Origin of the sequence: Methylophilus sp. DW102 (genome assembly GCF_037076555.1) — a bacterium.
In the GTDB taxonomy this organism is placed as follows: Bacteria; Pseudomonadota; Gammaproteobacteria; order Burkholderiales; family Methylophilaceae; genus Methylophilus; species Methylophilus glucosoxydans.
The window spans coordinates 1,495,711-1,553,381 of the sequence record NZ_AP029023.1 but is presented as its reverse complement, the minus strand read 5'-3'; the positions used below and the strand labels follow the sequence as shown (position 1 = coordinate 1,553,381).

52 protein-coding genes (2 of these 52 only partly in view) are annotated in these 57,671 nt (G+C 46.3%); 6 read left to right on the top strand and 46 right to left on the bottom strand.

Annotation, left to right across the window (positions count from 1 at the left end; all coding sequences use genetic code 11):
* Both mnmC and AACH41_RS07140 read left to right on the top strand, forming a co-directional pair.
* Nucleotides 1–1,663, top strand: partial view of a bifunctional tRNA (5-methylaminomethyl-2-thiouridine)(34)-methyltransferase MnmD/FAD-dependent 5-carboxymethylaminomethyl-2-thiouridine(34) oxidoreductase MnmC gene (mnmC, locus tag AACH41_RS07145; RefSeq protein WP_338654003.1) — the 3' portion only. The gene continues 314 nt to the left of window position 1, outside the view; 1,663 of the gene's 1,977 nt are visible here — the last part of the coding sequence; the start codon falls outside the window, past its left edge; it ends in the stop codon at nt 1,661–1,663.
* On the top strand, nt 1,660–3,441 hold the full coding sequence (locus AACH41_RS07140; protein ID WP_338654002.1) for a tetratricopeptide repeat protein: 1,782 nt from the start codon (nt 1,660–1,662) through the stop codon (nt 3,439–3,441). The genes mnmC and AACH41_RS07140 overlap by 4 nt, the downstream gene beginning before the upstream one ends.
* Here AACH41_RS07140 and AACH41_RS07135 read toward each other — a convergent pair.
* The gene (locus AACH41_RS07135) at nt 3,427–4,347 is read right to left on the bottom strand and encodes a DMT family transporter (protein WP_338654001.1); all 921 of its coding nucleotides are present in this window, start codon (nt 4,345–4,347) and stop codon (nt 3,427–3,429) included. The genes AACH41_RS07140 and AACH41_RS07135 overlap by 15 nt on opposite strands.
* A gap of 15 nt (nt 4,348–4,362) precedes the next feature.
* Here AACH41_RS07135 and dapC point away from each other — a divergent pair, with 15 nt between their 5' ends.
* Nucleotides 4,363–5,556: a succinyldiaminopimelate transaminase gene (gene dapC, locus AACH41_RS07130; RefSeq protein ID WP_338653999.1), complete on the top strand. Its 1,194-nt coding sequence runs from the start codon at nt 4,363–4,365 to the stop codon at nt 5,554–5,556.
* Between the two features lie 49 nt (nt 5,557–5,605).
* Here dapC and AACH41_RS07125 read toward each other — a convergent pair whose 3' ends face one another.
* The 26 genes from AACH41_RS07125 to epsL form a co-directional block, all read right to left on the bottom strand.
* On the bottom strand, nt 5,606–6,088 hold the full coding sequence (locus AACH41_RS07125) for an FxDxF family PEP-CTERM protein (protein WP_338653998.1): 483 nt from the start codon (nt 6,086–6,088) through the stop codon (nt 5,606–5,608).
* A gap of 318 nt (nt 6,089–6,406) precedes the next feature.
* Nucleotides 6,407–7,843: a phosphomannomutase gene (locus tag AACH41_RS07120; protein WP_338653997.1), complete on the bottom strand. Its 1,437-nt coding sequence runs from the start codon at nt 7,841–7,843 to the stop codon at nt 6,407–6,409.
* Between the two features lies 1 nt (nt 7,844).
* On the bottom strand, nt 7,845–9,257 hold the full coding sequence (locus AACH41_RS07115; protein WP_338653996.1) for a mannose-1-phosphate guanylyltransferase/mannose-6-phosphate isomerase: 1,413 nt from the start codon (nt 9,255–9,257) through the stop codon (nt 7,845–7,847).
* A 31-nt stretch (nt 9,258–9,288) separates the two neighbouring features.
* On the bottom strand, nt 9,289–10,263 hold the full coding sequence (gene galE, locus AACH41_RS07110; protein WP_338653995.1) for a UDP-glucose 4-epimerase GalE: 975 nt from the start codon (nt 10,261–10,263) through the stop codon (nt 9,289–9,291).
* Between the two features lie 75 nt (nt 10,264–10,338).
* Nucleotides 10,339–11,109, bottom strand: a complete 771-nt coding sequence (locus AACH41_RS07105) for a WecB/TagA/CpsF family glycosyltransferase (protein ID WP_338653994.1) — start codon at nt 11,107–11,109, stop codon at nt 10,339–10,341.
* A gap of 63 nt (nt 11,110–11,172) precedes the next feature.
* Nucleotides 11,173–12,369, bottom strand: coding sequence for a glycosyltransferase family 2 protein (locus AACH41_RS07100; RefSeq protein ID WP_338653993.1), 1,197 nt, complete (start codon nt 12,367–12,369; stop codon nt 11,173–11,175).
* A gap of 132 nt (nt 12,370–12,501) precedes the next feature.
* The gene (locus tag AACH41_RS07095) at nt 12,502–13,572 is read right to left on the bottom strand and encodes an acyltransferase (RefSeq protein WP_338653992.1); all 1,071 of its coding nucleotides are present in this window, start codon (nt 13,570–13,572) and stop codon (nt 12,502–12,504) included.
* Between the two features lie 84 nt (nt 13,573–13,656).
* Complete coding sequence (locus AACH41_RS07090) at nt 13,657–15,069, bottom strand: Atrophin-1 multi-domain protein (protein ID WP_338653991.1); 1,413 nt, start codon at nt 15,067–15,069, stop codon at nt 13,657–13,659.
* A gap of 48 nt (nt 15,070–15,117) precedes the next feature.
* On the bottom strand, nt 15,118–16,761 hold the full coding sequence (locus AACH41_RS07085; protein WP_338653990.1) for a GMC oxidoreductase: 1,644 nt from the start codon (nt 16,759–16,761) through the stop codon (nt 15,118–15,120).
* Nucleotides 16,754–17,974, bottom strand: a complete 1,221-nt coding sequence (locus AACH41_RS07080; protein WP_338653989.1) for a glycosyltransferase family 4 protein — start codon at nt 17,972–17,974, stop codon at nt 16,754–16,756. Before AACH41_RS07080 ends, AACH41_RS07085 begins: the two co-directional genes overlap by 8 nt.
* Nucleotide 17,975: 1 nt before the next feature.
* Entirely contained in the window at nt 17,976–18,944 is a 969-nt protein-coding gene (locus tag AACH41_RS07075) for an NAD(P)-dependent oxidoreductase (RefSeq protein WP_338653988.1), read from the bottom strand.
* Nucleotides 18,945–18,959: 15 nt separating this feature from the next.
* Nucleotides 18,960–19,478 (bottom strand): serine acetyltransferase, encoded by a 519-nt coding sequence (locus tag AACH41_RS07070; RefSeq protein ID WP_338653986.1) that lies wholly within the window; start codon nt 19,476–19,478, stop codon nt 18,960–18,962.
* Between the two features lie 38 nt (nt 19,479–19,516).
* Nucleotides 19,517–20,941: an O-antigen ligase family protein gene (locus AACH41_RS07065; protein ID WP_338653984.1), complete on the bottom strand. Its 1,425-nt coding sequence runs from the start codon at nt 20,939–20,941 to the stop codon at nt 19,517–19,519.
* Between the two features lie 51 nt (nt 20,942–20,992).
* Nucleotides 20,993–22,066 (bottom strand): glycosyltransferase, encoded by a 1,074-nt coding sequence (locus AACH41_RS07060; RefSeq protein WP_338653983.1) that lies wholly within the window; start codon nt 22,064–22,066, stop codon nt 20,993–20,995.
* Nucleotides 22,067–22,086: 20 nt separating this feature from the next.
* Entirely contained in the window at nt 22,087–22,893 is an 807-nt protein-coding gene (locus tag AACH41_RS07055; RefSeq protein ID WP_338653982.1) for a glycosyltransferase family 2 protein, read from the bottom strand.
* A complete protein-coding gene (locus AACH41_RS07050; RefSeq protein ID WP_338653980.1) occupies nt 22,886–23,782 on the bottom strand; it encodes a beta-1,6-N-acetylglucosaminyltransferase in 897 nt (298 codons plus the stop codon). Before AACH41_RS07050 ends, AACH41_RS07055 begins: the two co-directional genes overlap by 8 nt.
* A 15-nt stretch (nt 23,783–23,797) precedes the next feature.
* Nucleotides 23,798–24,664, bottom strand: coding sequence for a glycosyltransferase (locus tag AACH41_RS07045; protein ID WP_338653979.1), 867 nt, complete (start codon nt 24,662–24,664; stop codon nt 23,798–23,800).
* Between the two features lie 31 nt (nt 24,665–24,695).
* Entirely contained in the window at nt 24,696–25,679 is a 984-nt protein-coding gene (locus AACH41_RS07040) for an acyltransferase (protein WP_338653978.1), read from the bottom strand.
* Between the two features lie 29 nt (nt 25,680–25,708).
* The gene (locus tag AACH41_RS07035; RefSeq protein WP_338653976.1) at nt 25,709–27,187 is read right to left on the bottom strand and encodes a lipopolysaccharide biosynthesis protein; all 1,479 of its coding nucleotides are present in this window, start codon (nt 27,185–27,187) and stop codon (nt 25,709–25,711) included.
* Nucleotides 27,188–27,207: 20 nt separating this feature from the next.
* Nucleotides 27,208–28,374 (bottom strand): nucleotide sugar dehydrogenase, encoded by a 1,167-nt coding sequence (locus tag AACH41_RS07030; RefSeq protein ID WP_338653974.1) that lies wholly within the window; start codon nt 28,372–28,374, stop codon nt 27,208–27,210.
* A 48-nt stretch (nt 28,375–28,422) separates the two neighbouring features.
* Nucleotides 28,423–29,145, bottom strand: a complete 723-nt coding sequence (locus AACH41_RS07025) for an exosortase C-terminal domain/associated protein EpsI (protein ID WP_338653972.1) — start codon at nt 29,143–29,145, stop codon at nt 28,423–28,425.
* A 1-nt stretch (nt 29,146) separates the two neighbouring features.
* Nucleotides 29,147–30,034: an exosortase B gene (xrtB, locus tag AACH41_RS07020; protein ID WP_338653970.1), complete on the bottom strand. Its 888-nt coding sequence runs from the start codon at nt 30,032–30,034 to the stop codon at nt 29,147–29,149.
* Nucleotides 30,024–30,890, bottom strand: coding sequence for a chain length determinant protein tyrosine kinase EpsG (gene epsG, locus AACH41_RS07015; RefSeq protein WP_338653968.1), 867 nt, complete (start codon nt 30,888–30,890; stop codon nt 30,024–30,026). The genes xrtB and epsG overlap by 11 nt, the downstream gene beginning before the upstream one ends.
* A 43-nt stretch (nt 30,891–30,933) precedes the next feature.
* Nucleotides 30,934–32,283 (bottom strand): chain length determinant protein EpsF, encoded by a 1,350-nt coding sequence (gene epsF / locus AACH41_RS07010; RefSeq protein WP_338653967.1) that lies wholly within the window; start codon nt 32,281–32,283, stop codon nt 30,934–30,936.
* Nucleotides 32,284–32,301: 18 nt separating this feature from the next.
* Nucleotides 32,302–33,318, bottom strand: a complete 1,017-nt coding sequence (locus AACH41_RS07005) for an SLBB domain-containing protein (RefSeq protein ID WP_338653966.1) — start codon at nt 33,316–33,318, stop codon at nt 32,302–32,304.
* A gap of 243 nt (nt 33,319–33,561) precedes the next feature.
* Nucleotides 33,562–34,755 carry an XrtB/PEP-CTERM-associated polysaccharide biosynthesis outer membrane protein EpsL gene (gene epsL, locus AACH41_RS07000; protein WP_338653965.1) on the bottom strand — a complete coding sequence of 398 codons (1,194 nt, stop codon included), beginning with the start codon at nt 34,753–34,755 and terminating at the stop codon, nt 33,562–33,564.
* Between the two features lie 342 nt (nt 34,756–35,097).
* Here epsL and AACH41_RS06995 point away from each other — a divergent pair, with 342 nt between their 5' ends.
* The gene (locus AACH41_RS06995; protein WP_338657585.1) at nt 35,098–36,405 is read left to right on the top strand and encodes an undecaprenyl-phosphate glucose phosphotransferase; all 1,308 of its coding nucleotides are present in this window, start codon (nt 35,098–35,100) and stop codon (nt 36,403–36,405) included.
* A gap of 70 nt (nt 36,406–36,475) precedes the next feature.
* Here AACH41_RS06995 and miaA read toward each other — a convergent pair whose 3' ends face one another.
* From miaA to AACH41_RS06955, 8 genes are all read right to left on the bottom strand, one after another.
* Entirely contained in the window at nt 36,476–37,426 is a 951-nt protein-coding gene (gene miaA, locus AACH41_RS06990; RefSeq protein WP_338653964.1) for a tRNA (adenosine(37)-N6)-dimethylallyltransferase MiaA, read from the bottom strand.
* Nucleotides 37,427–37,464: 38 nt separating this feature from the next.
* Nucleotides 37,465–37,839, bottom strand: a complete 375-nt coding sequence (locus tag AACH41_RS06985) for a 4a-hydroxytetrahydrobiopterin dehydratase (RefSeq protein ID WP_194746812.1) — start codon at nt 37,837–37,839, stop codon at nt 37,465–37,467.
* Between the two features lie 62 nt (nt 37,840–37,901).
* Nucleotides 37,902–38,762 carry a triphosphoribosyl-dephospho-CoA synthase gene (locus AACH41_RS06980; protein ID WP_338653962.1) on the bottom strand — a complete coding sequence of 287 codons (861 nt, stop codon included), beginning with the start codon at nt 38,760–38,762 and terminating at the stop codon, nt 37,902–37,904.
* A gap of 9 nt (nt 38,763–38,771) precedes the next feature.
* Nucleotides 38,772–39,668, bottom strand: a complete 897-nt coding sequence (locus AACH41_RS06975) for a RimK family alpha-L-glutamate ligase (RefSeq protein WP_338653960.1) — start codon at nt 39,666–39,668, stop codon at nt 38,772–38,774.
* 76 nt (nt 39,669–39,744) lie between these two features.
* Nucleotides 39,745–40,740, bottom strand: coding sequence for a methenyltetrahydromethanopterin cyclohydrolase (gene mch / locus AACH41_RS06970; RefSeq protein ID WP_338653958.1), 996 nt, complete (start codon nt 40,738–40,740; stop codon nt 39,745–39,747).
* On the bottom strand, nt 40,706–41,815 hold the full coding sequence (locus AACH41_RS06965; RefSeq protein ID WP_338653956.1) for an ATP-grasp domain-containing protein: 1,110 nt from the start codon (nt 41,813–41,815) through the stop codon (nt 40,706–40,708). Before AACH41_RS06965 ends, mch begins: the two co-directional genes overlap by 35 nt.
* Nucleotides 41,816–41,822: 7 nt before the next feature.
* A complete protein-coding gene (locus AACH41_RS06960) occupies nt 41,823–42,716 on the bottom strand; it encodes an NAD(P)-dependent methylenetetrahydromethanopterin dehydrogenase (RefSeq protein ID WP_194746816.1) in 894 nt (297 codons plus the stop codon).
* Nucleotides 42,717–42,836: 120 nt separating this feature from the next.
* Nucleotides 42,837–43,811 carry a hypothetical protein gene (locus AACH41_RS06955; protein WP_338653952.1) on the bottom strand — a complete coding sequence of 325 codons (975 nt, stop codon included), beginning with the start codon at nt 43,809–43,811 and terminating at the stop codon, nt 42,837–42,839.
* Nucleotides 43,812–44,014: 203 nt separating this feature from the next.
* On the opposite strand from AACH41_RS06955, the gene ppsA reads away from it, so the two are divergent.
* Nucleotides 44,015–46,387 (top strand): phosphoenolpyruvate synthase, encoded by a 2,373-nt coding sequence (ppsA, locus tag AACH41_RS06950; RefSeq protein WP_194746818.1) that lies wholly within the window; start codon nt 44,015–44,017, stop codon nt 46,385–46,387.
* 44 nt (nt 46,388–46,431) lie between these two features.
* Entirely contained in the window at nt 46,432–47,235 is an 804-nt protein-coding gene (locus AACH41_RS06945; protein ID WP_275355085.1) for a pyruvate, water dikinase regulatory protein, read from the top strand.
* Between the two features lie 66 nt (nt 47,236–47,301).
* Here AACH41_RS06945 and AACH41_RS06940 read toward each other — a convergent pair whose 3' ends face one another.
* The 11 genes from AACH41_RS06940 to gyrA all read right to left on the bottom strand — a co-directional run.
* Complete coding sequence (locus tag AACH41_RS06940; RefSeq protein WP_194746820.1) at nt 47,302–47,994, bottom strand: hypothetical protein; 693 nt, start codon at nt 47,992–47,994, stop codon at nt 47,302–47,304.
* A 177-nt stretch (nt 47,995–48,171) separates the two neighbouring features.
* Nucleotides 48,172–49,371 (bottom strand): multidrug effflux MFS transporter, encoded by a 1,200-nt coding sequence (locus tag AACH41_RS06935; protein ID WP_275356370.1) that lies wholly within the window; start codon nt 49,369–49,371, stop codon nt 48,172–48,174.
* A gap of 65 nt (nt 49,372–49,436) precedes the next feature.
* The gene (gene pqqE, locus AACH41_RS06930; RefSeq protein WP_338657559.1) at nt 49,437–50,618 is read right to left on the bottom strand and encodes a pyrroloquinoline quinone biosynthesis protein PqqE; all 1,182 of its coding nucleotides are present in this window, start codon (nt 50,616–50,618) and stop codon (nt 49,437–49,439) included.
* 14 nt (nt 50,619–50,632) lie between these two features.
* Nucleotides 50,633–50,917 carry a pyrroloquinoline quinone biosynthesis peptide chaperone PqqD gene (gene pqqD / locus AACH41_RS06925; protein ID WP_338657558.1) on the bottom strand — a complete coding sequence of 95 codons (285 nt, stop codon included), beginning with the start codon at nt 50,915–50,917 and terminating at the stop codon, nt 50,633–50,635.
* A gap of 14 nt (nt 50,918–50,931) precedes the next feature.
* The gene (pqqC, locus tag AACH41_RS06920) at nt 50,932–51,693 is read right to left on the bottom strand and encodes a pyrroloquinoline-quinone synthase PqqC (RefSeq protein WP_194746823.1); all 762 of its coding nucleotides are present in this window, start codon (nt 51,691–51,693) and stop codon (nt 50,932–50,934) included.
* Nucleotides 51,694–51,702: 9 nt separating this feature from the next.
* Nucleotides 51,703–52,644 (bottom strand): pyrroloquinoline quinone biosynthesis protein PqqB, encoded by a 942-nt coding sequence (pqqB, locus tag AACH41_RS06915; RefSeq protein WP_338657557.1) that lies wholly within the window; start codon nt 52,642–52,644, stop codon nt 51,703–51,705.
* Between the two features lie 251 nt (nt 52,645–52,895).
* Entirely contained in the window at nt 52,896–53,978 is a 1,083-nt protein-coding gene (locus tag AACH41_RS06910) for a 3-deoxy-7-phosphoheptulonate synthase (protein ID WP_338657556.1), read from the bottom strand.
* Nucleotides 53,975–55,096 (bottom strand): histidinol-phosphate transaminase, encoded by a 1,122-nt coding sequence (gene hisC / locus AACH41_RS06905; RefSeq protein ID WP_194746826.1) that lies wholly within the window; start codon nt 55,094–55,096, stop codon nt 53,975–53,977. The genes AACH41_RS06910 and hisC overlap by 4 nt, the downstream gene beginning before the upstream one ends.
* 14 nt (nt 55,097–55,110) lie before the next feature.
* Complete coding sequence (gene pheA / locus AACH41_RS06900; protein WP_338657555.1) at nt 55,111–56,193, bottom strand: prephenate dehydratase; 1,083 nt, start codon at nt 56,191–56,193, stop codon at nt 55,111–55,113.
* Between the two features lie 23 nt (nt 56,194–56,216).
* Nucleotides 56,217–57,296 carry a 3-phosphoserine/phosphohydroxythreonine transaminase gene (gene serC, locus AACH41_RS06895; RefSeq protein ID WP_338657554.1) on the bottom strand — a complete coding sequence of 360 codons (1,080 nt, stop codon included), beginning with the start codon at nt 57,294–57,296 and terminating at the stop codon, nt 56,217–56,219.
* Nucleotides 57,297–57,320: 24 nt separating this feature from the next.
* Nucleotides 57,321–57,671, bottom strand: partial view of a DNA gyrase subunit A gene (gene gyrA, locus AACH41_RS06890; protein WP_194746829.1) — the final stretch only. The gene runs 2,223 nt beyond the window's last position; only the last 351 of its 2,574 coding nucleotides appear in the window; its start codon lies beyond the right edge, outside the window; its stop codon occupies nt 57,321–57,323.

The window sequence follows — 57,671 nt, the reverse complement described above, 5'->3', positions numbered from 1 at the left end:
GCAGGATTTGCGAACCGCGCATGCGCATTTTCCAGAACTGGCCGAAGCAAGCGCGGCACTCTGCGCACAATATCACTTGTTACAGCCAGGCATTAACCAGCTTGAGCTGCCTAGTTTCTCGGCCAGCCTGACCTTGTTTATCGGGGACAGTGCGCATTATTTGCCACAGCTCACTTTGAAGGCCGATGCCTGGTTTCTCGATGGCTTTGCGCCGTCCAAGAATCCGCAAATGTGGCAACCATATTTATTTGCAAGCATGGCCACCTGTGCGCGCACAGGCACCACATTTGCCACCTTTACCAGTGCGGGTGTGGTCAAGCGCGGCTTGCAAGCCGCTGGATTTGTAGTCCAAAAAACTAAAGGCTTTGGCAACAAGCGTGAAATGTTATGTGGAAATTGGCCCACGACGACTGCACCAACGATCAACCCGCTGCCTAAAGTGGCCATCATAGGTGCAGGCATTGCGGGCTGCAGCACGGCCAATCAATTGGCGTCGCTCGGCTGTGAAGTGCATGTGTTTGAGCGTGCGGCGCAAGTCGCTACGGGGGCCTCTGGCAATCCCAGAGGCATGCTCTATCCCAGGCTCAATGCCGAAAAACCGATGAATGACCAGCTCGCCTGGCGTAGCTATAGTTATAGCCTGCGGCATTATGCGCAGCTCAATCTGGGCGACGACGGCTTCCAGAGCGTCGGGTTATTACAACTCGGTGGCAGCCCACGTGAACATAAACGCGTGCAAAAAGTTGCCGCCCGCTATGAACAGCTTGGCGTCGATACGCCACTGCTCCACAAAATGACGGCAGCAGCAGCCAGCGAATGCGCGGGCGTTCAGATTGGCCATGAGTGCTTATATTTCCCGCACGGGGCCTGGGTCAATCCGGTGCGGGCTTGCCAGCAGATGGTGAAGCAGCCAAAAATTAGGTTGCATTTAGCGCAGGAGGTCGACAAGCTTTCACGCATTTCTTCCGGCTGGCAGCTATTCAGTGATAGCAGCCCCTTGGGCACGTTTGATGCCGTGGTGGTGTGTAATGCGGCTGAAGCGGCAGCTTTAATTCCTGAGAGTGGGATGTGGCTCAATCCTGTGCGTGGACAAATGGGGGTGATTGCCGCGCAACCGGCGATGCAACCCTTGCGTACCATCTTGTGTGGGGATGGCTATCTAACCCCAGCGCATCAAGGAACGCATGCCATGGGAGCCACCTTTGCGCCAGGCGAAACGGATACCAGCGTGCGTGCTGAAGATAGCGAGCAAAATCTGCATATGGTGAGCACGCTCAGTCCACAATTTGGTCCAGTGGCGCACACGGCCGTGATCTCGGCACGGGCTTCGTTACGCTGTGGCTCGCCGGATTATTTACCCTATGTGGGTCCGCTTTTGCCGTTACAAGACTTAATGGACAGTCATGCGTCAGTCAACAGCTTCGCTGACTTGCCCGCTGCACAAGGGCTGTATGTGCATGCAGCGCACGGTAGTAAAGGCCTGATGACAGCCCCTTATTGTGCAGCCATACTAGCCAGACGCATGCTGCAAGATTTTGGCCATACCTTGCCACAACTCTCTGAGGATACTTTTTGGCTAGGTCTGCATCCGCAACGGTTATTGTTTAAACAGGCCGGCTGGAAGCCATTGCTACAGCCGTTTAGTGAGCAAGAGAAAACATGACTGATCAGCTAGCCAAACTTCAGCAGCAGCTCAGCCGCACGCCAGATGACCCGGAACTGCATTACGAGCTGGGACGGTATTATTTGCAAACCAAGCAAGCCAATGCGGCGGAAAGCGCTTTTCAGCACGCCCTGCAACTGGTGCCAGAACATCCGCAGATATTGATGCAGCTCGGTAATGTAGCCAGCCTGCGCGGCGATGAAACTTTGGCGGCCGACTTTTTCAGACGTTCACTGGCACAAGACAAGCAGCAGGCCGATGTGCATTTTAATCTGGCCAATAGCCTACGCAAGCTTGGGCAAACCGCGCTTGCCATCCAGCACTACCAGCAATCGTTGCAACTGGATCCACAGGATGCGGAATGCCATAACAATCTGGGCAATGCCTACCGCGAGCAAGGCCGGCTGGACTTGGCAGTGGCTGCCTATGTGCGTGCCCTGCAATTAAATCCCAAACTGCTGCATGCCAAGGTGCATTGGATCCATCAAAAACAGCATATGGCTGACTGGCAAGGGCTTGAGCAAGCCATTGCAGAGGTGCGTCACGCGTTACAGGCGCTGCCTCAGGCACAAATCCCGCCATTTGCCTTTCTGTCCATGCCAGGCACCACAGATCAGGAGCAGTTAGCCTGTGCCAGCCGTTGGGCGCAACAACATTACGCGCACATCCAACCACTGGCTGCGCCAGCGGCCAAATCAGCAGGTGCGCGCATCAAAGTGGCTTATCTATCCTCGGATTTTCGTAAACACCCCCTGGCTTATTTGGTCACTGAGGTCATCGCTGCACACCATCGCGAGCAGTTTGAAATACTGTTATACAGCAATAGCCACAATGATCAGTCTGCCGAATGGCACGCTTTTCATGCGGCCGCAGATCAGTGGCTGGAAATCAGCAACATGACAGACGAAGCGGTTGCGCAACAGATGCGCACAGCGGAGATTGACCTGCTGGTAGACTTAACCGGCTTTACTCAACGCAGTCGCAGTGGCGTCGCCGCTTATAAACCGGCGCGTAAGCACGTCAACTGGTTGGGGTATCCCGGCAGCATGGGCATGCTTAATGGTGTACCGCTATACGATGCGATTATCGTGGATGAAACCTTGGCAGGAGTGGCCTTGGCGGAGCAGGCGATCATACTGCCCTGCTATCAACCGAATAATGCACGTCGCCCCACTACAGACGCAGGTAGCCGCCAGTCACATGGTTTGCCAGCGCAAGGCTTTGTGTTCTGCTGCTTTAACCAGAGTTTCAAGATTACGCCTGAGGTGTTTGCCTGCTGGATGCGGATTTTAAAACAGGTCCCAGGCAGCGTATTGTGGCTGCTCGAAGGTAATGTCTGGGCAGCCAAGCATTTGACAAACGCCGCCATGGCACTGGGCGTCGCTGCTGATCGTTTGATTTTCGCGCCGCGCACCAGTATCGAGCAACATATCGCCAGGCAGCAACATGCAGATTTAATGCTGGACACCGCACCCTACAATGCCCATACCACCGCCAGTGACGCGCTATGGCAAGGTATTCCTTTGCTCACTGTGCAAGGTACCACCTTTCCGGCACGCGTAAGCGCAAGTTTGCTCAAGCAACTCGGCTTGGAGGATTGTATTTGCCAAGATTGGCTGGCTTTGGAGCAAATGGCCGTCATGCTGGCACAAACGCCAGCAGCATTAGCGGCCATCAAAGTGCGCTTGCAAAACCATGCCAATCGCCTGTTTAGCCCGGACAGCTTCTGCCGCCAGCTTGAACAGGCGTATCAACAATTGCTTTTATCCAGCGGCTGAATCTTCCGTCTCCGCGGTGACGACTGACAATACGCCAGCGGCAATAATACACAGGCCGCCCATCATCTCTGTCACAGACATCGTTTCATGTGCCAAAAAGTAGGCGGCGATGGCGGCGACAATCAACTCGGTCATAAATAATACTGAGGCTTGAATGGCCGGGATTTTGGTGACGCCATACTGAACAAGCAAGGTGGCAGAAACCAGTAGCAATGCGATCAATACCAACCAAAGCCCCATCATGGGCGTCACGTCTGTGACAAAAGCAAAACCATTCGCCCCCTTGAGCCATAGCAATACCAACATAGATAAGCCAAATACGCCCAGCCAAACCAGCATGCCTTTTGCCGCAACAGAGAGGTGGGTGGAGTAACGGGTAATGACATTGGTCAGCGAAAAACCAATGCCGGCGGATAACGCTAACCAATCCGAGGTGGATTGCGGCCACGGCCACATCCATAGGCCGTCTGTCAGCATCAAGGTCGCGCCAAGCAAAGACAAGCCTATCGCCGCCAGTTGCGGTAAATGCCAGGGCTCATGCAACCAGATTCTGGCCAACAGCAGTGTCCACAATGGCGAAAGATAAAACAGCAACATGACCCGCATGACTTCGCCATCAATCACCGCCAGCACATAAGCTAGATTGGTCCAGCCCGCCACCAGGCTTAAGCCATAAGCTGAAAAAGGAATCTGCGAGATATACGCTGACCGCCGCCAGAACAGCAGCATACCAATTACCAAGGCCACGCAATAACTCAGTACGCTTGATTGAACGCCAGACAGGCCGACCTCATTCAGCAGCCGGTAAGGGTACCAAATCACGCCCCAGCACAAGGCGCCATACACCAGGGCCAACGATGCCCACTTTTTTTGCTGCGAAGCTTTTTGTTTATGCGAAAGCGTCACTTATAATACACACCTATGAATCCACATTTAAATCTTCTCCAGCCCTACCCTTTTCAACGTCTGCGCGACTTGTTTCAAGGACTGACGCCAAATCCTGAGTATAGCCACGTTAACCTGTCTATCGGTGAGCCCAAGCACGCCACGCCAGTCATCATTTCTGAAGCACTGGCGAACAACCTGAGTGGACTGGCCAGCTATCCTACCACAATCGGCGTAGCGGCCTTGCGTGAAGCCATCAATCAATGGCTACAGCGCCGCTACCAGATCCCGGCACTCAATATCGATAAAGCCATCTTGCCGGTTAATGGCAGCCGCGAAGCATTATTCGCCTTTGCGCAAGCGGTGATAGACAACACGGGCTCACAACCGCCAGTGGTCATCTCACCCAATCCGTTTTACCAGATTTACGAAGGTGCTGCATTTCTGGCAGGCGCCCAGCCCTACTTTATCAATACCACCCTCGAGAATGATTTTGTGATGGATCTCACACAAGTGCCTGCTGACGTGCTGAAGCGCACGCAATTGGTATTTGTCTGCAGTCCCGGTAATCCTTCCGGCAAAGTCATGGACATTGCCGCCTGGAAAACACTGTTTGAACTCTCTGATCAATACGGATTTGTGATTGCCTCAGACGAATGCTATTCGGAAATCTATTTTGATGAAGCGCAGCCGCCCGTTGGTGCCTTGCAAGCCGCGCATCAACTTGGTCGCGACTTTAAACGCATCGTCATGTTCAGCTCGCTGTCCAAACGGTCAAATGTGCCTGGTATGCGCTCTGGCTTTGTCGCAGGGGATGAGGAGATTGTAGAAAAGTTTACGCTATACCGCACTTACCATGGCTGCGCCATGAATCCGGCCGTACAAGCTGCAAGTATCGTGGCCTGGAATGACGAAGCGCACGTCCAACAAAACCGTGCACTTTATCGTGAAAAATTTGCGGCCGTCACCCCACGCTTGCAAACTGTATGGCCGCAAACGCAATTACCTGATGCCGCATTTTACCTGTGGATCAATACCGAGCAAGATGATACTGCTGTAGCCAAACAGCTCTATCAAGACCTGAATATCACAGTGCTGCCGGGCTCATTTCTTGCCCGTGAAGCGCATGGCGTCAATCCGGGACGAGGCTTTATTCGAATGGCGCTTGTTGCATCAACTACGGAAACGATTTCTGCCGTTCACCGAATTAATGCTCACTTCTCCAAATAAAAAGCCGATTGCAAATGTGCAATCGGCTATCAAATGCTAGACGAAAAAATTAAGAAAATTTTCTTCTAGCGATCAAAGCAATAATTCCTAAGCCAGCAAAAATCAATGCATTATTTTCTGGTTCAGGAACTGGTGTAATTGTGTAGCTACCGGAGTAAAAGCCACCGCCTAGCAAGTTAAACTTTAAGGTGTAATTCCCTGCAGCAAGGTTTGATACGCTAAATGTGAATCTTGTCAAATCTAAAAACGTTGGTGCCCACTGGAATGTATCATCCACATCGCTGACTAATGTTGCGCCTTGGAACAAACCTGTATTCACTCCATTTATTACTGTAAGCACTGGGTCAAGAATGCCAGTTAAATTAAAATTACCACCAGTGTAAGAAATGTTGATTTTTTCAGTTCTGGATTCAGTTGAAAACGGCTTATCGTAACCGCTAAAATTAACCGTACTTACAGTTGCTGACGCAATACCGGAATACGCAATTGCCGTAGCACAAGCGATTGATCCCAAAAACGTAGATACTTTCATATCCTCTCCTCAATTAAAATTAAATATGATGTGCATTTACGACAAAAATACGCCATCAAAATTATCGCGATAACGTACACACAAGTATACTAGCAATAATCATGCCCGCAGAATAAAATCCATAACTATTTGATAATTAAGGGAATTGGTATAATTTAATCTGAAGGATCGAGCTGAAAATAAACTAATTGCACCAATAGAAACAGACACTCAACTAACATGCACCAATTCTATGCATTTATTTTAGCTTAATTAACATTGCAATAGCAAAAATATTTAAAGATATTCTGTGTTATTGCTATTTTGCGAGTAATTGGATCAACCAACTAACAGCTTAAGTTTATTTAAAACATCGTTCACTAATGTAATTGATGTGGTCTGGTTAGGTGTTTCTACATAGCACCTTAATTCTGGCGCATTTCCTGATGGACGCAGATGGATAATATTTCCAGAGACCAGGGTTAACCTTAACCCATCCGTGATATCTGCACTAATGACATTTTCATCGATCTCAAGAGTGCTCAATAACTCAGCAGGCGCCTGAGTCCATGCCTGCAATAAGGCATGACTTTTTTCATTGGGAAAATTCTGTAATCGATCGCTCGCGGTAAAACGCTGAGGGAGGTTAGCAACCAACTCCGAAAGCGGTTTGTTTTGTCTCTTAACTTCGGCCAGCAAACATACAATTGGCAAAACAGCATCACGTGTCGGCAAGGGGGCTAGATTTTCATATTCCGTATTAGCCGATCCTAGCAAGAATCCTCCGTTCGCTTCAAAGCCGGCAATACTGTTAGTGCCTGAACGCTTAATTTCTTCCATTGCAGCAATAACAAAGGGTGAGCCGATTCGTGTACGGGTCACCTTATGAAAAAGGCCACTGGCTTCGATTGCGGTATTACAGCTAACAGGTACCGCCAGATGCGTCATTTTTAATGCCTTGGCTGTGAGTAATCCGACAATGTCACCCCGTAACCATTGCCCTTTTTCATCACTGATTAATGGACGGTCGCCATCGCCATCTGTAGAAATAATGGCATCAACAGAATACTTTCTAGACCAGGCCAATCCTTTCTCAACATCCTCTGGCGAGACTGCCTCAGTATCAATCGGAACAAAAGTATCCGATCTCTCCAAGCAAATCACCTCTGCTCCCAAGTCTTGCAAAAGTACACTTAGCAAATCACGGCCTACACTGGAGTGCTGATATATCGCCAGTTTGAGTCCTGAAAGCGCGTTATGCCCTAATAATGATTTATAGCGTTGTATATAATCATATTTTGCTGACATATCCTCTGGCGGCAACGCATTAGAATTTTGAAGTAAAGGTTGCACTTCACTCGCCAGCATTGCAGTTTCATCCGACTTGCTGATTTCGCCATCTGGGCGGTAAAACTTCAGTCCGTTACGGTCATAAGGGATATGGCTGCCAGTGACCATAATGCCAGGAATACGATGGGTTTGAGCAAATAACGCTAGGGCCGGCGTTGGGATAGCACCACAAAAAATCACTTGCAGCCCTAACTGGCTTAGCATGTTTGCGCAGGCTTGGGCAATGTCTGGGCTACTCGGGCGTAAGTCAATTGCAACAGCGACTCGCTGGAAGTCGTAGCTACGTTGCATGGTTTTAACAAAAGCATGCGTGTAGCCAGCGCATACCTCATCTGTCATTGATGAAACCAAGCCTCTGGCCCCACTAGTACCAAACCCTACGCCGCTTTCCAGCATGAGTTGCTTTAACTGTTTGCTTTCGATCATGCTAGTTCCGGCCATAGGTGTCTTCGAACCTGACGATATCATCTTCCCCTAGATAACTTCCAGATTGCACCTCGATCAGATGTAATGGCAACTTGCCCGGGTTTTCCAGGCGATGGGTAGACCCAATAGGAATATATGTAGATTCGTTTTCAGTATAAAGCTTGGTTACATCATCCACTGTAATCATGGCAGAACCACTCACCACCACCCAATGCTCGGCCCTATGGTGATGCATTTGCAGAGACAGTTTTTCGCCAGGCTTGACCATAATGCGCTTTACCTGGAATCGCTCCCCCACATCAATACCTTCGTACCAGCCCCATGGACGATACACGCGCGGATGTACCTGGTGCTCAGTGCGACCGCTGGCTTTGAGATGATCTACAATATTTTTCACATCTTGAGCACAGTCTCTGTGTGCCACCAAAATGGCATCACCGGTCTCAACGATCACAAGATCCTCTACTCCTACCGCTGCCACAAATCTATGCTCGGCACGCACCAGAGTATTTTTGACATTCCTGAGATAAACATCGCCACGAATTGCGTTTCCTGATTCGTCGTTTGGCTGGACCTCTTTCAGCGCAGTCCAAGATCCAACATCATTCCACCCCATATTGGCTGGTACGACTGCGGCCAGCTGCGTTTTCTCCATGACCGCATAATCAATCGAATCTGACGGAGACTTGGCAAATGACGCTTCATGTAAGCGCACAAAATCAAGGTCCTTGTAGCTATTAGCCACAGCCATGGTCACTGCATCTAGCATGGCTGGGGCATGTTGTTTCAGCTCGGCGAGAAAAATGGCTGGTTTAAACAAAAACATGCCACTATTCCAGTAAAAGTTGCCGGCATCAAGATACTGCTGTGCCGTTTCGGCGTCAGGCTTCTCAACGAACCGTGCAACGGTATAACATCCTTCTGCGGCCTCCAGGCCATCCCCTGATTGAATGTAGCCATAACCGGTTTCGGGATGTGTGGGCTCAATGCCGAAAGTAGTTAGCTTGCCCATACTGGCCGCCACACTGGCGCGACGCACCGCCGCTTCAAAAGCAGCAACATCGGTAATCACATGATCAGCTGGCAACACCAGCATTAGCGCATCTGTGTCCTTCAAAATTAACGACGCGGCCGCAATGGCCGGCGCTGTATTTCTTGCAATCGGCTCAAGGACGATCGCCGCTGGATTCAAGCCTACCTGTCTTAATTGCTCAGCAACCAAGAAACGATGATCATTGCCACATACAACAATAGGCGACTCAATCTCTGCCCAACTAGCCAGCCGCAGTAGTGTCTCCTGTAGCATGGTATTTTCACTTACCAGAGGCAATAGTTGTTTTGGCAATACGGCACGTGACAAAGGCCATAGACGGGTCCCAGAACCGCCAGATAATATTACAGGAACAATTTTCATATATTTACCTTAATGCTGCATTCTCTAAAGTTTAGCTTAACTGCTTGAGCTCCCATTGCCAAGCGTGAGCAACAATAGTTTCTAAGTCGGTAAATTTAGGCGCCCAAGATAGGATTTTTCTTGCTCGAGCAGAATCTGCAACCAATCTCGCTGGATCTCCTTCACGCCTGGGACCGTTGACAACAGTCACTTTTTTTGTGGAAACCATTTGTACGGCATCTATAACCTGTTGCACAGAGAACCCTGAGCCATTTCCCAAGTTAAAGCGATCACTCATCCCACCATTGTTTAAGTATTCCAAAGCGGCCAGATGCGCAGAGCATAAATCAACAATATGAATATAATCTCTAATACATGTACCATCAGGTGTATCGTAGTCACGTCCGAATACATGGATGTTTTCTCTTCGTCCAGACGCGGCTTGTAAAATTAAAGGAATCAAATGCGTTTCAGGGTCATGACGCTCGCCTAGCTGACCTTCTGGATCTGCACCAGCAGCATTAAAATACCTTAAACACACAGATCTAAAATCAAAAGCCTTACTGTAGTCGGCAAGTACTTGCTCAATCATTAATTTTGAACGGCCATAGGGATTCAGCGGTCTGTTTGGATGGGCCTCATCAATCGGGACATAATCTGGCTCCCCAAATACAGCCGCCGTAGAGGAGAAAATAAATTTATTGACGCCAAACTCAAGCATCGTATCAAGCAAATTGAGCGTATTAGTCACATTATTACGATAGTAAATATCTGGTTTGCGTACAGATTCGCCCACTTGAATATAAGATGCAAAATGCATCACTGCATCAGGCTTGTAATCTTCAAATAACTTTTTTAAACAATCTCTATCGGCCAAATCGCCCTCAACAAAAATACCGCCAACAACTGCATCTCGGTGCCCACTGGAAAGGTTATCCAGCGTAATGACGTTGTGTCCTGCCCCAAGCAACATTTTTACCATATGTGATCCAATGTAACCTGCGCCACCAACAACCAAAACTTGCATTTTTTATCCCTGTAAAAATTTAATTGACTGAATGATATGAACAACAATCACCCACTATATAGCAACTATTATTTATTAACGTTCAAAGCTTTTAAGGACTTCTCTCAAAAAAAGTCGCGGAAAGACAATTGCATCCACCAGATATCTCTTCACTAATCTCTTGGGTTCTGAACACATCCGATGCAACCATTCCAACCCAACTTTTCTCATCCAAACTGGTGCCCTTGGTTTGTTTCCAGCTAAAAAGTCTATTGTTGCTCCTACGCACAATGCAACCTTAACCTTTAGCAAAGGAGAGTATTTATTAACCCAAATTTCTTGCTTAGGAGCACCCAGTCCAATTATCAATAAATCAGGCTCTGCATCAGAAACGGTACGGCAAATTTTTTCGCAATCAATATGGTTTTTTTCGAAGCCAAATTCAGGGCTTAGCGTCCCTACAACTTTTACTAAAGGCCATTGGGATTCTATATTGACAGCAGCCTTTTCTCCTACACCGGGCATGGCGCCCAGCAAAAAAACTTTTAAGGGCAGTTTTTTTTGCTGAAACTGTTCGAAAATATTAGGCACCAGGTCACTGCCTGGTACAGTCTCAGGAAGTGCTTTACCCAACAATCTTGAAGCCATAACGACAGGCTTGCCATCTGCAACAATAATAGATGCCTCTGAGTATGCCTGTTTGAAGGCGGAAGACTTGTCCAAAAGGACGATGTGGTCCACGTTCGGAGTCACGACATATTTGCAGTCGTAATCGCCGTATTCTAGCCATTCTTGCAATATATCCAGCGTATTAAGCATGGTCAGACGATGAATGCTGATTCCAAAAAGCTCAATTTTATTATTCACCTTAACGCTCATTTGATACCACCGGATTTCTCGGATAACATTTTTTTAAACCCTCTTCGCCTTTTAGTTTTCATCACGTTTGGATCTCACCCATTCAGACTGGCGCTTAAAAACAAACCTTAAGTAAATTGGAACCTTCGTCAGAATGTAATAAGGGATACTCAACAGCTGTCTTAACGAGATTATTTCTCGACCAAATGCAATCCAAAAACAAAAAATGCTCAAAGCAAATAAAGAATTCAAATAAATTGTGAGCGCAAAATAAATAGCCGGAAAGTTAAATATTGTGACTAATAACAGACCTGCCACCATCAGCAAAGCAAGTGACATCGCCATCAAAGAAAGCGGTGGCACTAACAAATCAATCCCCATCGCAAAAAGGTGCAGATTTTTTTTCAAAATCGCTTTGAGCAAAATATGGGGGACATCTTTAAATATAATCCCTAAATGTCCATGCTCCCAGCGTGTTCTTTGGGACTTAACCCCCTCCTCATTAAGAGGAAAATAGCTATAAACCTTGGCATTAGGACAAAATACAGGGGCAGCTGCAATTTCTGCAGCCTCTAATCCAAGTTTCATATCCTCTACTATATGTCCTGTAGCAAAGTTAATTTTAGAGATATGCCGCCATGGGAAGGCCATACCAGAACCGGTTAACTGACAAGGCAAATTAATGATTGAAAAACCTAACGGTCTGACATAATTCTTCAGCAGCCAGCCAAATTCTGCAATTTTCATTTTAATGGAAGCGCTGGCGGATCTATTGAACATCAAATAATTGGCTTGTACTGGCCGCCCAGTACTCACAGCCTTGTCAATCAAATGATCGATTGCGTTACCATCAACGATACAGTCCGCATCTAGAATAATAACGATATCTGGTGAGAATTGACGTAAATGATTAATCCCAAAATCTAAAGCATACCCCTTGCCTCGCCGACTATGGTCATGACGCTCTATAACTTCAAGACCACGCTGTCTGACAATCTCGGCGGTATCATCATTACAATTATCGGCTACGACCAGAACCTTCAGCGTTGAAGCATGATTCTGGCTGATTGAGTCAAGTGTTGGAATGATATTGACAGACTCATTATGGGCAGGAATTAAGATACAAACGTTTAAGTGATCATATAGTTTAGGCTGAATCACCTTGTGCTTCGAAGCCAATATTGCAATGAATACTTGAGCTGAAACGATCAAAACCGGGATTGTTGCCAAGATCAAAATAACAATAAAAATAGACTCGATGACTAGCACTTAAACCTTTCATATCGTTTAACTAGTGATGATTTTAATAATGTTGAATGTCCAGCCAAAATGTTATTTTCGCCCATCAACTCTTACAGAAAATAAGATTGAAAACAGTACATTTAATGAATAATAACAGGCTTAATATTTTATTTTTTGACTCATTTTAATCGAAGGCTTCTCTACGAGTGTGTACATTATATAGGCAGCGATAAAACACACAATTACACTAGATAACATAAACATGAAATCAGAAGACGTACTGTGGCCAAAGAACGCTCTAAAAATCCTGCCATAGGCACCAGTGATGTTATTGTGAATCAAATAAAGACTGTACGAAACCAATCCTAATAACTGTAGCGGAGTGTAATTGAGCCAACTGTTCATTTTTTTATATTTCATTGCCATATGCATTATAAAGCTCGTTAAACCTGCAGTAATCGCAAACAAATTATATTCAACAGCTCCTATCACAATGAGGCATCCATAAAATGCGATCAGGTAAAATTGAAATAATTGCCCTCGGTTTGAACACCATCCGACCAGCGTGCCAGCGCAAAAAGCATACCAGTAATAAATAAAAATAAGATGATTGTGAACGAAAGAATGCACTGGCGCATCGTGAGGAACAAATACAAGCCAAAGTAATGCCGGGATCGTCATTAAAAAGATCATGAACCAATGAGCTAGGCTGCCAGGCAGGCGCTGCGAAATGAAGTAAATAAATATACTAAACACAAAATAAAACTGCATTTCATAGCAGAGTGTCCAGAAAACGACATTGATTTGTTGGTATTGTAGAAAGCCCTGTAAATAAACCATATGGGCCAGTATTACGCTCCAACTTGGCCAATACGCATCCGGTTCACCATGCTTTACTTTAAGCCCGATCACAACCAAGGACAGCAACATTGCAATGTAATAAGGTGGTGATAAGCGAGCAAGTCTTCTCAACATAAACTGTGCAGATTGCTTAATCCCCATTTTTTTTGACTCGGTGGTGATAGCCATCACAAAACCACTCAATACAAAAAAAATTGGCACCCCCAAATTACCATGCTCAAATACTAGCGAGGTGAAAAAGGTGCCTAAAAATTTAGTCAACTGCGCAACATGCTGCCCTTCATTCAAGTGGTAAAGTACCACCCACAATGCAGCCAGAGCTCTGAGGCCATCAGCAAATGCGTATCTGTTTTGTCGGTTTAAGTTCAATGAGAGGTCCAATATGGGAGTGTTAACTACCCAATGTACCCCTGAATGATTAAACTTTTTTTACAGTATAGTCCGTATTACCTATTAACGGCTGATTTTTATTAGCTCGGCTCTGGCAGAAGAGCTGCTCCCTACGCCACTCGTTACCGATAACATAGGGACAAAATCGGATGAGGGCCACGTAAAAGTTTCGGAATCACCGTTCTCAAGCAGTTTTGTCTGATACAAAGCTTGCTGTCTGGATTTGTCAAGAATCCTCATTGATACTTTAGCCCCTCCTGTCGTGATTGCCCGAAACCGGAAAGTTTCGCCGACCTTAGGCCTCGCCCATAGAATCGCCTGCATCCCTCGACCTGAATAGTTATCTTGTGTTACAGGTCGGGAGGTTGGTCCAAACATCACAGCCTGGGTTAATGTATCAAACTCACCCAGACTATCTCCTTGCTTTAATGTCCAAGGCCCACGCATTGACAGCAAGTTGAAGTTGCGTGCGGGGATGAATTCCTGGCCGGCCCCATTGATCCACTTGTCTGCAGAAGCAACCTGTCTTAAGCTTGAACGAATCAAGTTTAACTCGTCTGCAACTTGATTATCCCAAGAAAGCTTGGGGCGATTCAGGTTGAAGCTGACAGGACCATTTTCCACATAAATCACATAAGGTGTCCCATAATTTTCATCGACAACATAAGCTCCATAGGTTTTCAAGGTTCGTACAATCTTCTTCATTTTAGGAGAAGATTGTATTTTGGACTCATCAAAACTCTGCGGCAGCATCAACAAGGCTCCTTCAGGAATTTGCCCAAAATGACGTTTCTCTGAGTAAGTATCTGCTGATGTAGCAGGAAAAATATAAGCTGGTTTTGGAGACAAGCCATTATCCGTCAGTGAAATTGCTAAGGCATGCTCAAAAACAGGCTTCTGATCTTCGATTTCATGCTGTCGTATAATCCCCGCCAATGAAGGTACTGCAGCAGCACGTGCGCCTTGAAAATAATGCGCGGGATCCCCCCAACCTCTTCCATCCAGTCGTGTCCAAGCGTATTGCTCAGCCATCCAGCGGCCATCTTTAAACTTTAATTGCCAGAAAGAATGTATGATCCCAAGGCCCTCATCCACAATATCTGCATGACCATCACTCCCAGATGCAGGGATAACCTCTTTAGGCCAATGTGGAATGGTCACAAAAGGTTTGACTTGTTCAGAATCTGGATCCCAGACTCCCTTTCTTTCCGGGTAGCCATAAACTTTTACGGGGGCGTCAGTCTCTTTCGCTAAAAAAACGCCGGTTGAGTAAGTGCCCTGCTGAACCGCCGGAAAGTACTTTGAAAGTGGGATCTCGAAATTGGTAAACTGAGGATTTACTGGTTTGCTATTCCATAACGAATCAACTGCAAAAGGTCTTTTAAACGTTCCGAACTCATCTTCTGAGCCCCATGCAACAACTGAAAAGCCTAGACATAGGTTGATACCAACCCACAAGGACAATAAATATTTCATAAAGTACTCCTTAAAGACGTCGCTCTTAAATCGACCTCATAAGCAAATTTAAGTTTTTAAAATTTGTGTATGCAAGTGACTTGCCAGTCTTAAAGAGAGGGCAACAATCGTCAACGTTGGGTTGGCATGTCCATTTGTTGGAAAAACAGATGAACTGGCAATAAATAAATTATTTACGCCATGAACCTGACAATTATTGTCCACAACGCTCTTATCCTCTGAATCGCCCATTCTTGTTGAGCCAATGTGGTGCCCACCCACAGGCAACGCGGAGGAAACACTGTTTTCTAGTCTTTTGGCATCAAACTCCAATCGGCAGTCTTTTGTTTTGTCTAGTAAGCTTTTTAACAACTCAAAAGATCTTATGCCTGAATTGATATCTTGACTCGTCATCCGCCACTCAACTTTAACTCTGGGCATCCCAAACTGGTCTGTTGCATCAAGTAAGCTAATCTTATTCTCTTTATCAGGCACTTGTTCACTATTAAACTCCAGCGGATAAGTGCCATTTTTGTTATTAATTAGGGTATATGGTAGCTTGCGCTTGGCAAGTTGACGCTTAAAAATCCAATCCATGCCAAATTTGGCAACAGAATGTGCATCTGTCATCACATTAAGCATATGTGCAGAATAATTTTTTTCGCCGGAAAGCTCTTGCCCGCCGTGATTCAAAATGGCCTGATACTCCTTAGCGAGAACTGATTTTGCAAGATATATAGTCGATAGCACACCACTGCCATGCGAGGCATCAGCATAGGCAGGAAAATGTAACCTAAATGTTGAATTCAAAAGACGATGCTGGTCTAAGAATGACTCTTTGAATTGCAGTTTACGCCTTGCGTAAATGCCATCCACCGTTTTTTCAAAATCAAAAAATGGTTTGCTTCCATTAAATCTTAATGACCCAAAAATAAGGTCGTAATGACATGCATAAAATTTACCAAGGCTAGCGTCAAAACGCGTCCAAGACGGCGTATGCTTACGGGTCGCAAGCATTAACCTTGTAGATTCAATGCCACCGCCGGCAATGACAACTTGTTTAACTTTGAGGTTTAGTCTTATCACGCCATTATTGAGTTCAATTCTGTCAACATACGTTCCAGACTCATTCATGTGCATCGTCGTAACACGTGTCTCTTTCAACACAAGAATGTTTTTTGAAAGCTTGAGCTCAGAACCAAATTTTTTTGCGAAATCAGTTGGCAGACTATATCGTTCAATAAGCTCTTTAATCTCACCGTCCAACTGTTTCAAATCCTCAAACATTGGTTTTTTATTGCGCAATGCTTTGATAGTAAAATCGTTGTTACCCGCATCACAATAGTCGAGAGCATCTGAATAAAAAGGAAATAATTCATTAGCCTCTATCGGCCAGCCACTGTTAGGTACATAATCGCGCTGCTTCAGATCGTAAGCGTCTAGCGGCACACAACGGCCGCCCCATAAGTGCGTAGTACCACCCAACCGCTGATAGCGATACTCAGTCGTGCTTGCATGTGGGCTGACTGCCTCTCCCATGTAAGCGTCTTCGTTTTCGACTTGTTTCCAATCGCCGCCCTCAATCAACAGCACACGTTGGCCTTTGCGAGCCAAAGCAATCGCCATTGTAATGCCAGCAGCCCCCCCTCCTACAACACAGACGGGATAAGACTCTAGCTCACTGAGTTGGCTGTTTTTTAGTGACTTAATCATGCGCTTCACCACCGGAAAATAGCGCTTCCAGTTTTGTCAGTTCAATTTGCAAGTTAAAGTCTTGCTCTATTTTTTGACGTGCATTTTGACTGACTCTGGCTCTAAATTCAGCGTCGTTAATGTATTTCTTAATTGCAGCACTTAAGCCATCTATATCTGAAGGCGACACGACCAAGCCTGAGTGGTCTGGAGTAATCAGCTCCACAACGCCACCAACATAAGTCCCAATGACAGGCACACCTATTGCCATAGATTCCATCAAAGAGACTGGGACACCCTCGGCAAAACTTGGCAGAATGAATAAGTCACTATTGGTTAACGCGTGACGAATTGTTTGTTGATCTGCAAAACCGGCAAAAGTAACATAGGCATTTAAACCGTGGCTAGAGGCCAGTTGTTCCAGCAATTTACGGTCTGAGCCATCACCATACAGGGTCAAGTGAAATTGTAAGCCTTGATTCTTCAGCTCAACCAAACTTTGCAATAAAACAGGAACGCCCTTCTCTCCTGCCAGGCGTCCTACATACAACATTTTGACAATCTCACGTTCGCGAGTCATTGCCTTTGGTGCAAACACATATTCTGAAATATCTACGCCACAATGCACAATCTTCAACTTATGCCAGTCTTTCTGATCTGAAAAAAGCATCATCTGGCTTTTACAATAATGGCTAATACAAACAATAAAAGATGCATTTTTTACTTTTTCACTCAAAGCCCAGTCTAGAGGCTCAAAAAAGATATGCGGTCCATGAATGGTAATACTGTAAGGGACCGAGCTCAATTTACTCGCGAGCATCGTCACAGAGCCACTGTTATCACCAAAATGATTATGCAGATGAGATACCCGATTGCTGAGTAACGATTGCGCGAGCAACAGGGCTTCCTGGAAATAAAAAAGCTGGAATAAAAACCCTTTTAAGCCGGCTTTAGATGTTTTAAATGCCAATTTCAGCGTTGAAAAATAGCGCTCCGGGTATTTGAAAATCCACCGCAAGTTCAGTTTTAGCAGCAACCATAGCTTTGCAGGTAAGAGATAAACCGTATTGGCACGTTCAGAGGCCACCAGCCCGCTCAGATTATGATCTGCCCCAGGCGCGCGAAGCGCATAAGTAAATACATCATGACCTTTTTCGCGCAGGTGCACCACTTCTCGTTGAATAAACGTATCAGTTGCCCGGGGATAAACACTAGTGAAGTAAGCAATGCGCATATTATTTTAGAAGAGTATCTGAATGGGGTATCCAGCCAATCAATTGGCGGGCATGCTGATTATCATATTTAAATGGTTTAAGACGCGTTGCAAATGCCTGAGGCTTCAACAAATCTGGTAGGTAAGCATGCAAGCCAAACATCTTAAATACTTTAAAGCAGCATTTGATAAACACACTAAACAACCGCCAATGGAGTTTTACGCACAAATGAGGCATGCGTTTAGTGCTGTCCAATAATCTCAAATATTGTGCTTGGGTAGGCAGGTTATCGTTCACAAAATGCAAAATCGTGTTCTTGGGCAATGTATTTAATGTAGAAACAGTCTTTGAGATTCCTGTGATTAATGACCCAACTTCAATCAGCGGAACTTCGCCCTCATTGCATACGATCAGAGCAGCACTGGTCTTTATAATGCCCGCATAGGCGTCACTAATGTTCTCCCCCTCATATACCAAGCCTGGCCTGATAATAATAGTCTTGGTTGAGGGATGCTGCGTGGCAAAATCAATGAAGGCTTCCTCCTGCTTTGACTTTAACGCGGCATAGCGTCCCATGCTGGGGAGATCACTGCAACGACGAACGCTTTCATTGATATTTTCTCCCGCCGGAATAGCATCAAAATCCAACACTGAAAGACTACTCATCCCAAGCAAAAATGGCGTTGAGGCGTTTTGAACTGCGTTCAATACCTTATGCGTTCCCTCTAATAGTTTATCAAATGAATCCGCTCTGCCTGGGCGCATAGTGATCGCTAAATGTACCACCACATCAATGCCTAAAGCAGATAAATCTGGCAAGTCAGAATTATTCAAATCCAGTTGAATAAACTTGTAATGCTCTGACGCTTTGGGCGAATCGATTGCGGACGGAACAATATCAACACCCACCACATCGTGCCCGTCCTCCATTAACTGAAGACACAGTTTTTTACCAATAAAACCATTTGAACCAGTAATAAGAATCTTCATTAACTGAATTTAAATTCAAGCAGGGTTAGATACAGATTTGACAATTTTTGCGGGAACACCTGCAACCGTTGAATTATCCGGCACATCAATCAACACAACAGACATTGCACCAATATTAACGTTATTTCCAATCTTTATATTCCCAAGCACTTGGGCGTATGCACCAAAGTTGACATTATTTCCGATGACAGGGGCAGGCCCGTCTTCATGTCTGTTACCAATGGTTACCCCCTGCCTGAGGGTACAATTCTCACCAATGATTGACTTTGAGTTAACGAAAATATTACCAAAATGCCAAATCCTCAACCCAGGTCCAATTTGAGCATCTTTTGGAAGACTTACGCCAGTGATCGTTTCGACTAATCTAAATAGTGGCCAATAAACAATATTAAAGAGGGAGTTTAATAAGGATTCGCCTCTCTGGTTTACACTTCTGGCTAAACGATAAAGTGCTATTGACCACACTGACTGTTCTTTAAGAAAAGCGCGCTTAGGGTAACGCTTCAGATCTTCTTTAAAATCGTTGCTAAACATATTTTGTAAATGCCGAATCAATACTTTAGACGTTTGAGTTAAAACTTATTTGACATTTGGGGTGTGGCTGACTTACTTTGAAGCTTGGTGTAAGACAAAATCAAACCAAGAATGAACCAGTGGTACCAGATATAACTTAAATAATCTAAAAGGTTATCCGAAGCGCCAGCCAACATATAATCAAAGGTAATAATTGAAGCTACAAAAAATAACAGCTTTTGAGAGGGTGAATAGTCTCTGAATAAGGCCAATATGTAACTTGCCATAATAGCAATAAAAGACAGCACCCCTAGAATCCCCAGCTCAAAGAAGAGCTGTATGTATACGCTGTGAGCTGGCAATTTTACAGTCTGCTTTTGAAAAGCATTCCCCATCCCAAAGTCGGTAGATAGTTGGAAGAAACTGGAAAGACCGTAGCCATAAAAATAATGTGATGGTGACATCCAGGCAATTGAATCTGTCCAATACTTTAAGCGCCAAGCAAACGAATTTAATCTCTCGTACCCTGTTGCACCAAAGGATGTGCCACTTTGCAAATCCAACAAGCGATCTTGCACATCTGGCAAAAGCAAAGCCAAAAATGCTGAAGAAAATATATAAATCATATATTTACGCTCAAAAATAATCGCATAAAGCATGAAATACAAACCGCAAGCAATCCAACCTGTTCTACTCTTTGTCATCACTAAAAGTGCTAATAAAACTAATAGATAAAATGGCAACAATTTTTGTAATGTTGAGCCGATGTAGTCGGGTTTTGTTTTTATTAAATAAAAGCAAACTGAAATAATTAAGGCGAGATAAAAGGCTAAACATGCTGGATGGTTAGTAGTGCTAAATAAACGCATCCCCTCACCCACATATAACCTGAAACCATGCGGATCCCTAAACACCATTGAGTAAATACCAAAAATCACTGGTACCACAGACGAATACAAAACAGCGCGTATCCACTTGCCAAAATCCTCATGAGTCTTGACCAACATAACCCCAAGATAGAACATCGCAGCATAAGATACAAACTGCAGAGCAACCTTAATACTCGTCAGCTTATTGGGAGCATATGACACTGAAATAAAAGACAATATCAGAAAAATAATCCATGAAATATTCACGTGCTGAATTTTCATGGTGAAGTTTTTTTCCTTGCTTAAAAACATCATAAGCGCAATCATAATGACTAGTGCATTCATAACTGCACCCAAGCCAAAACTACCAAGCTTTACCGCATCAAAGACAGGGTCAAGTGAGGCGCGTGTTACGACCACTAAAGCAAAGAATAGATAACGATTTAAAACAAATAATAAGCAAAGTATGAACGCGACGGGAACAGTAAATAAGTACGAATAATGCGTTCCAATAATACTGACAAAGGTAAGTGAAAAGACACCAACAAACATGGCAGCAAAAAATGCAGTAAACGCTAATGCAATTTTAGTGATGTTGATTGACTTGATAGACATTCAATTACCCTGCTTCAGAATGATAGTTGTAGAAGGTTTGAGACTTTTATTTCACGCATCGATACTAATCGTGGGTCTCTTTTTTATATAACGTGTTATCCAACTTTTTATAGCATACCACTCTTCCAAGTCAGCTTTAAATCTTAATTTAAATCGCAAAAACTTGACCAATAACCAGAAATTATTTCTTGTGGTTAACACGCTTCTGAAAGCAAGTTCTCTTGCTAATCCATCACTCTGCCCCATCGCTTTGACCAAGTTTGTTGAAAGGTAATTGAATGATTTTAATAAGTCTGTTTTTTCAGAGGATGGTTGTAAATTAATTAATGTTCCGCTGTAAGTGCAGAACGGTGCTGGATCAAACAGCTCAATACGATTTTTAGTACAAAATGCAGCCGCAAGATATCTAGAAATTTTCAATGAAAGTGTAATCTGATCGAAAGCTTTTTTTGCCCCGACATTTTCACCGTGCCAACGGTACTTGATGAGGTATTCATCAAGATTCATACATTTACCCATTATGCCAAGCTGACCAAACAAATAGTAATCCTCTGCCAGACCATTCACTTTCAGGCGCTCAGACTCTGGAAGTACCTTTAAAAAGTCAATGCCATAGCGAATACCCATCGCTTTAATTGCTGAAAAGCGAATCATTGTGGCTGGGTGTATCATCGGATTTTTAAAAAAGAATGAAACCTGCAGACGCGCAGGGTCAGTCGGAACGCGTATCAAGCCAGTTTCATTACCCTTGGCATCAATTTGTATGGCATGGCCGCCAACCACATCAATGCCAGGATTTGACTTGAATGCAGCTAAGGCAAGCTTCATGCGATCAGGCAAGGCAATATCATCCGCGTCATGCCGCATGACAAACTGGCAGTCACATAACTCCAATCCCTTATTGAGCAATCCGGACAAACCTACTGCGTCTAAAAACTGAAACACTTGAACTCTGCTATCCTTGCGCGCATATTCAAGTGAAGTTTCATAGCTGCCATCATCAGAGCCATGATCCAAAACAATCAAGCGCCAATCAGCGTAAGACTGTTGAATAATGCTTTCAATCGCTTCTGTTAGATAGGCTTTGCCGTTTTTAACCGGTAGTAATACGTCTATTGTCGCCATATATCAAATAGGGGGATTATCTAAAAATACTTTGATTTTTTAATTGGTTTTTTTGATCGGGCTTGAAATAACTCTTTAGCGATGGTGAAATGCAAAGTTGCACGATTCGTTCGACCTCTCATTTTTGCAAGCAAACCTCTGCAAAGCCTGAAAACAATATTCTTATAACCCAGCATATGCCGGTGAGTGTAATAGGCCAGCGCAACCTGTTCATTAATGAATTTTTGCTCGTTGACATTGTTATTTAAGTATCGAGCTTCATAAGCTTTGACCCTATAAAAATAAGCATTTTTTTCTCTTAGATAAAACGCTGCCCACTCTTGGTCTTCGGCAGAGAAAACCTCCTCCAAAAAAGGGCGTTGCATAATATGCTGCGTTTTAAGCATCGTGCATGAATTAGAAGCAGCTAAATCCAAGCTAAAGTTCGACTTTGTCACTTTTGTTGGCATCCAGGTATCAGTGGCTATAATGGTTGGCGTCAGGCAAAACCCCAAATATGTTTCGCTAGAAAAGTCATCCAGCTTCAATCCACGCTCAATCAAGGTAATATCATTAAGTAGTACGTGCGAACTAATAATTAATACCAGTTCCGTTTTAACCTGTTCCACGCCTATATTAATTGCCTTAGAAAAGTTAAACTCATCGTCTGGATAATCAATCACCCGTAACCCAAGCTGCTTGATAGCATTCTTTTGTGCAGGATCTTTAGATGAGTCTACGATCACATAGTCATCTGGTGGTGATGTTTGTTTCTTGAGTGCAATAAGCACCTCATTGAGCAACGGAAGGCTGTTGTATGTTCGAATCAATGCAGTATATTTAGGCATGTGTATGTTTCTTTATTAAATTCACAAGCGCTTGGGTATCCCCAACAAACTTACGGGCAAAAAGAATTTCCCCCTCTGGATAGTTCGAGCATTTCATCAAGTATCTTGATTGGTTCTTAAGCTTTGCTAGATGATTTTCAGTCATATTTTCTGGACTTGATTTACCCGCCTGCCAATCACTGTAAGTCAGACTTCTGGCAATTTTTGATGAGTAATGAGAGTTACCAATAATGGTCTGAAAGAACATCTCATCGGGAACTAGTACATTTTGATAAAGCTGCATGAACTTGGGATGAGTCTCAACAAATTTAAGGATATATTCGCAAGCTTCACGTGTTAAAGCCCACCACTGTGCTCCAGCATAAGGCACTAAACCGTTAAGCCCTTGTTGGTAGTCTCTCCTTATGCGTGGCAACCCTAGCGCCTTATACAAACGATATGCACGTTTTTTGATTTTTTTATATTTACCTTCAACATTAAATTCTTCAAGTAATGACAAAGGTTTGCCAGCTGCTAAATTTGGCATTTTCAAGGTACTGATAAACTGAGTTCCTTGATGGTTTTTAAAAAATTCATGAATATAATCTGCTGACTGAATTGGGTAGTCCGCACCGCTCAACAAAACAAAATAATCATATGGTTTCTCAGCAGCTATAGCTTGCTGCATTAACGCAAGCGTTGCCTCAATCTGTGAAAATGTCCCCCAATAAACCGGCACCCGTTGGTTACTAAAAAAAACCTGTGTGCCAGCTAAATGGATAAACTCATCCAGATTAGACTTTTTATCAATATGTATAAAAAAGTCAGTAGCGCTCGTTTTAAGCCCTTCCATCAATCGTCCCAGGTGAGCAGGATTATTATGTGCAAGAATCAAATAAGCTAGTTTCATATCTACACCGTTAGATCAGTAATATTTAACTGCCTTGTTATCCCTGCAATCTCTAAAAATTCTAAAAACTGTTTTGGGCATAAAACCAGCCTTTAAAAAATAACCCACATCGGCCGGCTCAAACTTAAAACCATAATAATCTGAGTAAACTTGGGCTGCTAATTCACGGCAGACATTATGGTTTTTTAATAGATTGTGCTTAGTAACAAACTTGACATATGAATCTAGAATCCTTGATTTGTTTAGCCTAGAGATCCTATCTCCACGAGGAGTAATATCAAAAATATACGAACTTATATCAAGCAGTCTAGCAGCACCATTTAGCTTTAAAAAACGATAAAAAAACTCTAGATCTTGCCATGCAGGCATACTCTCATCAAATAACCCTGCTTTCAGATAATTTGCTTTTGTTGAAAACAGCTGGTTTCCAACACAATTAGCATAATATAAATCAGTATATTCAACTGATGAGTTTTTTCTTGAGTAAGAAAAAAGACCTGCATTTCTGTACTTGTACTGAACATAAATAGAAGAAAAAACCACCTTCGATCTCTCTAAAATACTCCAATAATTAATGAGTGCCTCAATATGATAAGGCTCAAACTCATCATCATCGTCCAAGCCAGTCACAAACTCCCCTTGTGCCTGCTTGATAGCCATATTTCTCGCAACGCAAGCACCTTTACTTTGGCTATTAGATAAAAACTTAACCCGCGTATCTTTGGCAGCAAGCTCAGTTAAATAAGATTTAGTGCCATCGGTAGAAGCATCATCCACCACAATAAGCTCAACCTCACGGTGCGTTTGATTGAGCACAGACTCAATTGCCGCCTGCAACATATCCAGTCGGTTTTTCGTAGGAATATAAATTGAAATAAGCAAAGTTGCTTCCTATAACTTCAAAAATTAGGGGTTATCCCCATAAGTTGAGGCGATTTAAAAATCTTCTTGCGGGCACTTCAACAAAATAAAAACTTAAAACGCCGAGAATAGTAATGCAGCTTAAAAGCAGTGGTGTTGAGTAGTTTGATTTCAATGCATAAAAAGGCTGCTGCCATAAATAAATGGAAAATGAAACAAGTCCAATCCAATTTAATACTTTGGATGTGAGTATTTTTTGAAAACTACTAGAAAGGCCATCAAGATTGTTAATTGCTATGGCAAGAAAAATTGTACCCATGCTGTATTTAATAAAGTCTGGCACAGCATTAAAACTTAATAGAAAACCGAGTAAAAAAAACAAAATGGCTAAATTATCTTTTTTGTTAAGTGAAGATTTTTGCTTAAAAAGCAAATAGATATACGCGCCAATAAGGATTGAGGCGCCTCTAACATCAGATCGCCAATAAACATGATAGTAATCAAGATGATAGAATACCGTTTGCGCTATTCCATTAAAGATCATTAAGAGTATGATCGGTAACAAAATAATGGTTGGCTTGATTTTGGTTTTTTTTGTAAAAACTAACAATAACGCTAGCAGTATGTATGTATGCTCCTCGACACATAATGACCATATATGATCAATAGTAATACTTCGTCCAAGATGAAAGCCTGCTTCCAAGTAGTTATAAAAGAAGGTAAAGCATGAAAGGAAGATCAGTTTTGAAAATGCCAATTGTCCAAATAGTTTTGAAATTACAAAGTAGGCAATAATCAAAAAAAAGAACATGGCAGGCCAAACTCTGGAAATTCTTCTTTTGAAAAACTCTCTCAAATCTGTGTGCTTCTCAAAGAGTATTTCAGCCATTAAACGACCACTTAGAACAAAAAACATTTCTACCCCCAATCGACCTAGATTCACATCGGCGAGTGGCATAAAGTGACCAATAATTACAGTAATTATTGAAAGACCTCTCCAGCCGTCAAGCTGTAAGTATCTACCGTTATTTTTCATCAACATTACTAGATTGTCTCGGGTAAGTATTAAGTGGATTTTTTGATTTTTTCTTTCAAGCTCTCAATCAACTTGATTATTTCATGCTCCGGTGAAATAACACTACGCAGCTGAGCATTAAGTCCAAAGGTGACCGATAAGTAAATCACAATGCTTGCAAGACCACCGAAAATCAAATATGAAAGTCTCATAACAAAGTCAGAAGGAATTGGTACATATTCTTTAAGTAAAAGAATAGTTAAAGACATTATCAATGCACCAGCAATAGTTCGCATATTTGAATCAATCTGTATTAATAAAGGAACAGATAGGATCTTCTTAACCATCAGCATATTTAATAAAATCGTAAAAAAGTTTGATGTAAATCGTGCAATTAAAATACCTATTAGACCATTTGAAATGTACCCAATTATTAGTAAAGGGATTCTAACCAAGAGAGTAGCCATATCTCTATAAAAAATATTTTTAGTCATGCCTTGCGACATCGCTAATTGGTGAGCTGGAGAGGCAAGCGTTTGAAGTGAAACTAGAACTGCAATATATTGCATTACTGTTGCAGCGCCTATCCACCGCTCCCCTAAAAACAAGTGGATAATCAAGTCGGAGAATAATGCAATTGTTACCCCAACAGGAATCGCTATAAACGCAATCAAGCCCTGCGAACGTAAATAAGCTTTTTGCAATCTAGGAATATCACTTCCTATTTTACTAAATGCAGGAAACAGCGTTGCCTCAATTGGAGCAATCATTTCTCTAGTGGGTGTTGTTGATAAGTTATCCCCTACGGAATATATCCCCAGAGTGTTGTTGCCAAGTTTAGAGCCAATGAGAAATTGGTCAAACTTCATGTTTATGTTAATCGCAGCTTGACATAAAGTAAGCCAAACAGAAAAAGACCACAAATCCTTCACATATACCAAACTAAATTTTGGCTTGTAAGGAATTAGAATATAGGAAACTATTAAACCTGTTAGCTGGTGAACAATCCCTGCAATCACTAATGCCCAATAAGAGTGATATAAGTACCCGATGGCAACACCTACCAAAAAACCCAACAATTTCTGAGTTACATTTATAACAAACTCCTGCCAGAACTTTAGGTTTCGAGTAAAAGTAACAATTTTAGGATTACCAAAACCACTAATTAAAAGTACGACAGATAGCGCTCGTAAAATAAGCTCAAGCCTATGATCCCCATAAGATTGAGTTATAAAAGGAGCAGCCGAAAATAATATAAATGCAACTAACCCACCTCTAATTGCATTCATAGTAAATGCTGTATGAAAATGCTCCTCATGAATCTCATTTTTTTGGACTAAAGCTGATGCCAACGACAAATCCGTCACCGCGGTTATTAGTCCGAATATTGCTAATGCAAAAGAAACCAGACCGAAATCATCTGGAAGAAGAATTCTTGCAAAAACTATCGTGCTAATAAAAGCAATGATATTAACTAATAGCTTAGCGGCACTAAGCCACAGAGCACCCTTTAGTAAATCTTTTTTCATAAAAATGAACGGAAGATGATCTAATCGTTACCAAACAGATCTCGGGTGAAGACTTTATCTTTTACGTCGCCAAGCTCACTGGTCATACGGTTACTGATAATCACATCCGAGATTTGCTTAAACTCGTTGAGGTCATTGATGACTTTTGAGTTGAAGAACAGTGATTCTTTCAGCTCTGGCTCAAAGACGACGACTTCAATGCCCTTGGCTTTGATGCGCTTCATGATGCCTTGAATACTAGAGGCGCGGAAGTTGTCTGATCCGGCCTTCATGATGAGCCGGAACACGCCTACCGTTTTGGGTTGGAGCTTGATAATGGTATCTGCTACAAAGTCTTTGCGCGTAGTGTTGGATTGTACGATGGCATTAATGAGGTTTTGCGGAACAGACTCATAGTTGGCCAGCAGTTGTTTGGTATCTTTAGGCAGACAGTAGCCGCCATAGCCAAACGAAGGGTTGTTATAGTGGTTGCCAATCCGGGGGTCGAGACATACGCCGTCAATGATCTCTTTGGTGTTGAGTCCATATTTAATGGCATAGCTGTCTAACTCATTGAAATAAGCCACCCGCATCGCGAGGTAAGTATTAGAGAATAGCTTAATGGCTTCTGCTTCTGTACTGTCAGTGAGCAATACCTGAACATCTGGCTTGAGACAGGCCGCTTTTAACAATTCTGCGAATGCCGCGGCATCTTCAGTCCTGTCACCCACAATAATTCTTGATGGATACAGATTATCGTAGAGTGCTTTGCCTTCGCGCAAAAACTCCGGGGAAAAAATAATATTTTGGTTTTGATGCTTTTCTCTGGCTAGCTTTGTAAAGCCCACGGGGATAGTGGATTTGATAACGATGATCGCCTCGGGTGCCATGGCGGTAACATCAGCCAGAACCTGGTCTACCGAGCTGGTATTAAAGTAGTTGGTTTCCGGGTCATAATCGGTGGGCGTGGCGACAATGACATATTTTGCGTCTTTGTAGGCCGCTTGTTTGTCGAGTGTTGCGGTCAGGTTAAGGGTCTTGCTGGCAAAAAAAGATTCGATTTCCTTGTCTGAAATCGGCGATTGACGGTTATTAATCAATGCAACCTTTTCCGCAACCACGTCGAGCGCAACGACTTCGTGTGTTTGAGATAATAATGTGGCTAAAGACAAGCCAACATATCCGGTACCAGCAATACAAATTTTCATAACATCATTCTCTAATACTAAATAAATCTTGTGGCAGGCTGTACAAGCTTAAGGCACCAGAAGCTTTGGCTCAGAAGCTGACATTGCATCAACCAGGTCTTTGAGAAATTTCTCATGCAACCCATAAACTTGATTAAGTGCAGAATCATCTGCAATTGCGCTTGATACTCTTACCAGTATCCCATCGTCATAGCGCCTGTGAACTAATCCGTCATGAATAATCTTGAGCCGCATTTGCAGACCGGATGTTAAGGTGCTGTCTCCTACACGAATCCAGTAGCTCACTGCTTCCAAATGATTTTGGCTAGCATATAGTTGTCGTTTACCAATGACTCGCGTTCCTGACTTAACGCTATCAAACGAGTAGGTTTGAGATTTTTGCATTTGATACCCCTGTGCCGGGTAACATACATCAGGCTGATGAACCTTAACATCTTGCCTTTGCTGATGCGCGTAGGCTAAAGCGAGCATAACCTGATGGCCCTCTTTATCCGCATAAGTCCGCATCAGCATGTCATCATATAATTGGCTCTCCAGGCTACGCTCGTCAGAGACCATTCGCACTTGTGGGGACGATTGCAAAACCTCAGTCCAGCCGGCAAATGATTTGGGAATGCTTGTTTCAAACTGCGTTGGTTGGGTTGCGTAATAAAGATGAGGCTTGAGTGATAGCGCCACAAGCAATGCAAGCAGACATAATCCAAGCATTTTTAACGCAAGGCTTAATTTGACATCAGGTAGTTTTAAAAACAAATCTTTTAATACCTTCATATCAATCTTGGCTCAGCAATCTTTTTAGATTAAATTTTTCTGCAAGCTTTTGTATCAGTGCATCCACCGCAATGATGAGTATCAATGCTGTCAGGAACAAGACCATCCCTGAAAAATTATGCAGGAAGCCTTGCCCTGCTTCATCCCCGAGGTGATACGTAATCAATGCTAGCGTACAAACTCTAAGCACATTTGAAGTAAAGGAGATTGGAACAATCAGCACGGCCAGCAGAACATTACGCCAAAAAGCTTGGTGATTGATCACATTGATATATAACAATCCTATCGCTTCAAGTGTAAACAGAGAGTTAAGTCCGGCACAAGCATCTGCAACGAGCAGTTTGTATTGCCCTATTTGCAAAATGACACCGGAGCGAGCAATCGGGTAATCCAGGGCGTACAACAGATGTTCGGATGCATAAGACACAGCGATTTTCATCGGTTGCGTCAGCGCATCGATTACCGAGGCTGGCCAAGGGATCAAAAACACGAAAAAAAACAATGCAAACCAGTATTTTAAAGCGATGTGCGGGCCAAAAATAATACAGATCAATCCACACAAGACAAAAACGAGTGAAAAAATCGAGATGATGTAAACACTTTGAGAATATCCCACCAGATATAAGCAGATACCGGCCACAATAAGTGTCCAGCCCAATAAATTGGCTGGTTTGAATATCTGTGGCTTATCCAGTATCTGCTTTGTCTTGAAATAAAAGAACCAAACACCGATACCGAGGACGATGGGTCCATGTGATTGGGTATCGCTATTCCAGACGGTCAGAAATAGATCATAAAAGACAGGAACAAAAAGCACTAAGATAGAAAGAAAGATTGCACTGTATGCAATCACTTTCGGCTTATGTTCTAAAGGAAGATTAATGTGCATTCAACGCAACTTGTACTTCAATTCCAATTTCACGACAGGCATCGATTGCTGACTGAATATCACTTAAGGCCGTTTTATTGGTCTCAGCCGCAATGAGGACCCCCCCCACTTTCTTCGCCACCACTTGAGCATCTGAAGACATTAAAATAGGGGAAGTATCCATGATCACTATGTCAAATTGTTGACTAAAACTAGCCAATAATTCGTCAAGCGCATTTTTATTTAGTAACTCTTGAGGGTTGGGTGGCACTGCACCCGCTGTCAGAATACTCAAATTAAGCAAGGAGGGGATTCTGACAATGACGTCTGTAGAAGCGCGGCCGACCAGAATGTCGGAAAGGCCATGATGGTTATTCAATTTAAATAAGGTATGTTGTTGTGGCAATCTTAGGTTTGCATCAATCAGTAATGTTCGCTCACCAAGTTGTGAGAACACAATTGCAAGATTGGCAGCCAATTGGCTGGCACCATCTGACTCTCTGGCTGAAGAAACAACTAGAGACTTGAATCCCCGTTCAAACCAGCGCAACATCAGCTGCGTTCTCAAAGAGCGTAACGATTCAACTTGCTTTGAAAAAGGATCGAATGCAGCCACCAGTTGATGACTGAATGAAGATTTATCTTGTGAAAGATAAGGGTAATCAAATTGAAATGACAAGGCGTGATTAATGTCGTCCATCGTCACAAAGCCCAGTGCCAGTGCTGCCTCGCCGAAGCGCATTGATTTTTCTTTTTGAAATTTCAAAATGCGCTCAGCATCTTTCTCGGTAATCTTACCCATATCAAGCAATAAATGGCCTATGCTGGACGATACCGTTTTCAGAGGTGTGTTTTTTTCAGTTTCGATAATATTCATACTTGTAATCACTCACGCTTGATGTATGTAAGTTGTCCAGAAATTAAACAGGCTTGATGCTAAATTCATATACAGGGATATCTGCACAAGCGAGGACATCATCTTTGGTACGCACTCGACGATCCAAAAACTCAGCAATCAAGGCAAAGAAGCACCCCAACATTGAACCCAAGATCGCAGCGAAAGGCACAATAATGAGTAACCGAGGGTTGTTAGGCGTTAAGGGCGGACTTGCAGCTTCAAGTATCGAAATATCCGCTTGGTTTGATTGACTTTCCAATAAGGTTTGACTAAATCGGTTATTGACAGAAGCAAGGGCATTTTGAGCGATATCAACCTCTTTTTCTAACAATGTCAACTCAGAGCGAGATCTGTTTAAATCAAGCACACGCTGCTTTTGGCGTTCAAGTTGTACTTTTACATCACCGAAACGTTGGGTATTGATGTTGGCGCTGTTGTTTAAGCTGATGACAGTTCTATCAATTTCAGTTTGTAACTGGCTTCTGAGTTTTGCCACCTCAGCTTCTGCTGCAATATAAACTGGATGGTTTTTACTGTAACGCTGAGCGGTTTCTGCCAACTTTGCCTCTGCAGTCACAAGGCTCATACGCAAATTCTGAATGACAGGATTAAGCGCAACATCCGGCGAATCACTCATATTTTTTGCAGCATCATTTCTTCTGGAATTTGCATCAATCGATTGAGTCTGCATCACTGAATATTGACCAGAGAGATCTCTCAGCTTGGATGTCTCGACATCCAGAGCTTCTTGAATACTCGTTAACCCATGATCCTGTTGGTATTTAGACAGTTTCTCTTGTGCTTGATGGAGATTATCACGCAGTATTTTTGTTTGCGATGACAGGTATTCGGAAGCCTTTAATGCAGGCTCCATCTTCAACCTAAGACTGACAGAAATATAAGACTCTGCAAAAGCATTGGCCATCGCGGCAGCAAAGTTTGGTTCAACACCTTTATAGTCAATCGAGATAATACTGCTTTCCCTAGACGGTTTTACATCCAGGTTTTTAAGCAGCCGCTCAGCCATCCATTCCTGAATATCTATATTCTGCTTGCTAGCCGCTTTCTGATACTCCGCCTTGATGTTGGGAATTTCTGTCAAATTGAGTTTTTTTACAACTTCTATGGCAACACTTTTGCTTTGAATAATGTCAGCCTGCGTGCCCATATACCCTGGCATCAATTGTGCCGGCAAGGATGTTCCTGTGACGGGATCAACCCCTTTGTAATTTAGCAATACCTTAGCGGTTGCCAGAAAATTTTTCGGCAACATTGCATTAATAGCCACGGCTGTAACCACTGTAATGATCGCAGTCAACAAAATAACGTAACGGCGAATTTTAAGTATGCTGATAAATTGAACTAAATTCATATATTTTTCCGATTAATCTTAGAGCAAACTTTCTTCGATGAATAACACATCTTCATCCATTAAAGTCGTAGTGAGTTCCGGTGACTGTTTAATCAGCTTGCCCTCATTATTTTTACGATGCAGTTTCACTGATCGCTGGGTTCCCCGTGTCGTCAACCCACCCGCTTTTGCGATCGCTTGCATGATGGTCATGTTTTTATCCACTTTATACATGCCCGGACGTTGTACCTCGCCGTAAATGTAAAATTGCGGCGCTTTAGGAACGTAAATCACATCACCTGGAGCCAACTCTCGATTCATATCACTGGCAGGTGCACGGAAAAGATCATCAATATTTAACTCTTGTGTCACGGTTGAGCCTGAACGTGATGTGGTAAAGAAAAGTGTTTCTCCGGCAGCCTCATTGACGCCACCCGCAAGGGCAATGAAATCGCTCACCTTACGAGTGCCACCTTGAATACCGTATTTTCCTGGTCTGGCTACCTGACCAGAGACGGCCACATCTCTGGTGCTGATGTAAATCGTTTCCCCACCGGTCAACCAAATATCTTGCACGTTTAAGTTACGTCGCTCGATCACCTCATTCAAATCATATTCACTGCGTTTTTCAGCCCGCACAACAGTAATAATTTCAGAAGCCTCAGGAGTTAAACCACCAGCTTCTGCTATCAAATCCTTCACATCGGTTGGATGGGTAATGGGATATCGACCTTGTTTCAAAACGCCGCCTAATACTGAAACCGTTTTGCTTTTAAACTCTAAAATCAATACCGATACCTGAGGATTGGCAATAAAGCCGCCTTTTTTTAACTGCTCGGCGATTTTCTTTTCAGCCTGTATGGTTGTCATGCCGCCTACCAACACCTCACCAATCAGTGGGAGGGTAATCTCTCCCGCTTCAGCAACACGAGTTTCCCTGGTTAAGTCAGCATCGCCATATACAACGATCCTGACATAGTCACCTGCACCAAGGGTGTAATCGGCTTTGGCAATTGTGCTAAACAAAACCATCAAACTAATGATAAAAAATCGCATGTATCTGATCATACTATTGTTCTCTTAAATAAGAATTATGTTAATAATGAGTAATTTTAAACACGATCAAGTTTAGTGAGTTTATTCATAAAACAGCCTTTAATTCTGGCTTTTTTCAAAGCAAATAAGGGTGTTCATTTATGGCACTTAATGACTGTTCGATGAGATGTTATTTAGTTCCGGTAAAGTGATCATGACAACCTAGCTAGACCTTAACAAGGCTAATATATTTATACAAAATATTTAGATCCTCAGATCAACTGAAACAGAAGTTAAAGTATCATCATAATCAAAATTCGCTAATGTAGAATTACGGTTAGATTTAGTCGTACTTAAATTAAAACCGATATTTTTTATTGGGTTCCATCGAACAAACGCGCCGTACGAAGTCTCTTTATCTGTTCTGTCACTGGTGCTGAACTGTCCTCTCCCCTCAAAACTTCTTTCACCATAGGATGCATTAATCCCTACTTGGACTTTTGCGAACGCTTGATAAAAGAGCCTGCCACTAAAATTATCTGACAGTGAATATGTAGAGTTACTTGCCTCAAATGGCGTGAGCGTTCGGGACAAAGTAAAGTTAGACCGTAACTTTCCAGTTATTTGCAACTCATAAATAACGTTTGCGATGTAAGATGAATAATTTCGAATACTAAAATTATCATACTCCCGCTCTAAGTAACCAACTTTAGCAGTCAGTCTATCTTTACCGGGATCTTGTGACAACAACTCCAACTCATACTCTTTTTCGTCATAGCCGTTATCAAAGGCCAAGACAGCATCCAATGGCCGTTTGGTAAACTCCCCACGCCGGTTATGCCCCATCAAACGAACATTGGAGCCTGAAGGAAACAAATACATGAGACCATAATCGAGGCCGGAGGCATCAAAATCAGAAATGGCTGTAAATGTTTCACTATTTTCGAGTGATAACTGACTAAAGCCTAAAATGGCCATCCATACATTATGCGGTGAATACTGTACTCTGAATTGATTCGTAGTTGTTGTACGAATATTTCTCTGGGTTGTTACTCGAATATCAGAAAAGCTGTTCAACCCCTGTGTACGATCTGATGAGAGGCTGCCCGTGATCTCAGGCGTTAATGACCAGTTCCATGCAGCACTGTAATTGGTAGCGGTAAAATTCAAATAATCATTAACGTTATACTTGTTGTCTACAAGGTTTAAATCTAAAACGATTCTTTGCAAAGAGTAGGTCTTGTCCAGTTTAGCGCCTAATGTCGTGGTAGTAATTTCCTCTGACACTTCATTACTCGCTCGCCTGAACAGGTTGTTGTCATGCACTTTGTTAAGCCCGGCTCGAAATTGAACTGTGTCCAACTCGTCAGAAAGGGCATAGACAGGTGACAGTGCCATCAACATGGCAATGACGTTTTGAGTTGCTTTGAACTTGTGGGATCGCTGTAAAAATGACATGAATTTAAGCAAGTGAAGCATATGATTTAATAGTCATTCTAACCTGTAAACTTACAATTAATACTAGTAATGTTTAACTTTATCTATAACATTAATTAATAAAGTGATCTCTTTCAACTTGATTATATTACCTTAATACATCATTTTTATGACTGTAACCCACTCATATCGAACCGTACTTTAGATTGCTGTATCCACTTAATTTGGTTAAACTCGTTTAGCAATGTCGAAATAAATATTATGAAAAAGACCGTTAAACCCCCCATTCGAACTATTGCCGGCTTATCGTCCGGCCCACGCAGCCCGCTTTATTTTGTAGAGTCGATTGTCGAGCCGCTGATTATGGTTTTTTTCATGTGGGGAATTTTTATCTATTTTGAAGACCGTATACCGATCTCTATCTTCTTCACCTCAATTCTTTTGTTTTCGGTCACATTTCCAAGTGGCGCAAAAATACGATTAGGTTTTTGGAAAATGTCGCGGGATGTCATTTTTCAGTGGTTATTGTTGGCAAGCATGGTGCTGATCTTTGCCGAAATCACTGGTTATATGTCGCTATTTACGCCTCAAATCATTTATACATGGCTAATCGGTACACCTATTGCGCAGATTCTGGGCCTGACAGCACTCAAAGAGCTTTCTCCATTCTTCATCCGTTTGCAGGGGCCTGCCAAAAACGCAGTGATCATTGGCCTCAATGAACAAGGCTTGGTTGTTGCCAATAATTTACTGGCTGATGAATATAGCCGTGTCAACGTATTGGGCTTTTTTGAGGATCGCGCGCCTGAGCGCGCGCCCCAGAATCATGGCTTTGAGATCTTAGGCGCCTTGACGGATATTCCTCTCTACTGCAAGTCACACCAGATACATACTATTTATATTGCGCTGCCGATGTCTAGCCATCCTCGCATTTTGAAACTGCTGGATGACTTGAAAGATACCACCGCCTCAATTTATTTTGTGCCTGATATTTTTGTGACTGATTTGATTCAGGGCCGGGTTTCCGACGTGAATGGCATTCCTGTGGTTTCTGTTTGCGAAACGCCGTTTACAGGGGTGGACGGCATGATTAAACGCACGGCAGACATTTTGTTTTCATTAATTGTACTGATATTAATCTCCCCCATCTTGCTGATTATCGCAGCGGGGGTAAAACTCACCTCCCCAGGTCCGGTGATATTCAAGCAGCGCCGTTACGGATTGGATGGCCAGGAGATTCTGGTGTATAAGTTCCGCTCAATGACCGTGACTGAGGATGGCACCAAAGTGACGCAAGCGACTAAAAATGACCAGCGCATCACGCCCCTGGGTGCTTTTTTGCGCAAAACCTCACTGGATGAGTTACCTCAGTTTATTAATGTGCTGCAAGGACGCATGAGCGTTGTTGGGCCACGCCCTCATGCGGTGGCGCATAATGAAGAGTACCGCAAACTGATTAAAGGCTACATGGTGCGCCATAAGGTCAAGCCAGGGATTACCGGCTGGGCACAGGTCAACGGCTTTCGTGGCGAGACTGACACCTTGGAAAAAATGGAGCAGCGGGTACATTACGATTTGGAGTACTTGCGCAACTGGAGCCCTCGTCTGGATATGTTGATCGTGGCAAAAACCGTTTGGTTAACCGCCGTGGGGCAAGACAGCGCCTATTAAATAGGTTCTGGAATAGTAGAAAAGCCTGACATCCTTGTCAGGCTTTTTTGTTTCAAACATCAATCAACAATTAAAGATGCAATTTTATCTTTGTCAGCATCTGATTTATCCAATCCTGACTTAAGCAATCCAGGACCTCGACATCATCCATACCACGTAACCAGGTGAGTTGGCGCTTCGCCAATTGCCGCGTCGCGTAGACGCCATGATCAGCCAGGGTGGGCAGGTCAATCTCGCCATTGAGGTGCTGCAACACCTGACGGTAACCGACGCAACGCATGCTTGGTGTCTCGGTGGTGAGTTGCGGATAGGCACTGAGCAAGCCTTGAACTTCCTCAATAAAGCCTTGTTTCAGCATGGCTTGAAAACGATCGGCAATGCGCTGATGCAAGACACTGCGATCGCTAGGCATGAGGGCGATTTTGAGGATATCAAACGGTAGCGTGACTTTTTCTGACTGCGCGCGCAGGACACTCATGGGCTGTCCACTGATGCGATACACTTCCAACGCACGTTCGATGCGTTGTGAGTCAGTGGTATGGATTTTGGCAGCGACGCTGGGGTCTATACTGGCTAATTGGGCATGCATGGCAGGCCAGCCAACCGCACTGGCTTCAGCTTCGATTTGCACGCGGATGACAGGGTCCGCCGGCGGCAAGTCGCTCAAGCCATGTTGCAAGGCGTTGAAATAAAGCATGGTGCCGCCCACGAGCACCGGGATGCGTCCGTTGGCGGTTGCCGTCTGCATGAGCGCTAACGCATCCTTGGCAAATTGGGCGGCGGAATACTGCTCCAGTGGCGTGATTAAATCAATTAAATGGTGTGGCGCCTGGCGCAAGGTCTCGGCATCGGGTTTGGCGGTGCCAATGTCCATGCCGCGATAGACAAGCGCAGAATCGACACTGATGATTTCCACCGGAAAGCGCTGGGCTAGCGCAATGGTGGCGGCGGTTTTGCCACTAGCCGTCGGGCCCATAAAAAAGATCGCTGGCGGTAGATGGCTTTTATCTGGGGCAGGCATACAACAACATCAACAATGAAGATTAAACGTAAAAACAGTTATTGGTCGTATTTGACGTAACTAAAGCGGAGGTCATCTTGTGGTGTGCCCTCTAAGGCTGAGCCTGCTTGCTGAGCAGGTTGCCATTGAATCACCTCTTCAATTTTTCTGGCGAGTTCGATGTCTTTCATCGTGATACCTTTTGCGCTGTGCGTGCATAACTTGACGATGACAAAGGCATAAGAAACCGTCAGGTCAGGATGGTGCCAAGCCGCTTCTGCTAGATGACCGATGGTGTTAACCACCATCAGCGTCCCTTTCCAGCTATTGGTTTTATATTTACGGCGTATCCAGCCCTCTTCATAGTACCAATGCGGCAAAGAGCTACTCAAAAGTTGTTGAATTTCCTGCTCGGTAAATACTTGCTCGGACATACGCGGCTCCAGACTGACTAAAACATGTCAATCCTGCAGTATACCGCAGGTCAGGCATTGACTTATAGGGTGTGGCCGCCAGTTGTTTGCATGTTTGCCAACATGGCTGTGATGACCGTTAAATCAGCACTGGTGCCTGGATTTAAGCGCTCCGCTTTCAGTGACTGATCCCAGGCCAGCAATGCAGGCAGGTAGGTTTTAGGATTATCTAGCGCCAGCAGTGCCTGATAATGCTGCTCGGCGGTAGTTTGCACCTCATGCGCTGTCAGCAAGCCATATTTGCGCACAATATGACTATCCGGCACGCTGGAAAGCCAGTACAAATAAGCCGCCGTCAACGCCCAGGCGGGACGTTCCCAGCGTTGGCATTGTTCAAGATAAAGGGGCAGTGCCTCCTCAAACAGACGGGCATAGCCCTCATTGTATTGACGGCCGATTTCATCCTGCGCGCTGGCCAGTTGCATGGCTTGCAACAAGGTAATCTGTGGCGCTTCTGAAACATCATGCTCACTACGCTGCCCCATGCCGGCAGGATTCACCAGACGAATCCCGGCATAGACCGCTGCCGCATCTTCCACCGTGGTCTGCTGCAAGACTTGCTGCAAGCCGGTCTTTAACGGCAAAGCCGCATAATCCACCGTAGCCTGCACCAGCGGCGCGACCAACAAGACAATCCCCAAATTGGTATTGCAACCGACTTGGGTGTAGGTGGCCTGCAAGGCCTGCAAAATACGTTGCCCAAGGCTGCGCTTGCCAAATTGTGCATCATCACACAGGGCGGGTGCCGAGACGTGTGCGCTTTCAACGAAATGCTGGACCTGCATGCCATGTCCATCAGCAAAAATATGCACATTGCCGGGCTTGAGCGCTTCGAGCTCGGCCAGACAAGCCTGTAAATAGGCGGTTTGAATCTGTGTATTCATCTGCATCGTTTAAGCATCAGCCAGCTGTAACAAATCATTGACCAGCACATCAGCAATGTCAAACGAGGTAATACTTTGCAGCCCACGCCAGGCCGGGATACTGTTAACCTCGATCACCCATAATTTGCCATGCTTGTCCCGCATCACGTCGACCCCAGCATAGGCGATATTCACAGCCTGTGCAGCGCGCACGCCAATGTCAGCCACATCTTGTTCGTCACAGGCACTGCAACGTGCACCACGCGCCACATTATGCAACCAGCTGTCACCTTGCCGCTGCATCACGGCAATCGGCTCCCCGCGCACCACAAACACACGGTAATCATGCTGGTAAGGCCCGCACTCAATTTTTTCCTGCAAGTAATACACGCCATCAACGAAAGGGTCTTGCGGCAAGGCAAACTGCTGACGGCTTTCGATGAGACGCACGCCCTTGCCTTGCGAGCCAAACAAAGGCTTGATCACCAGCGTTTTTCCGGTATCCAGCACCTGCTGCATGAGCGCATGCGCAATGTGCCGGTGCTCACAGACCCAGGTAACTGGCGTCGCCACGCCCTGCTCTGCCAGCAATTGACTGGTGAGCCCTTTATCCACCGTGGTTTCGATGGCACGTGCCGAGTTATAAATGACCATGCCCTGCCGCTGCAAAGTATGCAGCAGGTTCATGCGCGTAATAATTTGTTGTGTCGTGCCTGCGGCCACCCCACGCACAAAGGCCATGGGGGCTGGTTGCGTCAAGCCGGGGATATGAATCAGCACCTGCTGATTGGCGATACTCAGATGACAGCTATCCAGTGACACCATCAGCGCTTGCCAGCCACGACGGGCAAACGCCTGAGCCAAGCTCTGCCCATGCCAGCCACCGGCCTGGGCCACTTCGTCAGTAAAAATGGGAACAACTTGCATAAGGCTTGTACGATGACGCAGGTGCAGGTTTTGAGACCTGACGCCTGCCCTCGGAACATATTAAATCACTTGAGATTTAGCTACCAAAAGATTGATTTAAAAGATCTTCATTAAACTTTCCAGCAAAGAATGTGCGGCCTGTTTTCATATTGCTGACACTGACTTTGGCCGGAGAGAATAACATCGGATCAATCTGGTAAAAGTCCATATTGACCGCTTTAAATACCTCAGCAAAAGGACGACCATAGTCTTTAGAGGCGGAAGAAGGTAATTGTGTTGCCAGGGCTTCTGCCGCAGCATCGTCCGTATTCACAAACAACTGCACAAAGCCACCAAACAAAATCGCATCATTGGTGCGGCCCATGCCGACGATAAAGTCTGGCGATGGTGCAGGCACCGGCGCAATCCCGTAGCCATCCACAATGGCAGACAAATCAAAATGCAAGGCGTGACATTTATGCAAGGCTACTTCGAGCACGCGCGCAGTCACTTGCAATGAACCGGCCACACTGCGTGTAGGCGTCAGGATAAAGGTAAGTTTATTCGCCGGAAGCCCGGTGTCTTTGGATACTTTTTCAATCACGGCGGCAGGCGGCACCTTGTCAGTTTCAAGCACCAATACCGATTGTTCGCCCTGGTCGCGGTAATTGATGTCTTTAAACACCTCTTCACGCTGTGCAATCGCCCGTGCAGGGCCGCTACCCAGCGAAAAGAATTTCTCATGGGACAGCGCCCAACCGGCATACTGGCTGCCCAGGCAGGCAATCACCGGTTGTTTGGCCGTGACCACCACGCTTAATGGCCAGTTGGCAAATTGCGGCACATGGCGCAAGGCCACATTACCGAGTCCGCCCATACAGATTTCAGCAATCAGGCGACCGGCTTCCAATCCTCCCGGCACTTGAATGCCGGCATCGACGATGGTTGCACCTGTCTCGTGCGTGGATACCACACATCCCAAGGCGGCTGCATTGGCAACCATCTCAGCAACGAGCGGTGCGCTATAGCGTTGAACGCTAATGCTTGATGGTTGCTCATTAGTGGATATTGAATTCGATGTGCTTGCAGACATACGTCCCCCATAATTTTTCAAGTTGTGTTTTTTGGTCTTGCAAGGCCGCGTGCACCTCGCGCGCGGTCTCTGCTTCAGCATAAAGACTGCACACCGGTTGTCCGGCTGCAATCTCATGGGTTGTTGGCCGATCTTCTACCCATTCTGGCCAGTCGAGTGAACCGACCGTGATAGCCTGTTGGGCATAAGCAATACAATGGCTGGCGTAGCCTGTCAGTCGACTAAGTGCAGGCCCTTGCGCTTGCTGGCAACTGGCCAGATGTGCTTGTATCAGAGGCATCTGGCTATACAATCGCATGCTGGCACTGAGTCGTGGATTGATCTCGAGCACATGTAAAGTGCCCTCTACCCAGATCGCATCCAGGCTATTCAAGCCTATCAAATTTAAGTTTGGCAGGAGCGCGTTCAACACTTGCTGCGCTGCCGCCCATATTTTTTCATCGTGCAGGCGGCTCGCGCCAGCATAGGTAAACCTGCCGGGCCGCTGTTTGAGCGCATGTACGCCAATCAGCTCGCATGCATTTGACTGGGCGATAAACAACAGACCAACAGCCTGGCCCGCTTGAAAAGCTTGCCAATAGGCTTGGTCAAAAGCTACAGACGGTGCTGTCGTTGAGCAATCGTCGATCTGCACATGTCCGCCACCGCATGCTCCAATCTGTTTATACAGCCAAGTGCCAGAAACCGGCTTTTGCCTTGTCACCATGGGCGATGCTACGCCGCTGCGCTCACAAGTCTGCTGCAATACGAAAGGGTCCTTCACCTCCATCACGACCTCAGCAGCATTAGCGTACACCGGATAGCGCTCGCACAATGCTTGATACGCTTTTGTATTGGCTTCAAATCCTGAACCGAACACAACGGCCTCTGGTGCAAACGCATCCAGTTGCACAACCAGGTCGGCCATCCCGTGTGCAGCCCCAGGGTTGTCAAACCCTGGCCAGATAACACAGGCTTGTGCGGCTTGTCGCGTCTCGGCATCCGCAAACGCGTCCACAGCCAACACGTTAAAGCCCTCACGTCGTGCCATCTGGCTATAAATGCGTGCACTGTGCGACAAAATGGCCAACCGCAAGCGCAGCCTATTCTACGTGCGCACAGGCATATTCATATGCCTCATGATAATCAATGTGCATCGGGCTCTCGCTCTGCAACATTTGCTCCAGCAATTTATTCTGGGTGACATATTTGAGCTGACCAATCGCCAGCGCACCAAAACCGGCGACTTGCGTGCCTTCAATCATGCCACCATTCGAGAAGGTGTCCACGCCTTCAATGCCAGACGGCGGTACGGCATTGACATCTGCAACCACCTTCAGTGTTTTGGAGTTGGCGAAATGACGCACTTCGAGCACACGCACGCCGGCCGGGGTTGCACACAATGCCACGCTGGCTTCGTTCAACACCGCCATTTTCGCAGCTTCATTGCTACCATCCACCACTTGCAATTTGACGTCGTAACTGGTCGACAACTTGTCCACATAAGCCTGCATGCTCGCGATTTCGGCATGAGCCACCATTAGCACCGTTGCGCCCTGGCGTGCCGCGATCAATGCCGCGGTAGAACCTACCGTGCCACTGGCACCAAAAATGGCGACTTTTTCCTTGCCCAGGCCGCTGCCGGACTTTTGCAAGTAAAAATCAACCTTGGCCAACATGGCTGCCGCGGTTGTAAACGCGCCAGAAGGATCAGAAAAAGTATGACACTCAAAAGGTTTGAACATGGCACTACGTGCCTGCTTCTGCATTTCAAGCGCGACTTGAATATCACGGCCGCCAAAAAACAAGGCCTGTTGTTTGAGGCCACTCGGACTGCGGGAGAAAATGGCATCCTGAGTCAATGGAATGATTTCATTCAGGGTGACGTCGGTATAAGAAATAATTTTTTCATAGCCTGCATCAAATGCCATATTGACATCAAATGGACTCGCATTTTTTGCGGCTGTAAACAAATGCATAATGCTGGTTTTCTTCATTGTTCCCCCTGAAACCGTTTGTTAAATAGATTCAGGCTCAAATATACACACTAAGAGCCCCGTTCAAAATCAAGAGCAGACCGTGAAAATTGTAACTTTTCAAAATTATCTTAATAAAAGTTAATCGACAGATGCCTTGACCTCAATCAAGGCTGGCGAATTTATGGCTGCTGTGACGATAAACCCCAGTGCAGGCCGATCTTCATACCGGGCAAGCAATTGCATCTGCAAGGCTACCGCTGCTGCACGCGTTGGTAATAATACAAATCCGGTCGGCCCCCAGGAGGTTTGCCCCAAGCCACGATGTCCCTGCGCTTTGAGCTGCTCCAGAATCTGGCTGACGCCTTGGCTGGCGTAGAGGCCGCCCTGGGCTGGGGCAAAATAGTCGGCGTTGTAGGCTTGCAAATCGCCTACAAACTGGCTGAATGCAGCAAAATCCTGTTCGATCAAGGCAGGCAGTCCGTGACTGAGCAGTTGCTGCTGTATCGCCTGGGTGGCTGCGGCCGATTGCGGGGCCAATTGTTGGAATGCTGTTTTTTCACCTTGCCCATGCAGGCCATCGCGGCTATTGTCGGTGATTAGCAAAAAATGCCAGTCTTGCGGAAACGCATGCCTAACCAGAATGGGAGGCACCACGGTATTCGGGCCACGGCCGCCATCGACAATCAGGCCGCCCTGAACAAAGGTACCAATGCCTATGCCCGAACGACCACCACGCTGATGCAAGGCTGCAATGTGCGATTCAGTGAGTGTGTGAGCAAACAGGTGATTGAGGGCGACGCCAATGGCGAGGGCCATCTGCGTGCCTGAGCCCAGCCCGCCATGGCGAGGGATTGCCTGCTGTATATTCAGATTGACGGCTTGTTGCACGCCAAGCGCAGCCAGATGACGGTGTACAATGGCAGCGGCCCAGCTATCCAGTGGCGCAGACTGTGGGCCAATACTGGCAGTCAGCGCGGTTTGAAAGGCATCGATCGCCACCCCCATGCTACCAAACCGGCGCGTATCGTCCGCACCGAGGTTAAAAAAACCCAGGTGCAAACGCCCATAAGTGGCCACACTGACCGAACGATCGACAGGGATCTGAGCATTCATGGCATTAATATTATTTAGTGTGAAAAAAATTATTTCACGTCTTTGACGTTGACGTGACATTAAAACATGATTTTGGCATAATGCACGGAATAAAAGTCATTCTATAATCAGACGATGTCTGGCAAACGGCCTCTATTTATCGAATTCAATCCATTGCATTTCGCGATAGATTATCACCAGTTTTAAATCATTAAGGGTTTTATATGGTAAGTCATGTTATTCCATTTGAGAATCTACGAAACACCGATGTGCCATCCGTGGGCGGCAAGAACGCTTCACTGGGTGAAATGATTTCTCAGCTTTCTGCCAAAGGTGTGCGCGTTCCGACTGGTTTTGCAACGACCGCAGATGCCTACCGTGAATTTTTAGCGCAAGGCGGACTGAACAACAAGATTAACGATTTGCTAGACAAGCTAAATGCTGATGACACGCAAGAACTGGCTCGCGTAGGCGCGCAAATTCGCCAATGGATCATGGAAGCCGAGTTCCCCCCTGTCCTGCAGGCGGCGATCGCTGACAATTATGCCAAATTGATTGAAAAATCAGCGCCAGGGACCACGTTTGCGGTGCGCTCTTCTGCCACCGCTGAAGATTTGCCTGATGCTTCTTTTGCCGGTCAGCAAGAATCCTTCCTCAATATTCATGGCCTGGACAACATCAACCACGCCATCAAGGAAGTGTTTGCTTCTTTATATAACGACCGCGCTATCTCCTACCGTGTACACAAAGGTTTTGTGCACGCCGATGTTGCCTTGTCAGCAGGTGTGCAGCAAATGGTACGTTCAGACATTGGCTGTGCCGGTGTGATGTTTACCATTGATACTGAATCCGGCCACCGTGATGTCGCGTTCATCACCTCGTCTTACGGCTTGGGTGAAACGGTGGTGCAAGGGGCGGTTAACCCGGATGAGTTTTATGTACATAAGCCATTGCTGGCGCAAGGCAAACCAGCCATTGTGCGTCGCACCATGGGCTCAAAACTGATCAAGATGATATTCTCGGATGCGACACAAGCCGGCAAATCCACCCATACCGTGGAAGTTGATCCTGCTGAAAGCAACCGTTACTCCCTGACTGATGCGGACATTCTGGAATTGGCCGGCTATGCCATGACGATTGAACAGCATTATGGCTGTCCAATGGATATTGAATGGGGTAAGAATGGCCTGGATAACAAACTGTACATCCTGCAAGCCCGACCTGAAACAGTGAAATCCCAGGAAGCGGCCAACAACGTCACAGAAACCTTCAAGCTGCAAAAACACGCCTCTGTGCCAGTGGTCGCCGGTCGTGCTGTGACGCAAAAAGTAGGCGTGGGTCCAGTGCGTATCGTGCTGGATCCCTCTGAAATGCATGAAGTACAGCCAGGGGATGTTCTGGTTGCCGACATGACTGACCCGAACTGGGAACCCGTCATGAAGCGCGCCAGCGCCTTGGTGACTAACCGTGGCGGCCGCACTTGCCACGCAGCGATTATTGCACGTGAACTGGGCATTCCAGCGATCGTAGGCTCGGTCAACGCGACTGACCTGTTGCGCGATGGCGAGATTGTGACGGTGTCTTGTGCAGAAGGTGAAACCGGCTTTGTCTATCACGGCGCGCTGGACTATGAAGTGTCTACGCAATCCAATAGCGAGCTGTCCAAACCACCCTGCAAGATCATGATGAACGTTGGCAACCCGGATATGGCGTTTACCTTTGCGCAAACCCCAAATGACGGTGTAGGTCTGGCCCGCCTGGAATTTGTGATTAACAACATGGTTGGCATTCACCCGAAAGCCATCCTGAACGTTGACGCCATGCCGGCAGCCATACAGGCGACGATCAAGAACCGTGCCCGCGGCTATGCCAGCCCCAAACAGTTCTACATCGATAAAGTGGCCGAAGGCGTGGCGACCATTGCCGCCGCCTTCTATCCAAAACCAGTGATTGTACGTACTTCAGACTTCAAGTCTAACGAATACAAAAAACTGGTCGGTGGCGACATTTATGAGCCCGATGAAGAAAACCCAATGATTGGTTTCCGTGGTGCAGCGCGCTACATGGCTGAAGACTTTAAAGAGTGTTTTGCCATGGAATGCCAGGCCATGAAAAAAGTACGTGATGAAATGGGCTTGTCCAATGTTGAGTTGATGATTCCGTTTGTTCGCACGCTGGAAGAAGCGCGTGCCGTGACCGAAATCATGGCAGCCAATGGCCTGAAGCGCGGCGAAAATGGTCTGCGCCTGATCATGATGTGTGAAATCCCGGCCAACGCCTTGCTGGCAGAGCAGTTCCTGGAGTACTTTGATGGCTTCTCCATCGGCTCCAATGACCTGACACAGCTGACATTGGGCATGGACCGTGACTCAGGCATCCTGGCCGATGGGTTTGACGAGCGTAATGATGCAGTGAAAGTGCTGTTGAAGATGGCCATCAATACCTGCAACCGTCTGGGCAAATACGTCGGGATTTGCGGTCAGGGTCCTTCTGACCACGAAGACTTTGCTGAGTGGTTGGTCGCCGAAGGCATCCAATCCGTGTCGCTGAATCCGGACACCGTGGTTGCGACCTGGCAACGTCTGACAAAAAAATAAGCAGTCAGTATTAAAACAGCATTTGACTTGAGGCACCTACCTGTATGAATCACCGTTCTGTATTTATTATTTCTGATGGTACGGGGATTACGGCGGGTGCCTTGAGCAAGCTGCTCGAGCATTTTCCAAACACACAATTCACCACGACCCGCCTGCCTTTCACCGATAACGATGAAAGAGTACAAGCCGCGTTTGAACATATCCAACGAGTGGCTGAGCAGGATGGGATTCGTCCTATCGTGATTATGTCCATCGGTAACGGTGAGCATCGTAATCATTTAAAGCAGGCCAACGCTTACTTTATTGACCTGTTCCATCGCTTTATCTACCCGCTGGGATCCGAGCTTAACCAAGAGCCGCTGACTGGCGCCAGCATTGCGTATAGCGTCAAAGGGCAAAGTTATCTTGAGCGCATGGAGGCGATTAACTTCACGCTCAACCACGACGATGGCATGACTAACTCGGGGCTGGATGAAGCGGATGTGATTCTGATCGGGGTTTCTCGTTGCGGGAAAACACCGACGAGTATTTACCTGGCCATGCAGTTTGGTATCAAGGCGGCCAATTATCCATTGATTCCAGAAGACTTTGAACGCGGTGCCCTGCCCGCGGCTTTACAAAAAAACCTGGACAAAATTTTTGGTCTGACCATCAAACCTGAGCGTCTGCACTCGGTGCGTAACGAGCGCCGTCCAGACAGCTTTTATGCCTCCATGGATAACTGCCGTAAGGAAATCGAAATTGCCGAAGGCATGATGCGTAAGGCTGGCATTCCATGGGCGGACTCGACGAGCCGCTCGATTGAAGAGCTGGCAGCATTGATCCTGCAAAAAATTCGCCAGCGTTAAGCTGGCGTTTTTTTGTTACTTTTCCCCAATATCAGGGATGATGCAGCCAAATAGTGACTTAGGCAATTAAGCCGCCATGGCCATATCACGTGATTGGCTCACAGCAGGCTTGGCTGGTGCAGATTGCGGTTTGAGCATATCTGCACGCCAGAAATAATAAAACTCGCGCGAAACACTCAAGAAGGTATGCTGGGAACCCAGCGCATTGAACAGAGGCAGATTGCGATCGACCATTTGGCGATAGCTGTGTGATTGCTTGTACGACACATGACGCAACGAAAGTAGCAGACATTTGGCCATGCGCATGCGCTCTTTGAATACCGATGGCTCGTAACCACGCATCAGTATCACCTGCTCAAATGCATCTATTGTTTGTTTTTCCTGGCTATTCAATACGGTTTTATCCAACTCATACCAATGCTTGAACAGCTCATCCTGCGTGACGGTGGTCACCGGTGTTGTGCCACTAAAGACTTTCGCCTGGCTCATGGCGGCAATGGCCTTGATGTCGCGTACCCAAAACGAGAAAAACTCACGAATCACCGGTAAGACCGTTGGAATCTCTGCCGGATCAATACTGGCAATAAAGCGGTCTACGGCCTGACGATAATGGCTACCATCTGCAGGAATATCTTTCAAAAATGCACTTAACCGAACAATGACAAATTCACGCTGTACCAGAACACGTTGGCTGACGCCCTGACCGGTCAGCAGCCTGACATACGCTTTTTGCGCTTCTTGTTCGCGGTTCATTTCCATATTTGACTCCCACTATTTCTTTTTAGGATCACTCACTTAAGGCAAGTGTTTACAGCTTTATCTTAAAACAGCTGAGGGTGTATCAAACATGCGATCAAATCGGGAAATGCCCTATATTTCAGCGTATCGCACCCTCCCTGATAAAGTAAGCAGAGAAAAGTGACGATAAAGCTCACATTAAGCGCTGACCTTTAACCTACGCACGAAAAACAGCAACAACGCGCTCACGCCTGTCATTGCGAGCATGGCGGAGGCAAGTGTCAAGGGCGAGTGCCATACCAATGGCACCACCAATGCCGAACTCAAGGTAGAACAGAGCATTTGCATAAATGCCTGTGCCGAGGCAGCCGTCCCCCGTAATTTTGGATAACAATCCAGCGCGGCAATGGATAGCACCGGCATGGCCGTCGCCATGCCGATATTAAATAAGGCAATAGGCAAAATGGCTAACCACCAGGCCTCATGCAGCTGATCACTTGCCGCCACTTGCACGCAGACATTCAATATTGCAATGGCGACCATCCAGGCAAAAGCCCAGCGTAACAGCCTGGCCGCAGCGACCTTGCCCGCTGTATAGCGAGAAATCCATGAGCCCAGCATCATTCCGGTGACCGTAGGAATAAACAGGTAGCCAAATTGCTGGCTATTTAAATGCAGATGTTTGACCAGAAACACCGGGCTGGCCAGCACATAAATAAAAAACGCCGAAAAATTCAGACCGAGGCAAGTGATCAAACATAGAAACAGCCGGTTCTTAAGCATTTGCCCATAGGTGTGGGCGATACCAGCCACTGAAAAAGCAATGCGTTTTTCTGGGGTAACGGTCTCGGGAAGATGACGCACCGCCATCCATAGGGCAACCGCCGCATATAATGCCAGAAAGAGAAAAATGGCTTGCCAATGGATGCCCAGCAATACGCCGCCCAGAATGGGAGCCACCGCAGGCGCAATGCCAAAGAGCAATTGTACCGTGGCCATCACCCGTTGCGCTTGCGGCCCGTCAAATAGGTCGCGTACCATCGCGCGTGCCACCGTGTTACCTGCCCCGCCACTGACGCCCTGTAGCGCGCGGAACAGCCATAAGGTCTGCACGTTTGGTGCAAATGCACAACCCAGACTGGCCAGCATAAAAATCGCCAGGCCCCATTTGATCGTGGTAATGCGTCCAATCGCATCTGAAATCGCGCCATGACAAAGCGTCATCACCGCATAAGGGAGCAGATATAAGGTCAAACTCTGCTGGATCGCCAGCTCATCTGTGCCGAATTCAGCGGCCATCACATGAAAGGCTGGCAGATAAGTGTCAATTGCAAACGGGGCTAAAGCAGCGAGCATGGCCAGCACCAGGACCAAAAGAGAAGCACGGGAAAGCAAAATAAATACCCTTTTAAAAAGCAAAGGTGCCAACTGGCACCTTTGACATTATGCAGGTGAGCAAGGCATCAAGGCAATGCGTGAAACTGCTCAATACGCTCTTTGTCGCCTTCTACATATTTCTTGGAATTTTTATCGTTACGGAAAATGATCGGTTGCTCACGTAACAAAGGGTTTTCCGAATCCTTGATTGCTTCATCAATTAAATGTCGATGCGGTGACTTGGTGCAGACCGGATCAGCCGCCTCAGCATCGCCACTGAGCAAATAAGACTGGCAGCGGCAGCCACCGAGGTCTTTTTCTTTTTCATCGCAACTGCGGCAAGGTTCCTTGAGCCAATCCATGCCACGATATTTGTTGAAGGCTGGCGATTCATTCCAGGCCCACTCCAGCCCATGTTCCCGCACATTCGGGAAGGTCAGTCCGGGCAGCGCACGCGCCGAGTGGCAAGGCAATACGTCGCCATTGGCGGTGACGATCATAAACACCTCGCCCCAGCCGTTCATGCATTTTTTAGGTCTATCGGCAAAATAATCCGGCACGACAAAAAATACTTTCATCTTGTTGCCTACCCGCTCACGAAAAGCGTTGGTCATGCGCTCGGCCTCTGCCAGCTGTTCGCGCGTCGGCATCAGCTGACTGCGGTTGACCAGGCTCCAGCCATAATATTGCGTATTGGCCAGTTCGACGTAATCGGCCCCCAGCGCTTCGGCCATCTCAAGAATCTTGTTGACATGCCCAATGTTGTAGCGGTGAATCACCACATTTAACACCATGGGATAGCCATGGTCTTTGATCATGGCCGCGACTTTTTTCTTGAGTTCGAAGGTTTTGGTGTTTGTAATGAAGTTGTTGATTTCTTCAGTGATATCGTGCATGGATAACTGAATATGATCCAGGCCGCCTTCTTTAAAGGCCTGAATACGTTTTTCGGTCAGCCCAACGCCAGAAGTAATCAGGTTGCTGTAGTAGCCCAGCTTATGCGCTTCTGCCACAATTTCTTCAATATCATCGCGTAACAAAGGCTCCCCGCCGGAGATGCCCAGCTGTATGGCGCCCATTTTTCTGGCTTCCCGCAAGGCTCTGATCCACTCCTCGGTGCTTAATTCGTTTTTGGTATGTTTGTCATAATCGGTCGGGTTATAACAGAAGGCGCAATGCAATGGACAGCGATAGGTGATTTCCGCCAGCAACCATAAAGGCTGTTTGCGCGTCACGCTGGATGCTACACCGTTATTCATTTGTGCCATGTTGTTACCTTTGCTTAATTGATTTTGCGTAGCCAGGCTTTACCCAACGCCAGGTCAAACATGCCGACGATATCGGATTCAATATCTTCCGCGTCGGGGAACGTGGTCTTCAGATCAGCCACGATTTCACCGACACTGGTCTTGCCATCCACACGTTTCAGAATTTCGCCTGCGCCGCCATGCAATTTGACCATGCCTTCAGGAAACAGAATGACATAACTCTGCTGTGCCTCTTCCCATTGAAAGCGATGATGCAAGGCAATGGCGTAAATATCTGAATGTTGAATGTTGTTTTCCATCACAATGCTTTCGCTTATCTGAATTTAATCACGGGCTGACGCGTATAGTCACGGTCTTCGACCTTAACCTGCGTAGAGGCCAGCATGATGGCATCTGCAATCACCCACAAGACATCCAGCTTGAATTGCAGAATGTCCAGCGCACGCAACTGCATGTCACGGCTGACACTGAAATAATCCAGCGTAATATCCAAGCCCTGCTCAACGTCACGACGGGCTTCGGTCAAACGCTTTTTAAAGTAAATAAAGCCTTCTTCTTTTACCCAAGGATACATGGTGGGCCAGGAACTGATGCGTTGCTGGTGGATGTGTGGTGCAAACAATTCGGTGAGGCTGGAGCAGACACTTTCTTGCCAAGGGCGCTGACGGGCAAAGTTCACATAAGCATCTACCGCAAAACGGACGCCGGGCGATACCAGTTCGAGTGAGGTCACCTGTTCACGTGTCAAACCAACGGCTTCCCCCAGTTTGACCCAAGCCTCTATGCCGCCCTCAGATCCTTCATAGCCATCATGATCCGTAATCCGGTGAATCCAGCCTTTACGCACTTCTTTATCCGGGCAGTTAGACATAATGGCCGCATCTTTTTGCGGGATCATGATCTGGTAGTAATAGCGATTGGCAACCCAGCATTGTAGTTGCTCTCTACTCAACTTGCCCTCATACATCAACATATGCAGTGGGTGATAGATATGATAGCCCTGCCCTTTTTCACGGAGTTTGGCTTCAAACTCCTCGCGGGACCATGGCAAGTTATCGTGGCTGACTGCGTTCATAATGCTCTCCTATAGAATGATGTCCATGCCGTCATACGCCACCTCGATCTTGTGATCGGACAGAATGGCGCGTTCGGCGGAATCTTCCCTTAAAATGGGGTTGGTATTGTTGATATGAATCAGTACCTTGCGCACTGCTTTATCCGTACCAAACTTGTCCAACTCTTCTATCATGCCGCCTGGGCCAGACTGGGGATTATGACCGATGCTACGTGCAGTCTTGGTCATCAAGCCCATGTCCAGCATTTCAGTATTGGTCCAAAAAGTGCCATCGACCATAATGCAATCCGCCTGGTGCATCAGTGGTGGTAAATGCGGCTCAATTTCTGCCAGCCCTGGGGAATACCAGCACTTTTTGCCTGTGGTGATTTCTTCAATCAATACGCCTATGGTATCGCCCAGATGCGGGTCATTGCGGTGTGGCGAATATGGTGGCGCTGCGCTCTTTAAGGCCACGGCAGTAAACCGCAGATTGGGTACGTTGGGAATCTCAAAACTGTGCGCATGGCTGATATCACTGGCATCAATCGGGATTTCATGATGATTCACGCCGCAATAATGGCCCAGAATATTCAGAATCTGGTTGCCAGAGGTCAAGTCGCCATAGACGGCCTGTGTACAATAAATCTCACGCTTGACCTGGCCTTCACGCAACATGAACAAGCCTGTCGTGTGGTCAATTTGCGCATCAATCAAAATGATCGCCTGGATGCCTGAGTCACGAATGGCGCGCCCAGGTTGCAACGGTGGAAACTCCTGGATCTGCTGCAATACATCTGGGGAGGCATTGAACAACACCCAGTCGATGCCATTACTGGAGACACAGATGGATGATTGCGTACGGCGTTTGGCCTTGATCGTGCCTTTACGCAGACCATCACAGTTCTGACAATTACAATTCCACTGCGGAAAGCCCCCGCCTGCCCCGGCACCTAAAACATGTATATGCATAATCGCTCGTTATTCCATTGGATCTTCTAATCGTGTTGTACCGCTGCATCATACAACAATTCTGTGTTTGCACTTGCAGCAACAGCTTGCCACTTGTTCATCAGTAAGACTGGCATCATACGCATGCGTTGCAGTCAGAGCCTGCTACTCACAATGATTCCCCCCTCATGATTATCATGAGCACTCAGGTTTTGCTCGCAAATGTGCGTAAAAAAGCCGTGCCCTCGAGCACGGCGGATGTTCAGAGAGGCTTATTCCTCAGCAGCGCGCTTAGCGCGCCGGACTTTCACGGCTGCGGCCAGTGTCTCCAGCACGGAGACCGAGTCGTCCCAACCCAGACAGGCATCTGTGATCGATTGACCATAATTCAGGCTGCAGCCAGGCGTATGATCCTGACGGCCTTCATTGAGATGCGACTCCAGCATAACGCCTATGATCCGGGCATCGCCGCCAGCAATTTGCGTCGCGACATCATCGACCACGACCATCTGGTTTTTATACAGTTTTTGGCTATTGCCATGACTGCAATCCACCATCAAAACAGGCGCCAGCCCCGCTTCAGCCAATTGATCACACACAGACGCAATGCTGTTTGCATCGTAGTTAGGGGTTTTGCCACCGCGCAGAATCACGTGGCAGTCTTCATTGCCCTTGGTTGCAAAAATCGCCGACTCGCCTTCTTTTGTGACTGACAGGAAATGATGCGGGCTGGCAGCGGCCTTGATCGCATCAATCGCGACTTTGGCGCCACCATCGGTACCATTTTTAAAGCCCACCGGGCAGGACAAGCCAGAGGCTAGCTCACGGTGGATTTGCGACTCGGTCGTACGGGCGCCAATGGCGCCCCAGCTGACGAGGTCTGCCGTATATTGCGGGGAAACCACATCCAGAAACTCGGTGGCGGCTGGCATACCGATTTCATTTACATCGAGCAAAAATCGGCGAGCTTTTTCCAAGCCCAAATTAATGTCGTAAGTACCATCGAGATGCGGATCGTTGATAAGACCCTTCCAGCCAACTGTCGTACGCGGCTTTTCAAAATAGACCCGCATCACAATGAGCAACTCGTTGCCCAGGCGCTGACGAACGTCAAGCAGACGCCTAGCGTACTCCATGCCCGCCTCGGTATCATGAATAGAGCATGGCCCAACGATGACCAGCAAGCGGTCATCGCCCTGATGCAGAATCTGGTGAATGGCCGTGCGCGTCTGCAGGATATTTTGTGTGCTCACCGTGCTTTCCTGCAGGCGTGACAACAGCTCTGCAGGTTTGATGAGCGGTTTAACTTCCAGCACCCTGACGTCGTCGGTGGCTAATTTTTCGTATGCAGTCATGACTTTAAAATCTTTTCCAGCACGTCCAGAAAACGTGCATTCTCGCTAAACAGGCCGATGCTGACGCGCAGATAATCCGGCATTTCATAGTTGGCCACCGGCCGCACAATCACGCCATGCTTGAGCAAGGCCTGATTAACGGCACCCGCATTGGTCACCTTAAAGCTGACAAAGTTGCCGAATGACGGGATGTAACTCAAGCCTAATTGCGTCAGGCCTTGGGTAATTTGCGCCATCCCGGCCTGATTGGCGGCATAGCTGCGCGCCACAAAGTCGTCATCTTGCAAAGACACCGTCGCTGCAATTTGTGCCAGATTATTCACATTAAATGGCTGCCGTACCCGATTCATCAAATCAGCCAGGCTGGCATGCATCAGACCAAAGCCAACGCGTAATCCGGCCAAACCATAGGCTTTGGAAAAAGTACGCGAAATGATCAGGTTTTCAAACTCGCTTAGCCAGCCAATCGCTTCAGATTTGTCCGTGGCTGACAGATACTCGTCATAGGCTTCATCCAATACCACCAGAATATTTTTAGGCACCTGGCGTAGAAAATCCTTTAATATTGCTTTAGGAATCAATGTACCCGTTGGGTTATTTGGGTTTGCCACGAAAATCAGTTTGGTTTTAGGTGTCATAGCACCTAAAAAACCAGGCAAATCATGACCAAAGTCGATGGCGGGCACCACCACACCAGTGGCACCAACGGCCTGTGTCACCAAGGGATACACGGCAAACGCATGTTGCGAATAAATCACCTCATCACCTGCAGACAAAAATGCGCGCGCCGCTAATTCCAGAATATCATTCGAACCATTGCCAAACACAATTTGCGAGGGAGCGACGCCATACTTGTGGCTTACGGCATCGCGTAAAGCAAAGCTATTACCATCAGGATAACGTGCGATGTCATCAATGGCCTCTTCTACCGCCATTTGCGCCTTCGGGCTCATGCCCAGCGGGTTTTCATTCGATGCCAATTTGACAATATCGGCTTCGTTAAGGCCCATCTCGCGAGCGAGTTCACTGATCGGTTTACCGCCTTGGTAAGGCGCAATCGCACGAATATTGGCAGGCGCCAAAGCAGACAAAATAGTATCGCTGGATAAGTCAGACATAATCGAAGACGTAGTTAAATAATGGCGGTTGGGTAAGAACCCAACACTTTAAGGAAAGTGGCACGTGCAGCCAGCTCTTGCAAGGCCGCCTGCACTGCCGGATGTTGCTGGTGACCTTCAATATCCACAAAGAATACATAGTTCCAGAGATTCTGGCGTGAAGGACGTGACTCGAGCTTGGTCATGCTCACGCCATGACGCGATAAAGGCTCCAGCAATTGCAGGACAGCACCTGGCTGGTTATGTGCGCTCATCACCAGCGAGGTCTTATCCTGGCCGGATGGCGCGACACCATGATTGCCCAACACCAGAAAACGCGTGGTGTTTTTGGGATCATCCTCAATATTCTCGGCCAGGATATTCAAGTCAAACAGTTCTGCCGCGCGCTTGCTGGCAATTGCCGCTGCAAACGTGCCTTGTGTGGCAACCAATTCATGGATCATTTGCGCAGCGCGTGCATTACTGGTCACCGCTTCACGCTGGGCATTGGGCAGTACCTTGTTCAACCATTCATGACATTGCGACAGCGACTGCGCGTGCGAAAAGACATGCGTGATCTGGTTGAGATCCTGCTGCGCCGACAGCAAACAGTGGTGCACAGGTAAAGTGATTTCACCAACTACCTGCAACGCACTGCCTAATAGTAAATCCAGCGTAATGCCCACCGCGCCTTCGGTTGAGTTTTCGACCGGCACAACACCATAATCTGCCTGCCCGGCTTCGACTGTGCGAAAGACCTCATCAATACTGCCGCACACCACGGCCTGCCTACCCTCGCCAAATTGCTTGAGTGCAGCCTCTTCACTATAAGTCCCCAGCGGGCCAAGAAAAGCAATGGCCAGCTCTTTCTCCAGTGCGCGACAATTCGACATGACGGCGAGGAAAATATGGCTTACAGCTTCAGGCGCTAACGGGCCCTGATTTTCGGCCTGCAGGCGGCGGATAATCTGTGCTTCGCGCTCGGGTCGGTAGATCACACCATCATCTTTTAAATGACCGATTTCGCGTGCCAACTTGGCACGCTCGTTGACGAGCGCAAGAACCTGCGCATCAATTGCGTCAATTTTATCTCTAAATTGTTTCAATAAATCAGACATTTAAAGCTTAATTTTAATGTGTTTTATGAATTATTTTTTTCAAATTCCTGCATGAAGGCGACCAGTGCCTGCACGCCTTCAATCGGCATCGCGTTGTAGATGCTGGCACGCATGCCGCCGACTGAGCGATGTCCTTTGAGTTGCAATAAGCCTCGCGCATCCGCTGCTTTGAGGAAGGCTTCGTTCAAGCCCTCGTCACGCAAACGGAAGGGAATATTCATGCGCGAACGATAGGCGTGCGCAATTGGATTACTGTAAAACTCGGTTTGATCCAGATAGTCATACAGCAGGTTGGCTTTGGCAATGTTGACTTTCTCAATCGCTTCCACGCCGCCCTGAGCCAGTAACCACTCAAACACCAGACCAGCAATATAAATGCTGTAGGTCGGTGGCGTATTGATCATACTTTGGTTATCTGCCTGCGTTTTCCAATGAAACACTGCCGGCGTGAGCGGGGAGGCTTGTTCCAGCAAGTCTTCACGCACTATGACCAAGCACAATCCGGCAGGGCCTATATTCTTCTGTGCGCCGCCATAAATCACACCGTATTTTGAAACGTCAATCGGGCGTGACAGGATATGCGAAGACATGTCGGCAACAATCGGCACACCATGCGTCTCAGGCACCTCAAGAAACTCCACCCCATTGATGGTTTCATTGGTGCAGTAATGAACGTAGGCCGCCTCTTTATTGAGCTTCCAGTCGGAAAATGCGGGCACATGAGTGAAGCCATCTGCTTCTGCCGTTGCGGCAATGTTGATCTGGCCATAAGCTTTTGCGTCTTGAACACTACGCTTGCTCCAGGAACCAGTCACCACATAATCAGCAGACTTGCCGTTTAACAGGTTCATGGGAATGATGGCATTCTCTGCAATCGCCCCGCCCTGTAAAAACAATACTTTGTAATTGCTTGGAATCGCTAATAACTGGCGTAAGTCGGCTTCGGCTTTCTCAAGAATGCTGGTAAATTCCTTACCGCGATGAGACATTTCCATCACGCTCATGCCTGAACCATGCCAATCCAGCATTTCAGCCTGGGCACGTTCCAGCACAGGTTTTGGTAACACTGCCGGCCCGGCAGAAAAATTAAAAATCTGTTTCATGTGCCTAAATATTCTTGAGTAAGGTCATTCTTCGATGTCGGTGTCAGTGTCGTCGTCAGTTTCGACAATTTTTTCCAAGCCAGACAGTTTTTCACCTTCGCCCAGATTAATCAGCGTCACGCCTTGTGCGGCACGGCCCATGTCACGGATTTCCTTGACGCGGGTGCGGATCAGCACGCCACCGGTCGTGATCAACATGATTTCATCCTCCGCCGTCACCAGCTTGGCAGCAATGGCCAGACCGTTACGCTCGCTGATGGCAATAGCTTTCACACCCTGGGTACCGCGGCCAGAATGACGGAACTCGGACAACACTGTACGTTTACCGTAACCATTTTCAGTGGCAACCAACACAGACTGCTGATCGTTCTCGGC

Bases quoted from the DNA above. Each gene is read 5' to 3' on its own strand.
- AACH41_RS07140 (WP_338654002.1), top strand. From the start codon at position 1,660: ATGACTGATCAGCTAGCCAAACTTCAGCAGCAGCTCAGCCGCACGCCA.
- dapC (WP_338653999.1), top strand. From the start codon at position 4,363: ATGAATCCACATTTAAATCTTCTCCAGCCCTACCCTTTTCAACGTCTG.
- AACH41_RS07125 (WP_338653998.1), bottom strand. From the start codon at position 6,088: ATGAAAGTATCTACGTTTTTGGGATCAATCGCTTGTGCTACGGCAATT.
- AACH41_RS07120 (WP_338653997.1), bottom strand. From the start codon at position 7,843: ATGATCGAAAGCAAACAGTTAAAGCAACTCATGCTGGAAAGCGGCGTA.
- AACH41_RS07115 (WP_338653996.1), bottom strand. From the start codon at position 9,257: ATGAAAATTGTTCCTGTAATATTATCTGGCGGTTCTGGGACCCGTCTA.
- galE (WP_338653995.1), bottom strand. From the start codon at position 10,263: ATGCAAGTTTTGGTTGTTGGTGGCGCAGGTTACATTGGATCACATATG.
- AACH41_RS07090 (WP_338653991.1), bottom strand. From the start codon at position 15,069: ATGAAATATTTATTGTCCTTGTGGGTTGGTATCAACCTATGTCTAGGC.
- AACH41_RS07085 (WP_338653990.1), bottom strand. From the start codon at position 16,761: ATGATTAAGTCACTAAAAAACAGCCAACTCAGTGAGCTAGAGTCTTAT.
- AACH41_RS07080 (WP_338653989.1), bottom strand. From the start codon at position 17,974: ATGCGCATTGCTTACTTCACTAGTGTTTATCCCCGGGCAACTGATACG.
- AACH41_RS07075 (WP_338653988.1), bottom strand. From the start codon at position 18,944: ATGAAGATTCTTATTACTGGTTCAAATGGTTTTATTGGTAAAAAACTG.
- AACH41_RS07070 (WP_338653986.1), bottom strand. From the start codon at position 19,478: ATGTTTAGCAACGATTTTAAAGAAGATCTGAAGCGTTACCCTAAGCGC.
- AACH41_RS07065 (WP_338653984.1), bottom strand. From the start codon at position 20,941: ATGTCTATCAAGTCAATCAACATCACTAAAATTGCATTAGCGTTTACT.
- AACH41_RS07060 (WP_338653983.1), bottom strand. From the start codon at position 22,066: ATGGCGACAATAGACGTATTACTACCGGTTAAAAACGGCAAAGCCTAT.
- AACH41_RS07055 (WP_338653982.1), bottom strand. From the start codon at position 22,893: ATGCCTAAATATACTGCATTGATTCGAACATACAACAGCCTTCCGTTG.
- AACH41_RS07050 (WP_338653980.1), bottom strand. From the start codon at position 23,782: ATGAAACTAGCTTATTTGATTCTTGCACATAATAATCCTGCTCACCTG.
- AACH41_RS07040 (WP_338653978.1), bottom strand. From the start codon at position 25,679: ATGAAAAATAACGGTAGATACTTACAGCTTGACGGCTGGAGAGGTCTT.
- AACH41_RS07035 (WP_338653976.1), bottom strand. From the start codon at position 27,187: ATGAAAAAAGATTTACTAAAGGGTGCTCTGTGGCTTAGTGCCGCTAAG.
- AACH41_RS07030 (WP_338653974.1), bottom strand. From the start codon at position 28,374: ATGAAAATTTGTATTGCTGGTACCGGATATGTTGGCTTGTCTTTAGCC.
- AACH41_RS07025 (WP_338653972.1), bottom strand. From the start codon at position 29,145: ATGAAGGTATTAAAAGATTTGTTTTTAAAACTACCTGATGTCAAATTA.
- xrtB (WP_338653970.1), bottom strand. From the start codon at position 30,034: ATGCACATTAATCTTCCTTTAGAACATAAGCCGAAAGTGATTGCATAC.
- epsG (WP_338653968.1), bottom strand. From the start codon at position 30,890: ATGAATATTATCGAAACTGAAAAAAACACACCTCTGAAAACGGTATCG.
- epsF (WP_338653967.1), bottom strand. From the start codon at position 32,283: ATGAATTTAGTTCAATTTATCAGCATACTTAAAATTCGCCGTTACGTT.
- AACH41_RS07005 (WP_338653966.1), bottom strand. From the start codon at position 33,318: ATGCGATTTTTTATCATTAGTTTGATGGTTTTGTTTAGCACAATTGCC.
- epsL (WP_338653965.1), bottom strand. From the start codon at position 34,755: ATGTCATTTTTACAGCGATCCCACAAGTTCAAAGCAACTCAAAACGTC.
- AACH41_RS06995 (WP_338657585.1), top strand. From the start codon at position 35,098: ATGGTTTTTTTCATGTGGGGAATTTTTATCTATTTTGAAGACCGTATA.
- miaA (WP_338653964.1), bottom strand. From the start codon at position 37,426: ATGCCTGCCCCAGATAAAAGCCATCTACCGCCAGCGATCTTTTTTATG.
- AACH41_RS06985 (WP_194746812.1), bottom strand. From the start codon at position 37,839: ATGTCCGAGCAAGTATTTACCGAGCAGGAAATTCAACAACTTTTGAGT.
- AACH41_RS06980 (WP_338653962.1), bottom strand. From the start codon at position 38,762: ATGAATACACAGATTCAAACCGCCTATTTACAGGCTTGTCTGGCCGAG.
- AACH41_RS06975 (WP_338653960.1), bottom strand. From the start codon at position 39,668: ATGCAAGTTGTTCCCATTTTTACTGACGAAGTGGCCCAGGCCGGTGGC.
- mch (WP_338653958.1), bottom strand. From the start codon at position 40,740: ATGTCTGCAAGCACATCGAATTCAATATCCACTAATGAGCAACCATCA.
- AACH41_RS06960 (WP_194746816.1), bottom strand. From the start codon at position 42,716: ATGAAGAAAACCAGCATTATGCATTTGTTTACAGCCGCAAAAAATGCG.
- AACH41_RS06955 (WP_338653952.1), bottom strand. From the start codon at position 43,811: ATGAATGCTCAGATCCCTGTCGATCGTTCGGTCAGTGTGGCCACTTAT.
- ppsA (WP_194746818.1), top strand. From the start codon at position 44,015: ATGGTAAGTCATGTTATTCCATTTGAGAATCTACGAAACACCGATGTG.
- AACH41_RS06945 (WP_275355085.1), top strand. From the start codon at position 46,432: ATGAATCACCGTTCTGTATTTATTATTTCTGATGGTACGGGGATTACG.
- AACH41_RS06940 (WP_194746820.1), bottom strand. From the start codon at position 47,994: ATGGAAATGAACCGCGAACAAGAAGCGCAAAAAGCGTATGTCAGGCTG.
- pqqE (WP_338657559.1), bottom strand. From the start codon at position 50,618: ATGGCACAAATGAATAACGGTGTAGCATCCAGCGTGACGCGCAAACAG.
- pqqD (WP_338657558.1), bottom strand. From the start codon at position 50,917: ATGGAAAACAACATTCAACATTCAGATATTTACGCCATTGCCTTGCAT.
- pqqC (WP_194746823.1), bottom strand. From the start codon at position 51,693: ATGAACGCAGTCAGCCACGATAACTTGCCATGGTCCCGCGAGGAGTTT.
- pqqB (WP_338657557.1), bottom strand. From the start codon at position 52,644: ATGCATATACATGTTTTAGGTGCCGGGGCAGGCGGGGGCTTTCCGCAG.
- AACH41_RS06910 (WP_338657556.1), bottom strand. From the start codon at position 53,978: ATGACTGCATACGAAAAATTAGCCACCGACGACGTCAGGGTGCTGGAA.
- hisC (WP_194746826.1), bottom strand. From the start codon at position 55,096: ATGTCTGACTTATCCAGCGATACTATTTTGTCTGCTTTGGCGCCTGCC.
- pheA (WP_338657555.1), bottom strand. From the start codon at position 56,193: ATGTCTGATTTATTGAAACAATTTAGAGATAAAATTGACGCAATTGAT.
- serC (WP_338657554.1), bottom strand. From the start codon at position 57,296: ATGAAACAGATTTTTAATTTTTCTGCCGGGCCGGCAGTGTTACCAAAA.